The organism is Streptomyces sp. NPDC020597 (assembly GCF_044335095.1).
In the GTDB taxonomy this organism is placed as follows: Bacteria; Actinomycetota; Actinomycetes; order Streptomycetales; family Streptomycetaceae; genus Streptomyces.
Map to the genome: position 1 here is coordinate 342,063 of NZ_JBIRUL010000006.1, position 41,415 is coordinate 383,477.

Here is a 41,415-nt window from a genome sequence, read left to right on the forward strand (position 1 = left end):
AGTACGCGACTCGGTCGCTCGGTGGTTCGGGCAGTGGGGGTGCCATTCGGGGCACTGGCTCAAGTCGGTCCTGCCAGGAGCGGATTGCGGCGCGGGAGATGCCGGTTTCTTTGCTCACGGAGTTGAGACTGCGGCCCTGCGCAACCAGCGCGAGTGCCCGCTTGCGTGTGCTGACGTCGTACATGTGCCCACTGTGTGAGCGTGCTCGCGACGACACGCAGCAAAAAGCGGATGTTCACCGGAACGGGAACATCCGCTTTCTAAGATCAACCTTGGAAACGAAGGAAAAGTGCCCCAGGTGGGATTCGAACCCACACTGTCCGCTGTTTGAGAGCGGCCTCTCTAACCAAGTTGGAGTACTGGGGCCTTAGAAAGGAAGGAGGACTCCAACCCCTCGGACACCCACCTTACCGCAGCTAGGTAGGCTCTTGTCAGCAGTACCCGCCCCTGAACGAGGAGCCCCCGTGACCGCCCCCGAGTCGCCCCAGCCAGTAGACGCGCCCGACGACGACAAGTCGCACGTGCCTCCGCTGACGACCCGTGTCGTCATCGCCGAGGACGAGGCGCTGATCCGCCTCGACCTCAAGGAGATGCTGGAGGAGGAGGGCTACAGCGTCGTCGGCGAGGCCGGTGACGGTGAGCAGGCGATCGAGCTCGCCCGCGAGCACAAGCCGGACCTCGTCATCCTGGACGTGAAGATGCCCAAGATGGACGGCATCTCCGCGGCCGAGAAGATCGCCGAGGAGCGCATCGCGCCGGTCCTGATGCTGACCGCGTTCTCGCAGCGCGACCTGGTCGAGCGGGCGCGTGACGCGGGGGCGATGGCGTACCTCGTGAAGCCGTTCAGCAAGAGCGATGTCGTCCCGGCGATCGAGATGGCCGTCTCGCGTTTCACGGAGCTGCGGGAGCTGGAGAACGAGGTCGCGGATCTGACGCTGCGGCTGGAGACGCGCAAGCTGGTGGACCGGGCGAAGTCGATCCTGCAGACGGAGTACGGGCTGTCGGAGCCGGCGGCGTTCCGGTGGATCCAGAAGACGTCGATGGATCGTCGGATGTCGATGCAGCAGGTGGCGGAGGCCGTGATCCAGGACGCCGAGGAGAAGAAGGCGGACAAGGGGTAGTCCCCGTGCCGTCCGCACGGCGGCACACGACGAGGCCCGCGCCCGGAGAAGGGGCGCGGGCCTCGTCGTGTGCGGGTGGTTCAGTCCTCGCCGAGGTAGGCCTTGCGGACCGACTCGTCGTGGAGGAGCTTCTGGCCGGTGCCGGACAGGACGATCTTGCCGACCTCCATGACGTGGCCGTGGTCCGCCAGGGAGAGGGCCGCCTGGGCGTTCTGCTCGATGAGCAGGATGGTGGTGCCCTGGGACTTCAGTTCCTGGATGGTGGCCATGATCTTCTGCATCATGATCGGCGAGAGGCCCATGGAGGGTTCGTCGAGCATGAGCAGTTTGGGCCGGGACATGAGGGCGCGGCCCATGGCGAGCATCTGCTGTTCGCCGCCGGAGAGGGTGCCTGCGGCCTGCTTTCGGCGTTCTCCCAGGATGGGGAAGAGGTCGTAGGCGCGCTGGATGTCCTTCTCGATGGCTTCCTTGTCGTTGCGGAGGAAGGCGCCGAGGCGGAGGTTGTCCTCGATGGTCATGCGGGGGAAGATGTGCCGGCCTTCGGGGGAGTGGGCCAGCCCCAGCGAGACGATCTTGTGGGCGGGGATCTTGTTGAGCACCTTGCCGTCGAACTTGATCTGGCCGCCGAGCGGCTGGAGCAGGCCGGACAGGGTGCGCAGGGTGGTGGTCTTGCCGGCGCCGTTGGTGCCGATGAGGGTGACGACCTCGCCTGCGTCGACCTTGAAGGAGATGCCCTTGACCGCCTCGATCTTGCCGTAGGCGACCCTGAGGTCTTCGACCTCGAGCAGTGCGGTCACTTCTCGTCTCCTTCCGTGGTGCTGTGCGCCTCGGCAGCCTCTGCGGCTTCGACTTCGGCGACTTCCTCCGCTCCCGGCGCGCCCTCGAAGGGGGTGCCGAGGTAGGCGGCGATGACGCGTTCGTCGGCCTGGACGACCTCGGCGGGGCCTTCGACGATCTTCTCGCCCTGGACGAGCACGGCGACGCGGTCGCAGAGGTTCATGATGAACCGGATGTCGTGCTCGATGACGAGGACGGCGATGCCCTTGTCGCGGATGGCGAAGATGAGCTCTTCGGCCGCGCGCGTCTCCTGGGGGTTCATGCCGGCGGTGGGCTCGTCGAGGAGGAGGAGCCCGGGGTCGCTGGCGAGGGCGCGGGCGATTTCGAGCTTGCGCTGTTCGCCGTAGGGGAGGTTGCGGGCGAGGTGGTCGGCCTTGGCGGCGAGGCCGGTGAACTCGAGGAGTTCCATGGCTCGTTCGCGGGAGGCGTCTTCGGCCTTCTTGAAGCTGGGCAGGCGCAGGAGCGCGGCCCAGAGGCCTTCGTGGGTGCGGGTGTGGCGTCCGACGAGCACGTTTTCCAGGACGGTCATGTTGGCGAAGAGCCGGATGTTCTGGAAGGTGCGGGCGATGCCGGCCTGGGTGACCAGGTGGGGTTTGGGCGGGAGGACGGTGCCCTTGTAGCTGACTGTGCCGGTGGTGGGGATGTAGAGGCCGGTGAGGCAGTTGAAGAAGGTGGTCTTCCCGGCTCCGTTGGGGCCGATGAGTCCGACGATCTCGCCGCTGTTGACGGTGAGGTCGACGGAGCGTACGGCGGTGAGGCCGCCGAACTGCATGGTGACGCCGGATGCGTCGAGGACCGTGGTGGTCGTGGCGGTTGTCGTGGTGGTGGTCATCGCGGTCACGCCCCTGCCTTGGCGACGCCGGTGGCGCTCTCGGGCAGGCCCTTGTCGTCGGGTACGTCGAGCTGTCCGGTCTCGTGGAATTCGAGCTGCTTCCTGCGGTCGGCGACGAGGCCTTCGGGGCGGAAGCGCATGAGGAGCATGAGCGCGACGCCGAAGAGGAGCAGCTGGTACTCCGCCATGAACTGGAGTTTGGCGGGGATGAGGTAGAGCAGTGCGGCGCCCACGAGCGGCCCGCTGATGGTGCCCATGCCGCCGAGGATGACCGCTGCGAGCAGGAAGGCCGAGTTGGGCGGCACGGAGCCGGCGAACTGGTACTGCTCGGGGGTGACGCTGTAGGAGACGTGTGCCTGCACGGTGCCGGCGAGGCCGGCGAGGGAGGCGCCGAGGGCGAAGGCGAGGAGCTTGAGGCGGAAGCCGTTGATGCCCATGGCGGTGGCGGCCGTCTCGTCTTCGCGGATGGCGACCCAGGCGCGGCCGATGCGGGAGTCGGCGGAGCGGCGGAAGACCGTGACGACGACGAGGGTGCAGAGCAGCATCAGCAGGTAGTAGTTGCCGGAGCGGGTGAGCTCCTGGCCGAGGACGTCGTGGGGGATTCCGAGGTTGAATCCGAAGATCTCCAGGTCGGGGATGTTCGGAATGCCGTTGGAGCCGTTGGTGACGTCGGGTCCGCTGTTGCCGTTGAGGTTGTTCATGGTGATGCGGAAGATCTCACCGAAGCCGAGGGTGACGATGGCGAGGTAGTCGCCGCGCAGCCGCAGGGTCGGGGCGCCGATGAGGACGCCGAAGATCAGTGAGGCGGCGGCGCCGGTGAGGACGGCCGCCCAGAAGGGGAACTGGACGCCGATGCTCGACTGGGGGGAGCCGGAGACCAGGGCGGCGGCGTAGGCGCCGACGCCGAGGAAGGCGACGTATCCGAGGTCGAGGAGGCCGGCGAGGCCGACGACGACGTTGAGGCCCAGGGCGACCGTGGCGAAGATGAGGATGTTCGCGCCGATGAGGGCGAACTGGTCGTTGGTCTGGGTGAAGGGGAAGCAGATCGCGGCGACGAAGGCGGCGGTGAGCGTGACGGTGCGGTGTTTGGCCGTCAGTGCCGAGAGCCGCTTGAGGAGGCCGGCGCGGGTGAGTGCGGTGAAGCTGAACCCGGTGATGATGAGGAAGCCGATGAACAGTTCGGGGTTGTCGGTGTCGATGCCGATGCCGAACGAGAAGACGTAGAGGCCGATGCCGAAGGCTGCGGCGATGATGAGGATCTCCGCCCAGGAGGGGAGTTCCTTGGCGCGGCCGGGTTCGGGTGCGGCGAGGCTGTGGCGGAAGAGTGCCCAGGGGTTCTTCGCGTCGTCGGCGTCGCGGGGGACGTCGGCGGGGAGTGCGAAGGCGCCGATGGCGGCGATGAGGGCTCCGATGGCGGAGACCCAGGCGCCGGGTTCGAGGTTGACGATGCCGCCGAGGACGTAGCTGATGGCGCCGAGGGCGTAGCCGGTGGCGCCGAGGACGCCGAGGCTGGTGGCGCGGGCGGGGCTGTGGGTGCCGCCGGGGGTGAGCCAGCGCAGGCCGCGGATTCCGTACCCGGAGAGGACGAAGAGGATGGTGAGGGCGGCGCCGATGAGGGTGAGGACCTGGAGGCCGCCGGGGTAGCCGGTGATGGTGAGTTTGCCGGGGAACTCGTCGGTCCAGGTCCAGGGGAGGAAGGTGCCGGCGAGTGCGACGGCGGATCCGGCGAGGGCGAGGACGGGGGCGAGGGCCGCGGGCAGGGGGATGAGGGGTGCCGTGTCGCCGGGGGGCGTGTCGACGGCGTCGGTGTTCTTCTGGGTGGGGATGTTGGTGGTCATCGCTATCACGCCCGATCCGCGACGCGTTCGCCGAGCAGGCCCTGTGGCCTGAACAGCAGGACGAGGATGAGGAGGGCGAAGGCCCATACGTCCTTCCAGGCGCCGCCTCCGAAGAGGTCCATGCCGGGGATGTCGCCGATGTAGCCGGTGGCGAGGGATTCGGCGACGCCGAGGACGAGGCCGCCGAGCATGGCTCCGTAGATGTTGCCGATGCCGCCGAGGACGGCTGCGGTGAAGGCCTTGAGGCCCATGAGGAAGCCCATGCGGAAGCCGACCTGGCCGTTCTTGAGGCCGTAGGCGACTGCTGCGATGGCGGCGAACGCGGCGCCGATGGCGAAGGCCATGACGATGATGCGGTCGGTGTTGATGCCCATGAGCTTGGCGGTGTCGGGGTCCTGGGCGGTGGCCTGCATGCCGCGGCCGGAGCGGGTCTTCGTGACGAAGAGGCCGAGGGCGACCATGCACAGGGGTGCGGCGATGAGGACGAAGAGGTCGCCGCGCTGGATGTTGGCGCCGAGGACGTCGATGGGGCCGCCGTCGAACTGGGGGAAGGGGCGGTCCTTCTTGGCGTCGGGGTACCACATCCACACGGCCTGCTGGAGGACGATGGAGAGGCCGATGGCGGTGATGAGGGGTGCCAGTCGCGGGGCGGTGCGCAGGGGCCGGTAGGCGAAGCGCTCGGCTGCGGTGGCGACGGCGACGGAGACGACGACGCCGCCGAGGATCATGAGGGGTATCGCTGCGCCGAGGGCGAAGCCGTCGGGGAGGGTGAGCCAGACGGTGAGGGCCCCGAAGCCCCCGACCATGAAGATCTCGCCGTGGGCGAAGTTGATGAGCTGAACGATGCCGTAGACCATCGTGTAACCGATCGCGATGAGTCCGTACATCGCGCCGAGGATGAGTCCATTGGCCAGCTGTTGCGGCAGTTCGTGCACCGCAGGGCCTCCGTGGAGTGGTTCGGATATGGCGCCGCGCGGGAGCGCTGGTAGGCACTCCCGCGCGGCCTGATCAATGCGTGGTGTGGGGAGGTGTGGTTGCTCCGGCTTCGTTCAGCTGACGTTGGGTGCGGCGCTGTACTCGGGCTTCCACGCGCCACCGGTGACCTTGTAGGCGGTCATCATGTGGTTGGTGGTGTCACCGAACTCGTCGAAGGAGATGGTGCCGGTGACGCCGTCGAACTTGACCTTGGACATGGCGTCGAGGACTGCCTTGCGGCCGTCGGCCGGGACCTTGCCGTCGTTGCCCTCGACTGCGAGCTTGACGGCCTCGATGACGGACCAGGTCGCGTCGTAGGTGAGGCCGCCGTAGGCCTCGTAGGCGTCCTTGTAGCCGGCCGTCTTGTAGTTCGCGATGAACTCCTTGGCGGACGGGAGGTCCTCGACGGGCTTGCCGACGGAGGTGGCGAGGTCGCCTTCGGCCTTCTTGTTGAGCTTGGGGAACTCGCCGGAGTAGATGCCGTCGCCGCCCATGAGGGGGATGTTCTGGCCGCTGTCCTTGAGCTGCTGGCTCAGGGGTGCGGCGGCGGGGTACTCGCCGCCGTAGTACAGGGCGTCGGCGCCGGTCTTCTTGATCTTGGCGACGACGGCGTTGAAGTCGCGGTCGTCGGGGTTCACGTGGTCGGTGCCGACGATCTGGCCGCCGAGCTTGGTGAAGTTCGTCTTGAAGGAGGCGGCGAGGCCGGCGCCGTAGGTCTTCTGGTCGTCGATCAGGTAGACCTTCTTCTTGCCGGCCTTGGAGAAGAGGTACTCGGCGGCGAAGGCGCCCTGGATCTCGTCCGTGGTGGCGGTGCGGAAGAACGTCTTGAACGGGCGGACCGAGTTGCCGGTCTTCCAGCCGTCGCCCTGGGTCAGCTCGGTGCCGGTGTTGGCGGGGGAGACCTGGGTGAGGCCTGCGTCGCTGAAGGGCTTCTGCATCTGCTGGGAGACGCTGGAGTTCAGCGGGCCGACGACGCCGAGGACTTCCTTGTCGCTGATGAACTTCTGGGCGTTCTGCTGGCCGACGGAGGGCTGGGCCTGGTCGTCGAGGGCTTCGATTTTGAATTCGACGCCCTTGACGTACTCCTTCTTGTTGGCGGTCTTGGCGGCGAGGTCGGCGGAGTTCTTGATGCCGAGGCCAAGCGCGGACAGGTCGCCGGTGAGCGGGGCGTCGACGCCGATCACGACGGTGGTCTTGTCTCCGCTGCTGCTCTTGCCGTCGTCGTCACGCGACCCACAGGCGGTGAGTGTCAGCGATCCCGCCGCGAGTGCGGCGGTGATGGCGATGATCGAACGTTGACGCACGAATCAGGTCCTTTCCCTGGCACGGCGGTCCCCCCTGGAACGCGCCGAGTCGAGCGCTGGGCCGAATGGACTTCGAAACCGGTGGCGCGGTGACTGGGCGTGACTCTAGGCGCGGGGAGGGAACTCGGAGGAGGGTCTGACGAAGGCTGTGACGCTCTTGTTATGACACGAGGTAATGCAGAGCGGTACTTGGAGGGTGGAAGAGCGGAATTAAGGCCGATTCGTCCTGTCCACATAGTGAGAACGTGCAGGACGTACCTGGCGGGGTTCAGGTGTCTCGAGCGTTTTGGTAATGACCGGATTTCGTTGCTGGAGGCGACCTGTAGGGCCCCGAAGGGCTTGTGCGCATAGGGCGGGCCGGGGTCGGAACCCCGTTCCTGCATTGCGCGCACATTACGTAGAGTTACGCCAGGGAAAGAAAGTCCGACGTTAAGCGACGCTTTTTCGCGGGGAGTTGCCCGCTCCGCTACGGGGAAATCGGCGGAATGCGGGGCGGGGCGGGTGAGTTGGGTCCGGGCGGGGCGCGCCGCCGGTTCCGGCGCCGGGCGGCACGGGACGCCGGCCGGCGCACCCCGAAGGTGTCAGCCGCCCGAGGGGAGGTGGGCCCCGTCGCCGGCGCGGACGTCGCGCAGCAGGCAGGTCAGCCGGGCGGTGCACACGCGGCGTTCCTGCTCGTCGCTGATCACGATCTCGTAGGTGGCGGTGGAGCGTCCGCGGTGCACGGGGGTGGCCACGCCGGTGACCAGGCCCGAGCGGGCTCCGCGGTGGTGGGTGCAGTTCAGGTCGACGCCGACGGCGATCTTGGAGCTGCCTCCGTGCAGCATGGCGCCGACCGAGCCGATCGTCTCGGCCAAGACCGCGGAGGCGCCGCCGTGCAGCAGCCCGTAGGGCTGGGTGTTGCCCTCGACGGGCATGGTGGCGACGACCCGGTCGGCGGAGGCCTCGAGGATCTGCACACCCATGCGGGTGCCGAGGTGCCCGGCGGAGAACAGGGCGAGGATGTCCACGCCGAGCGCGGCGTACTCGTCGATGACTTCCTGCGGGAACTTCACGTGCTGCTGCTCGCCCATGGGGCCCGGCTCCGTTCGTCGATACAAGTCCGGCGGTGACTTAAGCGAACGCTCAGTCGGTCGCCGATTGTTCCAGACGGACCACGACGGACTTGCTGGCGGGCGTGTTGCTGGTGTCCGCGGTGGCGTCCAGCGGGACCAGCACGTTGGTCTCCGGGTAGTACGCGGCCGCGCAGCCCCGCGCGGTCGGGTAGAGCACCACGCGGAAGCCGGGGGCGCGCCGCTCCACGCCGTCCCGCCACTCGCTCACCAGGTCCACGTAAGCGCCCTCCGCGAGGCCGAACGCGCGCGCGTCCTCCGCGTTGACGAGGACCACCCGGCGGCCGTTCCTGATGCCCCGGTAGCGGTCGTCGAGGCCGTAGATCGTGGTGTTGTACTGGTCGTGCGAGCGCAGCGTCTGCAGCAGCAGACGGCCCTCCGGCAGCCGGGGGTACTCGACCGGCGCGGCGGTGAAGTTGGCCTTGCCGGTGGCGGTGGGGAAGCGCCGCTCGTCGCGCGGGGCGTGCGGCAGGGTGAAGCCGCCGGGCCGCGCCACACGCGCGTTGAAGTCCTCGAAGCCGGGGATCACGCGCGCGATGCGGTCACGGATCGTCCCGTAGTCCTTCTCGAACTCCTCCCACGGCGTCGCGCTGTCCGCGCCGAGGACCCGGCGCGCCAGGCGGCAGACTATGGCCGGCTCGGACAGCAGGTGGGCGCTCGCGGGCGCGAGGCGGCCCCGGGAGGCGTGCACCATGCCCATGGAGTCCTCGACCGTCACGAACTGCTCGCCGCCGTCCTGCAGATCGCGCTCGGTGCGCCCGAGGGTGGGCAGGATCAGCGCGCGTGCGCCCGTGACGACGTGCGAGCGGTTCAGCTTCGTCGACACGTGCACCGTCAGCCGCGCGCGCCGCATGGCCGCCTCGGTGACGTCGGTGTCGGGGGAGGCCGACACGAAGTTGCCGCCCATGGCGAAGAACAGCTTCGCCTCGCCGTCGCGCAGCGCGCGGATGGCCCCGACGACGTCGAAGCCGTGCTCGCGCGGCGGCACGAAGCCGAACTCCTTCTCCAGGGCGTCCAGGAAGGCCCGGGCGGGCCGCTCGAAGATGCCCATGGTGCGGTCGCCCTGCACGTTGGAGTGGCCGCGCACCGGACACACGCCCGCACCCGGGCGGCCGATGTCGCCGCGCAGCAGGAGGAGGTTGACGACTTCGCGGATGGTGGGCACGGAGTGCTTGTGCTGGGTGAGGCCCATCGCCCAGCAGACGATGGTGCGCTTCGAGGCGAGCACCATGCGCAGGGCCTCCTCGATCTGCGCGCGCGGGAGGCCGGTCGCGGCGAGCGTCTCGTCCCAGTCGGCGGCGCGGGCGGCTTCGGCGAACTCCTCGAAGCCGTGGGTGTGTTCGGCGATGAACGCCTCGTCGAGCGCGCCGTCGGTCTCTAGGACGAGCTTGTTGAGGAGGCGGAAGAGGGCCTGGTCGCCGCCGATGCGGATCTGCAGGAACAGGTCGGTGAGCGCCGCGCCCCTGACCATGCCCTGCGGCGTCTGCGGGTTCTTGAAGCGCTCCAGGCCGGCCTCGGGCAGCGGATTGACGCTGATGATCTTCGCGCCGCCCGCCTTGGCCTTCTCCAGCGCGGAGAGCATGCGAGGGTGGTTGGTGCCCGGGTTCTGCCCGGCGACGATGATCAGGTCCGCCTGGTGGAGGTCCTCGAGCAGGACGCTGCCCTTGCCGATGCCGATGGTCTCCGAGAGCGCCGAACCCGACGACTCGTGGCACATGTTGGAGCAGTCCGGCAGGTTGTTCGTGCCGAGTTCGCGCGCGAAGAGCTGGTAGAGGAACGCGGCCTCGTTGCTGGTGCGGCCCGAGGTGTAGAAGACGGCCTCGTCGGGGGAGGCGAGGGCGGCGGTCTCCTCGGCGATGATGTCGAAGGCGCGCTCCCAGGTGACGGGCTCGTAGCGGTCCGCGCCCTCGGGGAGGTACATCGGGTGCGTGAGGCGGCCCTGCTGGCCGAGCCAGTAGCCGCTGCGGCCGGCGAGGTCGGCGACGGTGTGCGCGGCGAAGAACTCGGGGGTGACGCGGCGCAGGGTCGCCTCCTCGGCGACCGCCTTCGCGCCGTTCTCGCAGAACTCGGCGGCGTGCCGGTGCTCGGGCTCGGGCCAGGCGCAGCCGGGGCAGTCGAAGCCGTCCTTCTGGTTGACGCGCAGCAGCGTCAGCGCGGTGCGCTTCACGCCCATCTGCTGCCGGGCGATCCGCAGGGAGTGGCCTACGGCCGGCAGGCCCGCCGCCGCGTGTTTCGGCTCGTCGACGAGCGGCGCGTCCTGGACCGGATCAGCCTTCGGCGGCTTCGTTGCCATCGCACGCTCTCCTTCGACCTGCCATGGGTGCGGTTCGCATCCGATCCTCGCACGCGGCGCCGACGGCGAACCCGGGCGGGCCTGCGCGAACCCGCGCGGGCTCGCGGCCGGTCGTCCACCGGGCGGAGCGGCGGAGGCGGGCCGGCGTGCCCGTCGGCGGGGGCGGGTCCGCGAGCCGTGGCCGGGGGCAGGGGTGGCGGGATCCGTGGCGGCCGGGACCGAGTGTCAGTGGGGCGTGGCAGGATCGGGGTCGTGGCAGAGACAGCATCGAAGAAGACCGAGACCCCCTCCGGCGCAAGCCGTCCGCGCCTGATGCTCATGGACGGGCACTCCCTGGCCTACCGCGCGTTCTTCGCGCTGCCCGCGGAGAACTTCACCACCGCGACGGGCCAGCCCACCAACGCGATCTACGGCTTCGCGTCGATGCTCGCCAACACGCTGCGCGACGAGTCGCCCACGCACTTCGCGGTCGCGTTCGACGTCTCCCGCAAGACGTGGCGATCCGAGGAGTTCACCGAGTACAAGGCGAACCGCTCCAAGACGCCCGACGAGTTCAAGGGCCAGGTCGAGCTGATCGGCGAACTGCTCGACGCGATGCACGTCTCCCGCTTCGCGGTGGACGGCTTCGAGGCCGACGACGTCATCGCCACCCTGGCCACCCAGGCCGAGGCCGCGGGTTTCGAGGTGCTGATCGTCACCGGCGACCGCGACTCCTTCCAGCTGGTCTCCGAGCACACCACCGTGCTGTATCCGACGAAGGGCGTGTCGGAGCTGACGCGGTTCACCCCGGAGAAGGTCTTCGAGAAGTACGCGTTGACCCCGGCGCAGTACCCCGACTTCGCGGCCCTGCGCGGCGACCCGTCGGACAATCTGCCGGGCATCCCGGGCGTCGGCGAGAAGACGGCCGCGAAGTGGATCAACCAGTTCGGCTCGTTCGCGGAGCTCGTCGAGCGCGTGGAGGAGGTCAAGGGCAAGGCCGGGCAGAACCTGCGCGACCACCTGGAATCGGTCAAGCTCAACCGCCGCCTCACCGAGATGGTCCGCGACGTCGAGCTGCCCAGGTCGGTCACCGACCTGGAGCGCGCCCCGTACGACCGCACGGCCGTCGCGATGGTCCTGGACACCCTGGAGATCAGGAATCCCTCGCTGCGCGAGCGGCTGTTCGCCGTCGACCCGGGCGGCGAGGAGGCCGAGGCCGCCCCGGTGGTCACCGGCGGTGTGGAACTGGACGGCACGGTGCTGGGCGCCGGCGAGCTGGCCGGCTGGCTCGCCGAGCACGGCGCGCAGACCCTGGGCGTGGCCACCGTCGACGCCTGGGCGCTGGGCGCGGGCTCGGTCACCGAGATCGCCCTCGCCGCCGCCGGGGGAGCGGCCGCCTGGTTCGACCCGACGGAGCTCGACGAGGCGGACGACAACGCGTGGGCGGCCTGGCTCGCCGCCGAGGACCGCCCCAAGGTGCTGCACGACGCGAAGGGCGTCATGCGGGTCTTCGCCGAGCACGGCTGGTCCGTCGCCGGCGTCTTCATGGACACCGCCCTCGCCGCATACCTGGTCAAGCCGGGCCGCCGCTCCTTCGACCTGGACGCGCTGTCCCTGGAGTACCTGGGCCGTGAGCTGGCGCCGGCCGCCGCGGCCGACGGCCAGCTCGCCTTCGGCACGGACGACGGCGCCGAGGCCGAGGCGCTCATGGTGCAGGCCCGCACGATCGTGGACCTCGGCGAGTCCTTCCGCGGCCGCCTGGAGGAGGTCGGCGCGGCGGATCTGCTGTGCGACATGGAGCTGCCGACGTCGGCGCTCCTGGCCCGGATGGAGCGGCACGGCATCGCGGCCGACCGCGCCCATCTGGAGGCCATGGAGCAGATGTTCGCGGGCGCGGTCCAGCAGGCCGTGAAGGAGGCGCACGCGGCCGCCGGCCACGAGTTCAACCTGGGCTCGCCCAAGCAGCTCCAGGAGGTGCTGTTCGGCGAACTGGGCCTGCCCCGGACGAAGAAGACCAAGACCGGCTACACCACCGACGCCGACGCGCTGGCCTGGCTCGCCGGCCAGACGGACAACGAGCTGCCGGTGATCATGCTCCGCCACCGTGAGCAGGCGAAGCTCCGGGTCACCGTCGAGGGCCTGATCAAGACGATCGCCGCGGACGGCCGTATCCACACCACCTTCAACCAGACGGTCGCCGCGACGGGCCGGCTGTCGTCCACCGACCCCAACCTGCAGAACATCCCCGTCCGCACGGACGAGGGCCGCGCGATCCGCCGCGGGTTCGTCGTCGGCGAGGGCTTCGAGTCGTTGATGACGGCCGACTACAGCCAGATCGAACTGCGCGTGATGGCCCACCTCTCCGAGGACGCCGGTCTCATCGAGGCGTTCACCTCCGGCGAGGACCTGCACACCACGGCCGCCTCCCAGGTCTTCGGCGTCGAGCCGGACACCGTGGACGCCGAGATGCGCCGCAAGATCAAGGCCATGTCGTACGGGCTGGCGTACGGTCTGTCGGCGTTCGGCCTGTCCCAGCAGCTGAACATCGAGGCCGGTGAGGCCCGCGCCCTGATGGACGCCTACTTCGAGCGCTTCGGCGGCGTGCGGGACTACCTGCGCCGTGCCGTCGACGAGGCACGGGCGACCGGCTACACGGCGACCCTGTTCGGACGCCGCCGCTACCTGCCCGACCTCAACAGCGACAACCGCCAGCGTCGCGAGGCGGCCGAGCGCATGGCCCTCAACGCGCCCATCCAGGGCACGGCGGCGGACATCGTCAAGATCGCCATGCTCAAGGTGGACACCGCGCTGCGGGCGGCGGACCTCACGTCGCGCATGCTGCTCCAGGTCCACGACGAAATCGTCCTGGAGATCGCCCCCGGCGAGCGCGCGGCCGCGGAGGAGCTGGTGCGCCGTGAGATGGCCGGGGCCGTCCAGCTCAGGGCCCCTCTCGACGTGTCGGTCGGCGCGGGCACGGACTGGGAGTCGGCGGCGCACTAGGACCGGGCGGACCCGCACGGTCCACTCGCCCCGAAGGAGGCCGCCGGGCCCGGCGGCCTCCTTCGGGCTTTGCGGCGCCCGATCCCGGTCTCCGAGCGGCCGGCCCGTGCCTGCGGCGGCGCGGTCCGGGCTTTCGGCAGCCGGGCGGGCGACGACGCGGCGTCGTCTCCCGCCTCGGATACGACGCGGCGGCGTGCAGGGCTTCACCCGGGTGGCCCCCGAGAACAGGACCCGGCCGGCTTCCGCCGCCAGGATGCCGCCATGGGTATACGCATGCTCCACCGCCGAAAGGCCCACGCACGCGTTCACGCCACGGCCGCGCCCGGGCGGCTCCGCCCCGGCGGCGCTCCCTGGAGCCGCCCGCGCCCCGCCCGCGCCCCCCGGGCCTCTGCTCCCCGCATCCCGAGCACCGCCGGCGCCGCCCTGCGTACGGCCACCGCCCTGCGCACGGCCACCGCACGGCTGCGCGGCACAGGGCCCGCCCGACTCGTCCGCCCGCCGGTGTCACGGCTCGTCCCCTCGCCGGTGTCACGGCTCGTCCGCCCGCTCGCCCGTCGGCTCGTGCCGCGCGGCGACGCCCGGCGGCTGTGGGCCGGGGCGGTGCGAAGCCGCCTCGCGCTCGCCCTGCGCGTCCTCGGCCGGCTTCGCGGACCGCGCAGGCCGGCCCCCGGCGGCCCTCTCCTCGTCGTGCCCGCCGCGCCCCTCAGCGGGCCCCCGGACGGTTTCCTCCCGCGCTGACCTCCGCCGGCTCCGGCCTCCCGGCGCGCCCGCCGGGGGCGGCCGGACGCCACACCCGCACGCCGACGGCGTACACCAGCAGACCCAGGAGCAGTCCCGCCCCCGCGCCGAAACACACCGTCGGGACGAGATCCCACGGCTTCGCGTCGCGCGCACCCCAGTAGTCCCACCACCGTGTCGCTCGCCGCACCGCCCCGGCCAGCGCACAGCCGCCGATCACGGCCGCGGCCCACCACCGGTCCGCCGCCGACAGCGCCATGACCCCCACCGGCTCGGCATCGGGTACCTGGCGCACCGCGCGTACCCAGAACGCGGCGATCACGACCGCCGCGACCGCGGACCCGCCGTACTGCAGATACCAGTACAGGGGCGAGCCGGCGACGGTCTCGCCGAGCACGGGGAACAACCGCATGCCCCAGCGGTCGAGATGCGTGAACGCGTCCCACACCACGTGGGTCAGCGCGCCGAGCACCGCCGAGACGTACCACCACAGGACCATGGACGGCCGGGCACGCGCGCGTGGCGCTCCGCAACGGGTCAGCGCGGCGGTCCGGCCCTGCCGGGCGCGCGGCAGCAGCGCGACCAGTGGCTCGCGCACCAGCAGCCACAGCCCCACGAGCGCCCACGCCAGCGGCACGTCGACCGTGAACACGCCCGCGAAGGAGTGCGTGACGTCGCCGAACTCCATGGCCTCGGGCCGGACGCTCGCCGCGTAGTAGGTCAGGTCGGGGGCGAACGAGCCCGCCACGAGGACGGCCGGCACCAGCCGTCCGCGGCCGGAGCCGTCGGTGCGTACGGCGGGCAGCACGGCCGCCGCGTGACTGAGGGTGAACGGCAACAGGGCTCCCTGGGGTGGACGTCGGCGGGCCGGCCGGCCCGATGATCAACGACGTCCGGTGCACGGGGCGCGGTTCCCGGCCCCAGCCGCGTGAGCGGCAGGTGAAAACGGCGCACGAACGGGTGCCGGTCAAAAAGAAGTTGTCGTAGGGTCACCTGGGTCGCCGCGCCCGAAGGCGCGCCGAACAGAAGAACAGAACAGCGCAAACCGCCCACGAGTGCAACCTGCGGGGCGGGTTGGTCGTCACACGAGTGGCAGTTGGTTCGTCACACGAGTGGCAACGGCGACTCCGGGAGGGTCTCACTTCATGTCGGCGCACTTCGGCACAAGGCTGCGCAAGGGAGCGGTCAACACGACCGTGGCCGCACTGGCGGTCGCGGCTCTGGCCGCATCCCAGGCGCCGGACGTCACGGCCGACACCCAGGGCAGAAGGACCGCCGCGGACACCCCCGCCGCCGAGACCGACGCCGGGGCCGCCGCCGGCACGGACGACAGCGCCACCGGCAACTCGCCGTACTACACGGACCTGCCGCCCCTGCACAGCCCCAACCCCGCGCCGACCCAGAGCACCGCCACCACCCCGACGGGCACCGGCGAGGCCGGCATCCCCGCGACCGTCCTCGACGCGTACAAGAAGGCCGAGGCACAGCTGGCGCAGGCCAAGCCGGGCTGCAACCTGCCCTGGCAACTCCTCGCCGCCATCGGCAAGGTCGAGTCCGGCCAGGCGCGCGGCGGCAACGTCACCGCCGACGGCACGACCGTCTCGCCGATCCTCGGACCCGTCCTCAACGGCAGCGGCTTCGCCAACATCAAGGACACCGACAACGGCGCCTACGACGGCGACAGCACCTTCGACCGCGCCGTCGGCCCCATGCAGTTCATCCCGTCCACCTGGGCGTGGGCGGGCCGCGACGGCAACGCCGACGGCAAGAAGGACCCCAACAACATCTACGACGCCGCACTCGCCGCCGGCCACTACCTGTGCCGCTACGGCTGGGACATGGCGACGACGTCCGGGATGCGCACCGCGATCCTCAGCTACAACAACTCCACCGACTACCTGAACACCGTCCTGTCGTGGCTGGAGTACTACCGCAAGGGCTCGCACGAGATCCCCGACGGCACCGGCACCGTGCCCACCGACCGCAGCGACGACTACAGGCCGTCCTCGCCGTCCGTGCCCACGACGCCCGGCAGGCCGTCGGTCCCGAACCGGCCCGGCACGCCGACGAAGCCGTCCACTCCCGGCAAGCCGACGAAGCCCTCCACGCCCACCAGGCCGACCCCGGCGCCCACGCCGACCGAGACGGTCCACCACCTCGAGGCCGCGGGCCCGGCGAAGATCACCGCCATGGCCGGGCACCTCTACACGGACCGCGTCAGCGCCCGGGCGGAGACGGCGGCCGGCAAGGCCGTCGCCAAGGTGAGGGTCCGCTTCACCATCGTCGGCGACACCGACGCCCGGTTCACCGGCGGCGAGAAGATCGCCACGATCCTCACCGACAGCAAGGGCGTCGCCCTCGCGCCCGCCCTCCAGGCAGGCGAGAAGAACGGCGCGTTCACCGTCCGCGCCACCGTCCTCGGCCGCACGCTGACCGCCCTCGACTACGCGGCCACCGTCACCGCCCGGGCCGCCGACGCGCTCGCCCGCACCGGCGACGCCGCACTCACCTGCACCGCCGGCGGCCGGTGCGCCGACCCGGTCGAGGTGAAGGCCACCTACAAGGGGGCGGCGGCGGACAAGGTCGCGGCCACCGCCACCCTGGTCAAGTCGGCCGACGACCCGTCCACCAACGACAAGGGCCCCTACTTCAAGGACGCGGCCGGCAACCCCGTCCGCACCCTGGACCTGCAGACGGACGCCGACGGCCTGCTGCGGCTGCCCCAGCTGTACGCGGACGACACCGCCGGCACCTACCTGCTGCGCATCACCACCACCGGCGGGGCCGTCCTCACGGTCGAACTGACCGTCACGGCCGCCGAGACGCCGACCCCGAACCCGACCCCCGCCCCCGTCGAGTCGGCGCCGGAGCCGGAGGCGACGCCCACCGCCTCGTAAGGCCCGCAGCCGGGCGCACCCGCCCGCACGCGGTCCGCACCGCGCCCCACACCGCACTCCGCACGACGACGGCGGCCCCTCTCCGCACCGAGGGGCCGCCGTCGTCGTGTCCGACGTGTTCTCATCTCGCGCGCCCGTTGCTACGGTGCCCGACCTGACGAACTATCAGTTCCGTGGCGACCGCACCGCTTCAGGAGGCCCGATGCGCGCACTGATCGCCGCCGCGAGCGGCCTCGCCCTCGCACTCGGCCTGGTCTTCGCCCTCACCGCGCTCGGCTCCCCCACCGGCCCGACCTCCCCGAAACCCCTGCTGACGACGGTCCCCGCCCACCCCTGACCGCCCCACCGCCCGCGAAGGAGGCCGGGATGCGCCGCACGACAAGCCTGATCCTGCTCGCCCTCGCCGTGTTCTTCGCGGCGCTCTCCCCGCTGATGCGCTGGTACGCCTTCCCCCGCCTGGCCAAGATCCCCGCGAACGAGTACCAGACGATGGTCCTGGAGGCCAGGAACGCCACCCTCCTCGACTACGGCAGCCTGACCGCCCGCACGGTCCCGAAGGTCACCATCGTGCAGACCCTCAAGGGCGACGTCGAAGCCTCCGAGAAGATCGAGAAGACGGCCGGCCGGGACGTCGTCGTCTGGGACGGCCTGTCCTACGTCCAGGGACCCGACGGCAAGATGGTCTCCCAGGTCCCCGAGCGCTACATCTTCGACGCCCACACCCAGGAACCCGTCCACGCCGCCGGCGAGACGGTCGACGGCGACCCCGTCCGCCGCACGGGCATCGAGTTCAAGTGGCCGTTCCTGACGGAGAAGCGCGACTACGAGTACTTCGACGCCCAGACCCGCACCAGCGCCCCCATCCACTACCAGGGCACCCGGACCTTCCGCGGCCTGAAGGTCTACTACTTCGAGCAGACCGTCCCCTGGACCCGGGTCGCCATGCCCAGGACCATGCCCGTCAAGGGCATCACCCCGGCCGACATCGCCAAGACCGGCACCACCCGCTGGTACACCACCGTCCGCAGGTTCTGGGTCGAACCGGTCACCGGGGCACCCGTCAACGGCGAGGAGATCCACCAGGAGGAACTGCGCGGCGGCACCCTCCTCGGCGGGCGCGCCAAGGTCACCGCGTTCGCCGGACACGTCAAGATGCGCGAGGACTACATCGACCACACGGTGTCCGTCGTCAAGGCCAACCGCACCCTGGTCCTGCTGCTCACCTCCTACCTGCCGTGGAGCTTCCTCCTGCTGGCCGTCCTGCTCATGTCGCTCTCCCTCTACCTGGAGGCCCGCGCCCGCCGCCCCCGGCCGCCCGCTCCCACGGCCCCCGCGGCACCGCAGCCCGTCACCGCCTGAGCCGCGCCTCGGTCACCGCCTGCACCGCGCCTCGGTCACCGCCTGAGCCGCGCGTTGGTGTGCCGGGTCGGCTCGGCGGCCGCCGGATCCTCCGGCCAGGGATGCTTCGGATACCGGCCGCGCAACTCCGCCCGCACCCCCTTGTAGCCGTCCCTCCAGAACGACGCGAGGTCGGCGGTGACGGCCACGGGCCGCCCGGCGGGCGACAGCAGATGCACCAGCAACGGCGTCCCCGCCACCCGCGGCGACTCCTGCAGCCCGAACATCTCCTGCAACTTCACCGCGAGAACCGGCCGCTCCGGGTCCGCGTAGTCGATCCGCACCCTGGACCCGCTCGGGACCGCGATCCGTTCGGGCGCCAGCTCCTCCAGCCGGCCCGCCTCACCCGACGCCCACGGCAGCAGCCGTCCGAGCGCCGCCCCGGCGTCGATCCGCCCCAAATCGCTCCGCCGCCGCGCCCGACCGAGCTCCGGCTCCAGCCATTCGTCCACGCGCGCGTGGAGCGACGCGTCACAGACGTCGGGCCACGGCTCACCGAGCCGCGCGTGCAGAAAGGCCAGCCGCTGTCGCAGGACGGCCGCGTCGGCCGACCAGCGCAACAGCCCCAGCCCCTCCTTCTCCAGCCCCTCCACCAGCGCCCCGCGCACCAACGCCGCGTCGGCGTCCCGCAACGGACGCGCCCCGAGCTCCACCGCCCCGAGCCGCTCCACCCGCCGTGCCACCACGTCCCCGTCGGCCCAGCGCACCTCGTCCCGCTCGTCCAGCAGCGCACCGGCCGCGAGCCGCGCCACCTCCTCGTCCACCACCGCCGCCAGCTGCACGCGCGCGTGCCCCCTGCCCACCGGCCGGTCCGCGACGGCGACCGCCAGCCAACGGGCGCCCCGCAGACCCGACCCGTCCCGCACCTCGGCCCGGGTCCCCGAGACCATCAGCCACGACCCCCCGTCGGACCTCGCGACCCGCTCCGGAAACGCCAGGGCCACCACATGGCCCACGGCGAGATCCTCGACGCCGGCAGCCCCGCCCCCGCCGCTCCCCGGACCCGACGACGACTCCCGCCCGGCCGGCGCCTTTACGTCCGCCGCGACCGCCCGCAGCCGCCGCACCTCCGACCGCCAACGCCCGGCATAGGCGTCGCCCCCGCGCCGGACACCCCGCAGCGCCGCCGCCAGGTCGTCGCCGTACTCCCGCGGCGCCTCCTCGCTCAGCAGCGCCACCACCTCCGCCGCCCGCTCCACCCCCACCAGCGCCGCCCCGTCAAGGAGCGCCCTCCCCAGCCGCGGATGCACCCCGAGCCGAGCCAGCCGCACCCCGCGGGCCGTCGCCCGGCCCGCCGCGTCCACCGCGCCGATCGCCGTCAGCAGCTCCCGCGCCGCCGCCATCGCCCCGGCCGGCGGAGCGTCGAGCAACGCGAGGCCCGACGCGTCCGGATCGCCCCAGCAGGCCGCCTGCAGCGCGAACGCCGTCAGATCGGCCACCTTGATCTCCGGAGCAGGGAACGCCGGCAGCCGGACGTCCTCCGCCTGCGCCCAGCACCGGTACACCGCCCCCGGCGCCTCACGCCCGGCCCGCCCCGCCCGCTGCCGCCCCGCCGCCTGCGAGGCCCGCACGGTCGTCAACGCGCTCAGCCCGCGCGCGTGGTCCACCCGCGGCTCCCGCGCCAGCCCCGAGTCCACGACGACCCGCACCCCCGGCACCGTCAGTGAGGACTCCGCCACGGACGTCGCGAGGACCACCCGGCGCCGCACACCGGGCGACAGCACCGCGTCCTGCACCTCCGCGGGCGACCGCCCGTGCACCTGCACCACGTCCACCCCGTCCGGCGCCCCCAGCTGCCCCGCGACCCGTGAGATCTCCCCGACACCCGGCAGGAAGCACAGGACGTCCCCCGACCGCTCCGCCAGCGCCCGCCGCACCACCGACGCCACGTGCGCCAGCAGCGCCGGATCGACCCGCATCCCGTGCGGCGGCCGCACGGCACGCGCCGGCGGCGCCCACACCACCTCGACGCCGAACGCCGCGCCCTGGGCCCGCACCACCGGAGCCCCGCCCAGCAGCCGCGCCCACCCGGCCGTGTCCGTCGTCGCCGAAGCGGCCACCAGCCGCAGCTCGGGCCGCAGCGTCTCGCGCACGTCCCACAGGAACGCGGCCGACGCGTCCGCGTCGAGATGACGCTCATGGCACTCGTCCAGCACCACCACGTCGACGCCCGTCAGCTCCTGGTCGCGCTGGAGCCGTTGCAGCAGCACGCCGGTCGTGACGACCTCCACGCGCGTGTGCCGCCCGACGACCCGTTCCCCGCGCACGGTGTGCCCGACGCTGTTCCCGGGCTTCTCGCCCAGCAGCCATGCCATCCGCCGAGCCGCGGCCCGCGCCGCGATACGCCGCGGCTCGGCCACCACCACCCGCCGCGCGGGCCCCCCGCCGAGCAGTCCGGCCAGCGCCAGCGGGACCAGCGTCGTCTTGCCGGTGCCCGGCGGCGCGGCGAGCACGGCCGCACCGTGCCCCTCCAGAGCGTCGTTCAGATCGGGCAGGGCGGCCCGCACGGGCAGCGCGTCCAGGGCGTCGAAACGGGGGATCACCCACCCAGTGTCGTACGCCCGCCGTCCCGCACACACGCCCGCCGTCCCTCACGCACGCCCGCCGTCCCTCACGCACGCGCGCGTGCGCGGACGTGTAAGTGAGGGACGGCAGGCGGGAGGCCGGAGCGGGAGAGCGGCCGGAGCGGGAGAGCGGCCGGGCGCTAGTCCCGCTCGCAGACGAAGACCGCCGTGCCGGGGATCAGGTTCCCGCGCAGCGGGGACCAGCCGCCCCACTCCGACGAGTTCCAGGCCGGCCACTCCGGCTCCACCAGGTCCACCAGCCGGAACCCGCCCGCCACGATGTCCCGGACCCGGTCGCCGAGCGTCCGGTGATGCTCCACGTACACGGCACGGCCCTGATCGTCCTGCTCGACGTACGGAGTGCGGTCGAAGTAGGACGAGGACACGGACAGGCCCTCGGGGCCCGGCTCGTCGGGAAACGCCCAGCGGATCGGATGGGTCACGGAGAACACGAAACGCCCGCCCGGTCGCAGCACCCGCCGCACCTCCCGCAGCACCAGCACCGGATCGGCGACGAAGGGCAGCGCCCCGTACGCCGAGCACGCCAGGTCGAAGGAGGCGTCCGCGAAGGGCAGCGCGCCCGCGTCGGCGCACACCAGAGGGAACGAGCCGCCGATGCGCAGCGCGTGCTGGAGCTGCCGGTGGGAGAGGTCCAGGGCGACCGGGCGGGCGCCCTGGGCGGCCAGCCAGCGCGCGCACTGCGCCGCGCCGGCGCCGATCTCCAGGACCGATCTGCCCTTCAGGTCCTCCGGCGGGCCGAGCAGCTCGGCCTCCACCTCGTCCAGGCCCTCGGGCCCCCATACGAAGCGGTCGTCGCCGAGGAAGGTGCCGTGCTCGATCTGGTATTCGTCCGCGTTGCGGTCCCACCAGCCCCGGTTGGCCCGGGAGCTCTCGGCGACGTCGGCGTCGCGTCTGGTGGCTTCCGGCTCGAAGGCCGGCTCGGACGATGCGGGCTCTTGGATGATGGGCTCCCTCGTCGTACTCTTCCGTGCAACCTGCCCGACGGCGCACCTGGGTGTCGCCGGAGGTGCTTCCTGCGGCCTGCGTGGCCTCAGGAGAAAGGTTGTGTGCCGGGTATGCGGTGATCCGCCCCGGGTGTGCGCCTTCGCGCATTGACCCTGCCCGGCTGCCCCCGTATGCTACAAGTTGCGCTGCGAGCCTGCGCACCTCAGACGTAGCAGGCTGCGCTCGCATCTGTTGTATGTCCCCTCGGTTTTCGAGGCGTCGTCACCAGTCACTGGTGGGGCGCGTCCTTGGCTGTCCGGCTTCTTCAGAGCGACACGGGCTCCCGGCGTAGCAGTACCTACGACTTTCTGTCCGTAACCGGAGCCCTTTCCCACATGACGAGCAGCACCGAGACCACCGCCACCACCCCGCAGGTTGCGGTCAACGACATCGGTAACGAGGAAGCCTTCCTCGCCGCGATCGACGAGACGATCAAGTACTTCAACGACGGCGACATCGTCGACGGCGTCATCGTGAAGGTCGACCGGGACGAGGTCCTGCTCGACATCGGTTACAAGACCGAAGGTGTCATCCCGAGCCGCGAACTCTCGATCAAGCACGACGTCGACCCCAACGAGGTCGTCGCCGTCGGTGACGAGATCGAAGCCCTCGTTCTCCAGAAGGAGGACAAGGAAGGCCGCCTGATCCTCTCGAAGAAGCGCGCCCAGTACGAGCGCGCCTGGGGCACGATCGAGAAGATCAAGGAAGAGGACGGCATCGTCACCGGCACCGTCATCGAGGTCGTCAAGGGTGGTCTCATCCTTGACATCGGCCTCCGTGGCTTCCTGCCGGCCTCCCTCGTCGAGATGCGCCGCGTCCGCGACCTCCAGCCCTACGTGGGCAAGGAGCTCGAGGCCAAGATCATCGAGCTGGACAAGAACCGCAACAACGTGGTCCTGTCCCGCCGCGCCTGGCTGGAGCAGACCCAGTCCGAGGTGCGCCAGACGTTCCTCACGACCCTCCAGAAGGGTCAGGTCCGCTCCGGCGTCGTCTCCTCGATCGTCAACTTCGGTGCCTTCGTGGACCTGGGTGGCGTCGACGGTCTGGTCCACGTCTCCGAGCTGTCCTGGAAGCACATCGACCACCCCTCCGAGGTCGTCGAGGTCGGCCAGGAGGTCACGGTCGAGGTCCTCGACGTCGACATGGACCGCGAGCGCGTCTCCCTGTCGCTGAAGGCGACCCAGGAAGACCCGTGGCAGCAGTTCGCCCGCACCCACCAGATCGGCCAGGTCGTGCCCGGCAAGGTCACGAAGCTGGTTCCGTTCGGTGCGTTCGTCCGCGTGGACGAGGGCATCGAGGGTCTGGTCCACATCTCCGAGCTGGCCGAGCGCCACGTGGAGATCCCGGAGCAGGTCGTCCAGGTCAACGACGAGATCTTCGTCAAGGTCATCGACATCGACCTCGAGCGTCGCCGGATCTCGCTGTCGCTGAAGCAGGCCAACGAGTCCTTCGGTTCCGACCCGGCCTCGGTCGAGTTCGACCCGACGCTCTACGGCATGGCCGCGTCGTACGACGACCAGGGCAACTACATCTACCCCGAGGGCTTCGACCCCGAGACCAACGACTGGCTCGAGGGCTTCGAGTCGCAGCGTGAGGTCTGGGAGAACCAGTACGCCGAGGCGCAGACGCGCTTCGAGCAGCACCAGGCTCAGGTCATCAAGTCCCGCGAGGCGGACGAGAAGGCCGCTGCCGAGGGTGGCGACACCGCGGGTGCTGCTCCGGCCGCGTCCAGCGGTGGCGGCTCCTACTCCTCCGAGGGCGCCGACACGTCCGGCGCGCTCGCCTCGGACGAGGCGCTTGCCGCGCTGCGCGAGAAGCTGGCCGGCGGCCAGAGCTGATCAGCAGATCGCAGCAGGTTGCAGCAGATCGCAGCCACTGAGGCGTAGCACGTAGCCGAGGGCCCGCACCTTTCGAGGTGCGGGCCCTCGGTGCTGCCCGCCGCCCCGCCCCGCACGAATCGTCCGATCATGAGGCGCGGGCGGGAATGCCCACGCTCCCAAGGGCGTTGTCCGAAAGGAACACGAGGAGGAGCGGTCCAAGTGCTTGATCCGCAGAGTCTGTACGCATGGGAGCCGAAGGGCCTGGCAGTCGTCGACATGGCGCTGGCCCAGGAGTCGGCCGGACTTGTCATGCTCTACCACTTCGACGGATACATCGACGCGGGCGAGACCGGCGACCAGATCGTCGAGCGGCTTCTCGACTCGCTGCCCCACCAACTCGTCGCCCGCTTCGACCACGACCGGCTCGTCGACTACCGCGCCCGCCGCCCGCTGCTCACGTTCAAACGCGACCGGTGGAGCGACTACGAGGAACCCGCCATCGAGGTGCGGCTCCTCCAGGACACCACCGGAGCGCCCTTCCTCCTGCTGTCGGGCCCCGAGCCGGACGTCGAGTGGGAACGCTTCGCCGCCGCCGTACAGCAGATCGTCGAGCGGCTCGGCGTCCGCCTGTCCGTGAACTTCCACGGCATCCCCATGGGCGTACCGCACACACGCCCTGTGGGCCTCACCCCGCACGGCAACCGCACCGACCTCATGCCCGGCCACCGCAGCCCCTTCGACGAGGCCCAGGTCCCCGGCAGCGCCGAAGCACTCGTCGAGTACCGCTTGATGGAAGCCGGCCACGACATCCTGGGCGTCGCCGCCCACGTGCCGCACTACATCGCCCGCTCCGCCTACCCCGACGCCGCTCTGACGGTCGTCGAGGCGATCACCGCGGCGACCGGCCTGGTCCTGCCCGCCATCGCCCACGCCCTGCGCACCGACGCACACCGTACGCAGACCGAGATCGACCGCCAGATCCAGGAAGGCGACGAGGAACTGACCTCGCTCGTCCAGGGCCTCGAGCACCAGTACGACGCCGCCGCCGGCGCGGAGACCCGCGGGAACATGCTCGCCGAGCCGGTCGACATCCCGTCCGCCGACGAGATCGGCCTGGAATTCGAACGCTTCCTGGCGGAACGGGAAGGCGAAGGCTGAGCAGCGGCCGCTTTCCGGGGAGCGGCGCCGAGCCGCCGCCCGGACAGCGGTCCGCCCCGGCCCGCCGGGCACACCGCCGCCGGCAGGCCCTAAGCTTCCGCTCATGCTGAAGGTGGGCCTGACCGGCGGGATCGGCGCCGGCAAGAGCGAGGTGTCACGGCTGCTCGTCGAGCACGGAGCCGTGCTCATCGACGCGGACCGCATCGCACGTGAGGTCGTCGCCCCGGGAACCCCCGGCCTCGCGGCGGTCGTCGACGCCTTCGGGAAGGACGTGCTGACGCCCGACGGCGCCCTCGACCGTCCCCGGCTGGGCTCCATCGTCTTCGCCGACCCCGAGCGACTCGCCGTCCTCAACTCGATCGTGCACCCCCTCGTCGGCGCCCGCTCCCACGCCCTCGAGACCGAGGCCCCCGACGACGCCGTCGTCGTCCACGACGTCCCCCTCCTCACCGAGAACGGCCTCGCACCCCTGTACGACGTCGTGATCGTCGTCGACGCGGCCCCCGACACCCAGCTCGACCGGCTCGTCCGGCTGCGCGGCATGACCGAGGACGACGCCCGCGCCCGCATGGCCGCCCAGGCGACCAGGGAGAACCGCCGGGAGATCGCCGACATCGTGATCGACAACGACGTGCCGCTGGCCGAGCTGGAACACCGCGTCCAGGACGTCTGGGACGACCTGGTACGCCGGGCACACGCACGGCACGAGGCCTCCCCGGAATCCCGGCACCAGGCCTCCCCGGAATAGCGCCGCCGGCTCCGCGCGTTGAACCCTTCCAGCAAGGGAAGGATTTTTCCGTGCCCAATACCGCAGGTTCGACCGGACGTACTCCGGAGACGCACGTCATAGACTTCCGTGCCGCGGAACAGCTGCTTGCCGCACGGGACCCGCGGGGCGCGGTGAAATTGCTCGACTCGGTCATCGCCGCACACCCCGAGAACACCGCCGCCCGGCTCCTGCGGGCGCGCGCCTTCTTCGCCGCCGCGCAACTGCGCCCCGCTGAACTGGAATTCACCGTCGTCCTGGAGCGGGAGCCGGACAACGCGTTCGCCCACTTCGCACTCGGCCGCACCTACGAGCGACAGGGCCGCGCCGACCAGGCCAAACGCCACTTCCGGCTGGCCGCCGCACTCGACCCCAACCCCGAATACCTCAAGGCCGCACGCTTCGACAGCTGAGACCGCTCCTCACCGCGGACGGCCCCTCGACGACCGAGACGGGCTCCTCACCACGGACGGTGCTCCGGCGGCCGGTACGGGGGGATGTCCCGGCCGGGCTGGTAGTGCGGGCCCTGCCGCAGGTGCCTGAGGACCACCGCCAGGTCGACGGTGACCACCACCCACAGCACCCCGCAGGCCGCCGCCCACCCCGGGCGCCCCACCGCGGCGAACGCGGCCGTCCCGAAGACCGCCCAGACCAGTCCCCACAGGGACAGCCACAGACGCATCCGCAACGCACTGCGCGCTGTCGTCGGCTCACTGCCCGTACGCATCCCGATCACTGCTCCTGGCCCCAACGTACTCCTCCGCCCGGACGCCATCCAGAGGCCGCCGTGCGCCCTCCCGCACGCTCGAACAGCAGGCCATCCCTCGAACGGGTGAACCGGCACCGGAGCTGGAACGGCCCCCGGCAACCCGCCCGTTGGACGGGCATGACACGAGAAATGCGCCACGGACACAAGGGAACCGGCCCCGGTGCCATCACCCCGGACGGCTGCGCCGTCGAGTTCTACACCCGGCTCCCGATCGGGGACGAGCCGGACGTCGTCGCGGCGGCGGTGCCTCCCGGCGCCCGCATCCTGGAACTCGGCAGCGGCGTGGGCCGAATGACCCACGCCCTCCTGGAGCGAGGATTCACCGTCACCGCCGTCGACGAGTCCGCCGAGATGCTGGAGCGCGTCCGCGGAGCGCGGACGATATGCAGCCCGATCGAGCACCTCGACCTGGGCGAGACGTTCGACGTGGTCATGCTCGCCTCCTTCCTTGTGCACAGCGGTGACGTCGAGGTGCGGCGTGGACTGCTGCGGACCTGCTTACGTCACGTCGCCGAGGGCGGATGTGTGCTGATCCAGCGGGAGGGCGAGAACTACCACTCCGACGTACCCCGCGAGCGGGTCGACCCGAGCGGCTTCACGGTACGGGTCGTCTCTGCCGAGCCCGCAGGCGACGGCGTCCACTCCGTGCACGCGGAGTACGAGTTCCCCGACGCCGTCTGGACGCAGACCTTTCTGTCCCGGCCCCTGACCGGAGAACAGTTCGAGGAGGCACTGGCCGAAGCCGGCCTCAGGGTGGACCGGTACCTGACGGACGACAGGGTCTGGGTGCGGGTGGTGCCGATGACGGATCGGGGACCGGAGAGAAGCCGGGATGCTGCGCGGAGCAGCGGAGCCGGAGGGGCGTGAGACGCGGGCGGTACTGACGGCCGGGGAAGGAGGAGGCGAGGGAACAGGGAGCGGGCGGCGAGCGGGGCAGGGGAGCGAGAAGGGAGAGGAAGGAGCCGGGCGAGAAGGGCGAGGCGAGAACGGCGAGGATTCCGGGCGGGAAATCTCGGTGCGAGGCGATGAGTCGGGTGTCGCAGGTCGGTCTACCTCTTCGACCGGCGTGACACCACGGCGGACCGCTCACCACAGGAGATCCCATGTCCGAGACCACCGCTCCGCTCGCCGCGACCGACTCCCCCTCCGCTCCTGCCGGAGGCCGCCGCGCCCGAATCGCGCTGCGGGGCCTGCAGGTGATCCTCGCGCTGTTCTACGGCGTCGCCAGCGCGCTCCCGAAGCTGATCGCGCACCCGTCGGCCTCCGAGGCCTTCGACACGATCGGCTGGGGCAGCGTAGGCATGTACACGATCGGCGTCCTTGAACTCGCCGGTGCGATCGCCCTGCTGGTCCCGGTCCTCCAGTCCGCGGCGGCGATCGCTCTGGGGGCGCTGATGGTGGGCGCGTTCGTCGTCCAGGTCACGGTCTTCGGCGGTCAGAACGCGGCGACACCGCTCATCCTGCTGGTGCCGCTCGCGCTCATCGCCTGGACCCGACGCGAGTCGAACGCGGGGCTGCTGCGTCTTGCACGACGCTGGGTGTGACGGGGAGGGGGCGGGGGGAGGGAGGGGGGCGGCCCCCCAGATCTGGCTGACGGGTCTTACCGGGATTCTTGCAGAAAGCCCCGGCGTTCACGTCGGGGATGAATGCCTCTCAAGGCTGCTCTGACGCGCACGTTAGAGCGGACGTTTTTGCTGCTCGATGTACTGGCGGACGATCGCCAACGGTGCTCCTCCGCACGACGCGGAGAAGTACGAGGGCGACCACAGATGCCCGTGCATGATGGCGCGGTCGATCCGGCCGGTGAACTCCTGCCGTATCCGGCGGGCGGAGACGCCCTTGAGGCTGTTGACCAGCTTCGAGACGGCGACCTTGGGCGGGTAGTGCACCAGGAGGTGGACATGATCGCGTTCGCCGTTGAACTCTTTCAGCTCCGCTTCGAAGTCCTCGCACACCTTGCGCATGATCTCCTCGCAGCGTGTCAGCATCTCGTCGGTGAACACCCCACGCCGATACTTCGTCACAAAGACCAAGTGCACATGCATCGCCGAAACCACGTGCCTGCCACGCCTGTAATCATTCGGTCCATCCATGAGACCAATCGTAGTAGGATCTTGAGTGTGCAGCTCCGCTACAACTATCGGGCCTACCCGGATGCCACCCAGCGCCGTGCGCTGGCGAGCGCGTTCGGGTGCGCCCGCGTGGTGTGGAACGACTGCCTGCGCGACCGCAAGGAAGCGCACGCGGCAGGGCTGCCGTACGTGAAGTCGGCCGAGCTGTCCCGGCTACGCATCACCCAGGCCAAGCGCACCCAGGAACGTGCCTGGCTCGCCGACGTGTCGGCGGTCGTCCTGCAGCAGTCCCTGCGGGATCTGGACACCGCCTACAAGAACTTCTTCGACTCGGTCAAGGGCAAGCGGCAGGGCCGCAAAGTCAGCCCTCCCCGCTACAAGTCGAAGAAGGACGCCCGGCAGTCGATCCGTCTCAACACCAACGCCTTCTCCCTCCAGGACGATGGCACCGTGTACGTGGCCAAGGTCGGCGGCCTCAAGACCAAGTGGTCCCGCCGGCTTCCGGCCGCACCCACGTCCCTGACCGTCACCAAGGACAGCTGCGGCCGGTACTTCCTCAGCTTCGTCGTGGACACCGAGCCGGACATCCTCCCGGAAGCGGACACCGACGCCGGTATCGACCTCGGTCTGTCGGCCTTCGCGGTCCTGTCCGATGGGCGGAAGATCGACAGTCCCCGCTTCCTGCGCCGGGCTGAGAAGAAACTCAAACGCCTTCAGCGGGAACTGTCCCGCAAGGTGAAGGGATCGAAGAACCGGGCCAAGGCCCGCATCAAGGCCGCACGCCAGCACGCCAAGGTCGCCGACCGGCGCCGGGACTTTCACCACAAGGCCTCCACACAGATCATCCGCGACAGCCAAGCGGTGTACGTGGAGGACCTCGCGGTGTCCGGCCTCGGCCGCACCCGGCTCGCCAAGTCCGTGCACGACGCGGGATGGTCCGCGTTCGTCTCCATGCTGGAGTACAAGGCCATCAAGCACGGCCGCACCTTCGCCAAGGCGGACCGGGCCTTCCCGTCCTCTCAGGTCTGCTCGGCCTGCGGATTCCGGGACGGCCCCAAGCCCCTGCACGTCCGCCAGTGGACGTGCGGCACATGCGGCACCATGCACGACCGCGACCACAACGCGGCCCGCAACGTCCTGTTCGAGGGACGCCGAATCGTCGCCGCCGGACGGGCGGAGACGCTAAACGCCTGTGGAGCGCCGGCAAGACGGGCACACGTGCCCGCACAGCGCGTGGAAGCAGGAAGCCTCCGGAAGGGTCAGACGACCCAGGCTGGAATCCCTGGACTTTAGGCCAGGGAGCACGTCAACGTGGAGATATGGACGCCCCCGGCACCCCTCGCGCTCCCGGCACCCCCCGCGCCTCCGACACCGTCGGCGCTTCCGGCGCCCGCGGCGCCCGCGGCGCCCGCTCCGGTGGTTCCGGTGGTTCCGCTGCTGCCGTTCCCGGCGGCTCGCGCGGCGGGTCCGCCTCGGCTCTTGTCGCGCTGGACCGGCGTGTCGCGGGGTGTGGCGCGTGCCCTCGGCTGGTGGCCTGGCGTGAGGGGGTGGCGCGCGACAAGCGGGCGGCGTTCGCCGACTGGACGTACTGGGGTCGGCCCGTTCCCGGGTTCGGACCGGCCGACGCGCGACTGCTGATCGTCGGGCTGGCCCCGGCCGCGCACGGCGGGAACCGTACGGGGCGGATGTTCACGGGAGATCGTTCCGGGGACGTGCTGTATCGGGCGCTGTACGACGTGGGGCTGGCGTCGCAGCCGACCGCCGTCTCCGTCGACGACGGCCTCGAGCTGTACGGGGTGCGGGTCACTTCGCCGGTGCACTGTGCGCCGCCGGCGAACCGGCCCACTCCGGGGGAGCGGGACGCCTGCCGGCCCTGGTTCGTGCAGGAGTTGCGGCTCCTGAGGCCGACGTTGCGCGCGGTCGTGGTGCTCGGCGGCTTCGGCTGGCAGGCCGCGCTGCCCGCGTTCGGCGAGGCGGGCTGGGTTCTGCCGCGGCCGCGGCCCGGCTTCGCGCACGGAGCGCGGGTGCGCCTGGACGGTCTGCGCGACGGTGACGGTCTCGACGTCTTCGGCTGCTTCCACGTCAGCCAGCGCAACACCTTCACCGGTCGGCTCACCGTCGAGATGCTGCGCGATGTGCTCCGCACGGCTGCGGGAGCGGCGGGACTGGCGCAGTCCGCCGCGTAGACGTCGCGTGGGCCGATGGCTCGCGGCCGTGGCCGGCGGTCCGACGCCGGGGGGAGGCGGCCCGACGTCGGGGAGGCGATCGAAGCCGGGGAGGCTGTCGAAGCCTCGGCGGGAAGGTTCAGCCCGGTCCTTCGGGGCCGGGGCGCGTGGATGCGGACGGCTCTTCGCGGACGTCCCCGAAGAGGCGCCGCACGGTGGAGCGGTAGTTGGCCTGCACGTGATGGAGGGCGTGCGTGCGGGCGCGGTCGGGGTCGCCGGAGGCGATGGCGTCGTAGAGCTCCTGGTGTTCGGTGAGGAGCTGGGGCCATTCCTCGTTGCGTCGGGTGAGCCATTGCAGGCGTCCGGCGACGGGTTCCATGACCGAGATCAGCAAGGTGTTGCCGGCCATGGCGAGGAGACGGTCGTGGAAGCGGGTGTTGATGTCGGTGATCGTCTCGGCGTCCCCGGCTTCGGTGGCGCTCGCCGCGCGTGTCAGGAGTTCGCGCAGCTCGGCGAGGTCCTCCGGGGTGGCGCGGGTGGCGGCGAGCCCGGCGGCGTAGACCTCCAGGGCCTCGCGCAGTTCGAAGAGCTCGTTGACGTCGGTGGGGCTCAGGGGGCGTACGACGGTACGGCGCGGGGTTTCGAACAGGACGAAGCCTTCGGCCACGAGGGCCCGGATGGCTTCCCGCACCGGAACTCTGGAGACGCCGAAACGCTCGGCGAGCTCACGCTCGACGAGTCGGTCTCCGGGGCGGAGACTGCCGGCGATGATCTCCTGCCGAAGGGCGCCCAGCACCCGTTCGCGCACCGCTCCGAGCGGTTCGATCTTCGTCATGGACCCATCCTCGCCGATGCGAGAGGGCTTTTACGGGGCCGTAACGGGACGGACATCGGTCAGGACGCTTGACGGCGGGACCATGTCCGCAGTTTGGTATACCAAACGACCGGTCGTAGTCCTCCTCATCCGTCCCCTCGCCCAGGGAGGCCCCGTGTCCCTCGCCGACAGCGCCGAAGTCACCGGCGCGCCAGCGTTCGTCCCCGACCCCCGGCTCACCAACGAAGACCTCGCGCCCGCCGACAAGCGGAACTGGAAGGTCTTCGACCTCTTCGCCATGTGGATGTCGGACGTCCACAACCTCGGCAACTACACCTTCGCCGCCGGTCTGCTGGTCCTCGGCATGAACGTCTGGCAGATCTTCACGTCGCTCCTCGTGGGCTTCGTGCTCATCTACGTCGGCATGAACTGGATGGGCAGGATCGGCCAGCGGCACGGGGTGCCCTTCCCGGTCGTCAGCCGTATCAGCTTCGGAGTCTGGGGAGCCAACATCCCGGCTCTCATCCGGGCCGTGATCGCCATCATGTGGTACGGCATCCAGACCTACCTCGCCTCGGTCGCCGTCAACGTGATGCTGCTGGCGGCCTGGCCTGGCCTCGAGTCCTGGACGCACAACTCGTTCCTGGGCCTCGACGCGCTCGGCTGGGTGTCGTTCGTGTCGCTGTGGCTGATCCAGGCGCTGATCATCAGTCAGGGCATGGAGTCGGTGCGCAAGTTCCAGGACTTCTGCGGTCCGGCGATCTGGCTGGTGATGATCGCCCTGGCGGTGTGGGTGCTGTCCAAGGCCGGCTGGACCATCTCCCTCACCTCCACCCCGCACCCGGTCTCCGTGGGAGAGCAGTGGCGGCAGTGGTTCGGCGCGATCGGCCTGATCCTCGCCACCTACGGCACCCTGATGCTCAACTTCTGCGACTTCTCCCGCTTCGCCCCCGACTACCGCACGGTCCGGCGCGGCAACTTCTGGGGCCTGCCGCTCAACTCGACGGCCTTCGTGGTGGTTTCCGTGATCGTGACGGCCGGCTCGCTGGAGGTGTTCGGCGAGGCCATCACCGACCCGGCGGAACTGGTCGCCAAGGTCGGCAACACCTGGGTGCTCGTCCTGGGGGCGCTCACCTTCGCCGTCGCGACCATGGGCGTCAACATCGTGGCCAACTTCGTCTCGCCCGCCTACGACCTCGCCAACGTCTGGCCGCAGAAGATCACGTTCAAGGTCGGCGGCATGATCAGCACGGTCGCCGCCCTGGTCGTCACGCCCTGGAACCTCTTCTCCAACCCCACCGTCGTCAACTACTTCCTCGGCGGCCTCGGAGCCTTCCTCGGCCCGCTGTTCGGCGTGATCATGGTCGACTACTACTGGGTGAAGCGCGGCCGGGTCGACGTGCAGGAGCTGTTCGACGGCCGGCCCGGCTCCCGCTACTACTACCGCAAGGGCGTCAACCCCAAGGCGCTGTGGGCGTTCCTGCCCTCGGCCGCGGTCGCGGCGGTCCTCGCACTGGTGAAGACGTTCAGCGATGTCGCCCCCTACTCCTGGTTCATCGGGACGGCCCTCGGCGCGGGTCTCTACGTCCTGCTGTGCCGCGACGAGCGGACGGCCGGCGCCGCGGCCGTCACCGAGAAGCCGGTGGAGGTCTGACCGGAGTGCGGAACGTGCGGATCGTCGTCACCAACTGCAACACCACGCGGGAGATGACCGAGGAGATCGTGCGAGGCGCCCGGGCCGCGGCAGGCCCGGGCACCGCCGTGACCGGACTGACCCCCGAGTGGGGGCCCGAGTCGGCGGAGAGCTGGCTGGACAGCTATCTCTCCGCCGCGGCGGTCATGGACGCACTGCGGACCTACGCCGGAGCGCCCTACGACGCCGTGGTCATGGCCGGTTTCGGCGAGCACGGCAGGGAGGGCGTGCGGGAGTTGGTCGACGTCCCCGTCGTCGACATCACCGAGGCCGCGGCGCACCTGGCGTGTCTGCTCGGGCGCCGGTACGGGGTGGTGACCACGCTGGAGCGCTCCTGCGGCCAGATCGAGGACAGCCTGGAACTCGCCGGAGTGGGCCGTAACTGCGCCGCCGTCGTCGGCACCGGGCTCGGCGTCCTCGACCTCGGCGACGTCGAGCGCACGGAGGCGGCCTTCCTGGCCGCGGCCGAACGGTGCCGGCGGGCCGGAGCCGAGGTGCTGGTCCTCGGATGCGCCGGGATGACGGGGCTGCAGCGGGCGGTGGGCGACAAGCTGGGCGTTCCGGTCGTCGACGGGGTGGGGGCGGCGGTGAAGCTGGCGGAGGGGCTGGTGGGGCTGGGACTGACGACCAGTCGGGCGGGGAGCTTCGCGAAACCCGAGCCCAAGGAGAGGACGTGGCGGCCCGTACGGCCCCCGGGCCCGGTGCCCCGCCCGGTGACATGAGTCCGCCGGGGAGCGGCGTGGGCGTGGCCCCGGAGAGCTCTGCGACCGGCTGCCCCCGGAGTGCCTCCGCCCGTCACCCCGCCGGTGGCGCCGCCGACGCTCGTCCGCGGCGGAAAATCCGCTGGACGGAGCGGACCGTCTTCGCCAGGCTTCCTGTCATGCGCAGCAAGAACCTGGGCCGTTTCACGGCGGCGGACTTCTAGCGGGCCGCGCCGGAAGTCCCGGCGGGCCCCAGGAGGTCTGCCATGTCCCGAACCATCCATCACGTCCCTCCCCGGCATCGCGTCGAGCCCCTTGACCTGCCGGCCGGGGGCGGGCACCTCGTCACCGGGCACCGTCTCGTGGAACTCCGTTACCGCGCGGCGGACTTGGCCCGTGCGCGGCGCGAAGGGCGACGTCCGACGCCCGTACTGCTGGTCCGGGCGTTCCGCGCCCACACCTTCCCCCGGAGCCTGAACGAGAAGGTCGACGGCCCCTACGAGCGGCGTGCCCGCGCAGCCCTGGCCGTTTTCCGCTCGACCGCCCGCAACCGTCTGCGTGCGGCTCCGCCCGGCGCTCTGCTCTCCGAGGCCGAGGAGCTGGACCATCCGCCGACCCGCCACCGTCACCAGAACCTGTGGTGATGCCGACCGGCACGACGCAGGCAAGGCCGTGCGCGTGGGGGTCGACGACGATGCCGGCGCGATCCGTCCCGCCCGTGTGCCCCGCCCCGGCGGGAGGAGCGGGTGGATCGGACTGAACGACACGTTTCGGTACCAGGGGCGCTCTTCGGGCGTTGCGTTCATAAAGAACCCGGGATCGGCCGCAGCCGTCACCTCATGGCAACGCAACGGCCCCGCTCCGCACGGAACCACCGCCTACCGTGGACACCACAGTTCACCGCTGACCGCCCCGGCCGCCGTCGCCCGAAGGCGCACCCCCGCCCTCGCCCCGACAGGAGCTCCGTGTCCCCGCGCCCGCACGTTCCCGCTCGCGCACATGCCGTACTGCCGCCCTGGCTCTCCCACGCCCTGCGCACCCAGCGCGGGCCGGTCCCGTGGAGCGCGGTCACCCGCGGGGCGCTGTCGGCCGGCCCCCTTCTCCTGGCCGCCCTGCTCGCCGGGCAGCTCTCCCTCGGGGTCGTCGCCGCCATCGCCGCCATGCTCGCCGGCATCAACGACCGGCCCGGCAGCCGACGGGCCTCCGTCGAGCGGCTGGGGGCGCCCGCGTTCGCCGGAGCGGCCGGACTGCTCGTGGGCACTTACGGCGGGGACGAGTTGGGGGCCGTGGCGCTGACGGTCGTCCTGACCGGGCTCGGGCTCGTCGCCGGCGGAGTGAGCGCGATCGGGCCCGTCGCCTCCGCGGCGGGCACGCAGTTGCTGGTCGGCGCGGCGATCGGGGCCGGGATGCCGCTGCCGGAGGCGGGATGGGCGCGCGCGCTCGCCTACCTCGCGGGGGCGGGCTGGCTGCTGGCGCTGCGGCTCGCGTTGCCCACACCGGGCTCGCTGGCCGGCGACTTCCGCTTCGACGGGGAGCGGGACGCGGTGGCCCGCGTCTACGACGCCGTCGCTGACCTCCTCGACGCCGTCGGCACGGGGCGCGCCGTGGAGCGCAGGGCCGCGCTCACATCCGCCCTCGACCATGCCCAGGACGCCCTGACCGGGCCCCGGCTGCGGCGCCGCGCGGGCTCCGCGGTCGAGCGGCGGCTGCACGCCCAGTACGCCGCCGCGCTGCCGCTCGCCGAGGCCGCGACCGCGCTGGCCTGGACCGGGGAACCGCTGTCGGAACGGGCCTGGGTCGGACCCCGCAGGCTCGCGGACGCCGTGCGCCGGAACACGCACACCGGCCCGCTGCCGGCGCCCTCCCGGTCCGCCCCGGCGCTGCGCGCCCTCGACGACGCCCTGCTGCACGCCGCCGACGCCTTCGACCAGGGGCGCGGGGGCGACCTGCACACCCGGCGGCGCGGCGCACGCGACCTGCTGCGCACCGCGTTCGGGGCGGGCGGCCGCGAGTACGGGCTGCGGGTCGCTCTTTCCTTCGGCGCCGCCGTCGCCGTCGCCCAGGTCCTCCACCACTCGCACTGGTACGGGCGGCACCCGCACTGGTACTGGCTGCCCGCGACCGCCGTCTTCCTGGTGAAACCCGACCTCGGGCCGCTCGTGTCCCGGGTGCTCTGCCGGGCGGCGGGGACGGTGTTCGGTGCGCTGCTCTTCGCCGGTTTCGCCGCCGTGCTCCCCCGGCCGGAGGGGCTGGTCGCCCTGGTCGCCGTCTGCGGTGCGCTGATACCCGTCGCCACCCGGCACTTCGCCGCCCAGACCGCCGTCGCCACCGTCCTCGTACTGGCGCTGGTGATGGTCGGCGGAGAGCCGCAGGCCTCGGTCAGCCGGATCGTGGAGACCCTGCTGGCCTGCGCGATCGTCCTGATCGTCGGGCATCTGCCGATGCCGGCGGAGCGCGGCGGGCAGGTGCGCGCGCAGCTCGCCGCGGCCGCGGACGCCGCACACGCCTACCTCGCCCACGTCCTCGGCGGCTCCGGCGGCGGTTCCGATCCCGGCGGTTCCGGCGATGCCTCCGACCCGGGTGATGCCCCCGTCCGCGGCGACGCCTCCGTCCGCGGCGGCTCCGACGACCGCTCCGTCCGCTGGACGCTGCGCCGCGAGGCCTACCGCACGCTTTCCGAGGCCCGCACCGCCATCGCGCTCGCCGCCCATGAACTGCCCGCGCTCGCCCGGCACACCCAGGGCACGGACGAGGTGGCGGCCGTCCTGGAACGGCTCGTCGACACGACGACCGCCTGCGCGGTCCACCTCGACGACACCGGACGGCTCACCGCCCGGCACCGCAATCGCCTGACCGAGCTGCTCGGGGAACTCGCGGCGGGCAGCGCACGCGTGGGTCTGCCCGGCCCGGCGACCTCCCTCAGTCCCGAGACGCGGGAGAACCTCTTCGCATCGGGCTGAGGCTCCCCGCGACGCCGAAGAGCCGCGGGCGGCCCGTCGGCCACCGTCGCGGCGGACCGCCGCACAGGAGCGGCAGCCATGCGAGCGCCGGCCGGCCGGCCCGCCCCGCCTCGGCCACCGCCCCGCCTCCACTACCGCCCCGCCTGCACGACCGTCTCCTCGACCACCGGGCCGCCTCGACCGCCGGCCCCCCTCGACCACGGGCCCCTTTGACCACCGGCCCCTTTGATCACGGGCCCCCTCGACCACGGGCTGCCGTGTCCGACCGCGTGGGCTGCCGCGGGGCGGTGCGCGCCCCGCCGTCACGACACGTGCGACTGCTGACACGCCCGGTGCCGAAGATGTTCGTCGGGTGACCGGATTCTCACACTCCGCACCGAACGCGTGTCACCTATGTCTCAGTCCCGCAACCGGGCGAGGCGATCCACCCCCGCGGAGCGTTAACTCCTACACGTACGACGCTGATCGGAGGTGCGAGATGGTGAACGGGCGAACCGTGCTCGAGCGCTTTCCCGCGGGCGGGCCGCGCGGGTCGTGGCCCGCGGAGGAGTTCGCGCACGCGCGGCGCATGGAGGGACTGGCCGCCGAGGTCGTCATGGACCTCGCCACGGACACGTTCCTGGTGGTCGTGCGCGGTGCCGACGCCGCGCAGTGAGGCGCCGGCCGCCCGGTGACCGCAAGGCGGCCGGGCGCCGGCGACCCGTCGGCGCGGGTCAGCTGGACGGGGCCCGGGCCGGTGTCGGCACCGTGAACTGCTCGGCCTGCAGTGCGTACAGCTCGGCGTAGACGCCGCCGCCCGCCAGCAGCTCGTCCGGCGTCCCGGACTCCACCAGCCGGCCCTGGTCGAGGACGTGCACCAGGTCGGCGTGCCGGACCGACGCCAGCCGATGCGTGATCAGGACGACCGTCTGGCCGCTGTCGGCCAGCGCGCGGATCTTCTCGAAGACCTCCAGCTCGGCCCGGGCGTCGAGGGCCGCCGTCGGCTCGTCCACGATCAGGATGCGCCCGCGCCGGTACGCCGCCCGTGCGATGCCCAGGCGCTGCCACTGGCCGCCGGACAACTCGTGTCCGCCGCTGAAGTGCCGCGCGAGCAGGGTGTCCAGACCGCGCGGCAGATCCGCGACGACCTCCCCGGCCCCCGCCTCCGCGATCGAGGCGGCCAGCCGATCCTCGGTCAGCGGGGCGGCGGAACGCCCCACGGCGATGTTGACCCGGGCCGTGAACGGCCACCGTTTGAAGTCCTGCGCCACCATCGCGATCCGCTCGGCGAGCCGGTGCCGGTCCGCGTCGGCGGCGTCCACACCGTCCCAGAGGATCCGGCCGCGGTCCGGCTTGTACAGCCCGGCCAGCAGCTTCACCAGCGTCGTCTTGCCGGAGCCGTTCTCGCCGACCAGGGCGATGATCCGGCCCAGCGGGAGCGAGAGGGTGACGTCGTCCAGGGCGGGGCGCGCCGACTCGCCCGGATAGCCGAACGTGACGTTCTCGAAGCGGATCTCGTGCGGATCGTCCGGGAGGGCCACGCCGCCGACGGGGATCGCCCGTTCGGCCGCCTCGACGTACAGCCGCTGCAGATCGCCCACGAACAGGGCCTCCTCGTGCAGCTGGTTGACCTCCAGCACCAGGGTGTTGAGGCTCGCCGAGCCGCTGCGGATCGCGATGACGGCCGTGCCGGCCACCGCCAGCGCCATCGTGCCGGCGAACAGCAGTCCGCCGAGCGTGGCGTACGTGGCCAGCGTGGCCACGCCCGTCCAGGTCGCCGCGACGAGTCCGGTGCGGGCGGCGAGCCGGGCCAGTCGGGCCTGCTCCGCCTCGGCGGTCTCGGACATCGCGCGGAAGTGCCGCAGCAGGAACGGACCGACGCCGTGGACGCGGATCTCGGGCGCCGCCTCCGGTTCGGTGAGCAGACCGGCGATGAGGTGCCCCGCGCGCGCGTGTTGCACCCAGGTGTGGAAGGACTCGTAGCGGCGCCGGGCGTTCGTCAGGGCGCTCCACGCGCTGGGCAGGGTCATCGTCACCAGCAGCGGCAGCAGGAGCGGGTGCAGCACCGTCAGGACGCCGGCCGAGGCGATCAGCGAGATCAGCGCGTTCACCACGCGCGTGCCGTGACTGATCATGTAGCGGCTCGAACGGGCCCCGTACTGCGCTGTGTCCAGCAGCTTGTGAAAGGCGTGGTCCTCGATCGCGGCGAGCTCGACCGCGGCCGCCCGCTCCAGGTACAGCTCCGTCGCCACCCGCTCGACCTTGGGCTCCAGCCGCCCGATGGCGTACGTCGACGCGGCCCGCAGCAGAGCCGAGAGCAGGAGCACGGCGGCCATCAGCGCCAGCGCCGGGGCAGCGCCGCGCAGCCGGTCCTCGATCACGGCGCCGGAGATCAGCCGGCCGAGCACGGCGTTCATCGCGAGCAGGCCGACCGCCTGTGCCGCGCCCCGGGCGATCTCGGCGGCGAGCACGATGCGGGCGGTTCGCGGGTCGGCCTGCCGGGCCAGGCGGAGGGTGGCGGTGAGCAGGGACGGCAGCCGGATCACCATGGCCCGGAAGTTGAGCTCCAGGAAGGCGTCCCCGTGCTGGTTCCAGCCTGTGTCGTAGCGGAGCGGTCCGCCGAACAGCAGCCGCTCCGACTCGGAGACGTCACGGTCGTCGGGACGGGTCTCCCGCGTCCCCGCGCGCTGCTCCTTCTTCGTCGGACGTCCCTTTCCCGCCTGTCGTGCCTGCCTCACCGTCGCCTCCCCGATCGCGATCGCGGACGACGGCCACTATCGCGGGAGGAGGAGCCTCGGGGGCAGGGCGCAGGAGGGGGCGGACAGGACGCGCGGGCGTGCGCCGGGACGGTGGGCGGCGACGGCCGCTCGACGGAGGTCCGGGAGGTGTCTCTCAGGCGCTGATCGGCCGTGACCAGGCGGGCGTCGTGCCCGTGAGACGGCACAGGGCCAGGTACAGCGGTATGGGCGGGGTGTAGGGAAGGGTGCCGTCCGGCCGGTGGATGAGACCGGGGTCCTGCGGGGAGTCGGTGAGGAGCGCGCCCGGTGCGTAGTGTGCGGGCGCCGGCCATTCCAGCGCGTAGTCGGAGTCCGACGGGACCAGCCACCACCAGTGCGCCTGGTCGGCGTAGACGCAGCCCGTGCGCGGCAGCCGCGACATCAGCAGCGGGCCCCAACGGGCGGGGACGGAGACGGCGTCGCAGCCCAACGGGGCGGTCATGCCCTCCGGGACGGCCAGCCGGCGCGGGGGCGCGGCGGCTCGCGGGCCGCCCGGTCCGCGTTGCAGGCGCACGAGGGTGTCGAGTGTGCGCGCCGGGGCCCGGCCGGGGCCGGGACTCACGTCCTTCCCCGCTCGCGACCGTGCTCGAGCGGGTGGGGGAGCTGGGGGAGCGGGAGCGCGGCGGCGGGGAGCGCGGCCACGGGGTGGCCGGACGCCCGGCCGTGCCGTGCGTCGCGGCCCTCGACGGCGTCGTGGTCGGCCGTGCGGTGCCACTGGGGCGTCACGCGGGCGGCCAGGACGCCGGCGCCGGCCGCGGGGTGCGGGCGGGTCGCCGCCGGACCGGCCTGCGCGGGGAGTCGCTGTTCGGCGCTCTCGTCCTCGTCGGCCGGGTCGTCGCCCGTGCCCGGCTTCGGGCGGGCGCCCCAGCCGAGGTCGCCCCGCGGCGTCGCGTGGCCCGCGGACGGGCCGGCGGGGCCGGTGTGGAACGCGTCCTGGGCGTCGAGGAGGCCGCCGAGGTCGCAGGGGTGCGGCGCGATGGCGTCGAAGCCGAGGCTGTCGCAGGGTTCTGCCGGGGCGCGAGGCACGTCGGCCGTGCGCGGCAGGTCGGCCCAGACCAGCAGGCCGGGCCCGTGTTCCTGGGCGCCCCAGGAGTGACAGAGGGCTTCGACCAGGATCAGCCCCCGCCCGTGCTCCTCCTCGGGACGCTGCGGAGAGGGGTGCGGCTCACCGGGCGCGCAGCCCTGGTCGCGCACGGCTATGCGAACCAGGTCGTCGCCGTCGTGCAGTTCGCAGACGACGATGTCGCTCGCGGTGTGCACGATCGCGTTGGTGACCAGCTCGGAGACGACCAGGGCGGCGGTGTCGCAGGTGTCCTCGCACACCGACCAGCCCGTCAGCCGGGCCCTCGTCAGGCGTCTGGCCTGGGCGGGGGAACCCGGGTGGGCGGCCAGCTCGAATCGGAACCGGCGCTCGGCAGCGGCCTCGTCGGGGCCTGCTCCCGCGCTGGCACCGAGACCCTGGGGGCGGCCTGCGGCGGCGTCTGTTCCTAAAGGCGCGGACGGAATCACGCTTGCCACTATCGCCCCGCCGTGAACACTTGGCAAGTGTCACTCTGAAAAATGCAGAGTGCTGTGTGACGCGGTGGAGGGCCGTGGCACACTGCTCCGCAACAGCACGTAGAACGGCGCCGGTCGGGATCGCCGCAGACCCCTGCTCATTCGTATGGATCTGCGGACCACGTCCTCGAGTGGCGCCGTAGGGCTGTCGGGATTCTTTCGTGGACCGGCCGGGGGGGGGGGGGGGGGGGGCCGCCCCCCCCCCCCCGCCCCGGGGGGGGGGGGGGGGGGGGCCGGGCACGCGGTCCGCCCGACGCCCGGGAAACGCCGGACGGCAGCGGGGTCGCGCTCGGG

The 41,415-nt window shown here is 71.7% G+C and carries 35 protein-coding genes, 1 tRNA gene and 1 pseudogene (1 of these 37 cut by a window edge); 19 read left to right on the forward strand and 18 right to left on the reverse strand.

The window, feature by feature from the left end; genetic code table 11:
• Positions 1 to 184: the 5' end (the start) of a helix-turn-helix domain-containing protein gene (locus ACH4ZA_RS14025; protein WP_319276654.1), read on the reverse strand. 575 nt of this gene lie to the left of the window's left edge; the window shows 184 of its 759 coding nt (coding positions 1-184); its start codon is at positions 182 to 184; its stop codon lies beyond the left edge, outside the window.
• A gap of 106 nt (positions 185 to 290) precedes the next feature.
• A tRNA-Leu gene (locus ACH4ZA_RS14030) sits at positions 291 to 366 on the reverse strand.
• Positions 367 to 464: 98 nt separating this feature from the next.
• Between ACH4ZA_RS14030 and ACH4ZA_RS14035 the strand changes: the two genes are divergently transcribed.
• Positions 465 to 1,121 carry a response regulator gene (locus ACH4ZA_RS14035; RefSeq protein ID WP_351677193.1) on the forward strand — a complete coding sequence of 219 codons (657 nt, stop codon included), beginning with the start codon at positions 465 to 467 and terminating at the stop codon, positions 1,119 to 1,121.
• An 80-nt stretch (positions 1,122 to 1,201) separates the two neighbouring features.
• Here the strand turns inward: ACH4ZA_RS14035 and ACH4ZA_RS14040 are convergent, their stop codons facing one another.
• From ACH4ZA_RS14040 to ACH4ZA_RS14070, 7 genes are all read right to left on the reverse strand, one after another.
• On the reverse strand, positions 1,202 to 1,918 hold the full coding sequence (locus tag ACH4ZA_RS14040) for an ABC transporter ATP-binding protein (protein ID WP_319276651.1): 717 nt from the start codon (positions 1,916 to 1,918) through the stop codon (positions 1,202 to 1,204).
• A complete protein-coding gene (locus tag ACH4ZA_RS14045; RefSeq protein WP_319276778.1) occupies positions 1,915 to 2,790 on the reverse strand; it encodes an ABC transporter ATP-binding protein in 876 nt (291 codons plus the stop codon). The genes ACH4ZA_RS14040 and ACH4ZA_RS14045 overlap by 4 nt, the downstream gene beginning before the upstream one ends.
• A gap of 5 nt (positions 2,791 to 2,795) precedes the next feature.
• Positions 2,796 to 4,628: a branched-chain amino acid ABC transporter permease gene (locus tag ACH4ZA_RS14050; RefSeq protein ID WP_398429498.1), complete on the reverse strand. Its 1,833-nt coding sequence runs from the start codon at positions 4,626 to 4,628 to the stop codon at positions 2,796 to 2,798.
• A 5-nt stretch (positions 4,629 to 4,633) separates the two neighbouring features.
• Positions 4,634 to 5,563: a branched-chain amino acid ABC transporter permease gene (locus ACH4ZA_RS14055; RefSeq protein ID WP_319276649.1), complete on the reverse strand. Its 930-nt coding sequence runs from the start codon at positions 5,561 to 5,563 to the stop codon at positions 4,634 to 4,636.
• A gap of 114 nt (positions 5,564 to 5,677) precedes the next feature.
• Positions 5,678 to 6,907, reverse strand: a complete 1,230-nt coding sequence (locus tag ACH4ZA_RS14060; protein WP_398429499.1) for a branched-chain amino acid ABC transporter substrate-binding protein — start codon at positions 6,905 to 6,907, stop codon at positions 5,678 to 5,680.
• Between the two features lie 581 nt (positions 6,908 to 7,488).
• Positions 7,489 to 7,977, reverse strand: a complete 489-nt coding sequence (locus ACH4ZA_RS14065; RefSeq protein ID WP_107444542.1) for a PaaI family thioesterase — start codon at positions 7,975 to 7,977, stop codon at positions 7,489 to 7,491.
• Between the two features lie 52 nt (positions 7,978 to 8,029).
• Positions 8,030 to 10,309 (reverse strand): FdhF/YdeP family oxidoreductase, encoded by a 2,280-nt coding sequence (locus ACH4ZA_RS14070; protein ID WP_398429501.1) that lies wholly within the window; start codon positions 10,307 to 10,309, stop codon positions 8,030 to 8,032.
• A 252-nt stretch (positions 10,310 to 10,561) separates the two neighbouring features.
• Here ACH4ZA_RS14070 and polA point away from each other — a divergent pair, with 252 nt between their 5' ends.
• Together polA and ACH4ZA_RS14080 are read left to right on the forward strand one after the other, a co-directional pair.
• On the forward strand, positions 10,562 to 13,288 hold the full coding sequence (polA, locus tag ACH4ZA_RS14075) for a DNA polymerase I (protein ID WP_398429502.1): 2,727 nt from the start codon (positions 10,562 to 10,564) through the stop codon (positions 13,286 to 13,288).
• A gap of 261 nt (positions 13,289 to 13,549) precedes the next feature.
• Positions 13,550 to 14,026 carry a hypothetical protein gene (locus ACH4ZA_RS14080; protein ID WP_398429503.1) on the forward strand — a complete coding sequence of 159 codons (477 nt, stop codon included), beginning with the start codon at positions 13,550 to 13,552 and terminating at the stop codon, positions 14,024 to 14,026.
• On the opposite strand, the gene ACH4ZA_RS14085 is transcribed toward ACH4ZA_RS14080, so the two are convergent.
• Positions 13,992 to 14,864: a DUF4184 family protein gene (locus tag ACH4ZA_RS14085; RefSeq protein ID WP_398429505.1), complete on the reverse strand. Its 873-nt coding sequence runs from the start codon at positions 14,862 to 14,864 to the stop codon at positions 13,992 to 13,994. The genes ACH4ZA_RS14080 and ACH4ZA_RS14085 overlap by 35 nt on opposite strands.
• A gap of 307 nt (positions 14,865 to 15,171) precedes the next feature.
• On the opposite strand from ACH4ZA_RS14085, the gene ACH4ZA_RS14090 reads away from it, so the two are divergent.
• The 3 genes from ACH4ZA_RS14090 (at position 15,172) to ACH4ZA_RS14100 (ending at position 18,282) form a co-directional block, all read left to right on the forward strand.
• On the forward strand, positions 15,172 to 16,923 hold the full coding sequence (locus tag ACH4ZA_RS14090; protein WP_398429506.1) for a lytic murein transglycosylase: 1,752 nt from the start codon (positions 15,172 to 15,174) through the stop codon (positions 16,921 to 16,923).
• Between the two features lie 202 nt (positions 16,924 to 17,125).
• Entirely contained in the window at positions 17,126 to 17,260 is a 135-nt protein-coding gene (locus tag ACH4ZA_RS14095) for an SPW_0924 family protein (RefSeq protein WP_319276637.1), read from the forward strand.
• A gap of 29 nt (positions 17,261 to 17,289) precedes the next feature.
• On the forward strand, positions 17,290 to 18,282 hold the full coding sequence (locus ACH4ZA_RS14100; protein WP_319276634.1) for a DUF3068 domain-containing protein: 993 nt from the start codon (positions 17,290 to 17,292) through the stop codon (positions 18,280 to 18,282).
• A 35-nt stretch (positions 18,283 to 18,317) separates the two neighbouring features.
• Here ACH4ZA_RS14100 and hrpB read toward each other — a convergent pair whose 3' ends face one another.
• Both hrpB and ACH4ZA_RS14110 read right to left on the reverse strand, forming a co-directional pair.
• On the reverse strand, positions 18,318 to 20,861 hold the full coding sequence (gene hrpB, locus ACH4ZA_RS14105) for an ATP-dependent helicase HrpB (RefSeq protein ID WP_398429519.1): 2,544 nt from the start codon (positions 20,859 to 20,861) through the stop codon (positions 18,318 to 18,320).
• Positions 20,862 to 21,025: 164 nt separating this feature from the next.
• A complete protein-coding gene (locus tag ACH4ZA_RS14110) occupies positions 21,026 to 21,850 on the reverse strand; it encodes a class I SAM-dependent methyltransferase (RefSeq protein WP_398429521.1) in 825 nt (274 codons plus the stop codon).
• Between the two features lie 375 nt (positions 21,851 to 22,225).
• Between ACH4ZA_RS14110 and rpsA the strand changes: the two genes are divergently transcribed.
• The 4 genes from rpsA (at position 22,226) to ACH4ZA_RS14130 (ending at position 26,047) form a co-directional block, all read left to right on the forward strand.
• Positions 22,226 to 23,728, forward strand: coding sequence for a 30S ribosomal protein S1 (gene rpsA / locus ACH4ZA_RS14115; RefSeq protein WP_107444550.1), 1,503 nt, complete (start codon positions 22,226 to 22,228; stop codon positions 23,726 to 23,728).
• Positions 23,729 to 23,929: 201 nt separating this feature from the next.
• On the forward strand, positions 23,930 to 24,868 hold the full coding sequence (locus ACH4ZA_RS14120) for a PAC2 family protein (RefSeq protein WP_319276631.1): 939 nt from the start codon (positions 23,930 to 23,932) through the stop codon (positions 24,866 to 24,868).
• Between the two features lie 103 nt (positions 24,869 to 24,971).
• Entirely contained in the window at positions 24,972 to 25,616 is a 645-nt protein-coding gene (gene coaE, locus ACH4ZA_RS14125; protein ID WP_319276628.1) for a dephospho-CoA kinase, read from the forward strand.
• A 50-nt stretch (positions 25,617 to 25,666) separates the two neighbouring features.
• Entirely contained in the window at positions 25,667 to 26,047 is a 381-nt protein-coding gene (locus ACH4ZA_RS14130; protein ID WP_319276627.1) for a tetratricopeptide repeat protein, read from the forward strand.
• Positions 26,048 to 26,094: 47 nt separating this feature from the next.
• Here ACH4ZA_RS14130 and ACH4ZA_RS14135 read toward each other — a convergent pair whose 3' ends face one another.
• On the reverse strand, positions 26,095 to 26,361 hold the full coding sequence (locus tag ACH4ZA_RS14135) for a DUF6343 family protein (RefSeq protein WP_319276625.1): 267 nt from the start codon (positions 26,359 to 26,361) through the stop codon (positions 26,095 to 26,097).
• A 171-nt stretch (positions 26,362 to 26,532) separates the two neighbouring features.
• On the opposite strand from ACH4ZA_RS14135, the gene ACH4ZA_RS14140 reads away from it, so the two are divergent.
• Together ACH4ZA_RS14140 and ACH4ZA_RS14145 are read left to right on the forward strand one after the other, a co-directional pair.
• Entirely contained in the window at positions 26,533 to 27,270 is a 738-nt protein-coding gene (locus tag ACH4ZA_RS14140; RefSeq protein WP_398429510.1) for a class I SAM-dependent methyltransferase, read from the forward strand.
• A gap of 236 nt (positions 27,271 to 27,506) precedes the next feature.
• Positions 27,507 to 27,947, forward strand: coding sequence for a DoxX family protein (locus ACH4ZA_RS14145; protein WP_398429511.1), 441 nt, complete (start codon positions 27,507 to 27,509; stop codon positions 27,945 to 27,947).
• A gap of 132 nt (positions 27,948 to 28,079) precedes the next feature.
• Here ACH4ZA_RS14145 and tnpA read toward each other — a convergent pair whose 3' ends face one another.
• Entirely contained in the window at positions 28,080 to 28,496 is a 417-nt protein-coding gene (gene tnpA / locus ACH4ZA_RS14150; RefSeq protein ID WP_398429513.1) for an IS200/IS605 family transposase, read from the reverse strand.
• Between the two features lie 27 nt (positions 28,497 to 28,523).
• On the opposite strand from tnpA, the gene ACH4ZA_RS14155 reads away from it, so the two are divergent.
• Entirely contained in the window at positions 28,524 to 29,768 is a 1,245-nt protein-coding gene (locus tag ACH4ZA_RS14155) for an RNA-guided endonuclease InsQ/TnpB family protein (protein ID WP_398429522.1), read from the forward strand.
• A gap of 194 nt (positions 29,769 to 29,962) precedes the next feature.
• Positions 29,963 to 30,661 (forward strand): uracil-DNA glycosylase, encoded by a 699-nt coding sequence (locus tag ACH4ZA_RS14160; RefSeq protein WP_319276773.1) that lies wholly within the window; start codon positions 29,963 to 29,965, stop codon positions 30,659 to 30,661.
• Positions 30,662 to 30,779: 118 nt separating this feature from the next.
• Here ACH4ZA_RS14160 and ACH4ZA_RS14165 read toward each other — a convergent pair whose 3' ends face one another.
• The gene (locus ACH4ZA_RS14165; protein WP_319276616.1) at positions 30,780 to 31,475 is read right to left on the reverse strand and encodes a GntR family transcriptional regulator; all 696 of its coding nucleotides are present in this window, start codon (positions 31,473 to 31,475) and stop codon (positions 30,780 to 30,782) included.
• Positions 31,476 to 31,629: 154 nt separating this feature from the next.
• On the opposite strand from ACH4ZA_RS14165, the gene ACH4ZA_RS14170 reads away from it, so the two are divergent.
• The 5 genes from ACH4ZA_RS14170 to ACH4ZA_RS14190 all read left to right on the forward strand — a co-directional run bounded on the left by ACH4ZA_RS14170 (position 31,630) and on the right by ACH4ZA_RS14190 (position 37,463).
• Positions 31,630 to 33,108, forward strand: a complete 1,479-nt coding sequence (locus tag ACH4ZA_RS14170) for an NCS1 family nucleobase:cation symporter-1 (RefSeq protein ID WP_319276614.1) — start codon at positions 31,630 to 31,632, stop codon at positions 33,106 to 33,108.
• Positions 33,109 to 33,122: 14 nt separating this feature from the next.
• Complete coding sequence (locus tag ACH4ZA_RS14175) at positions 33,123 to 33,869, forward strand: aspartate/glutamate racemase family protein (protein ID WP_398429523.1); 747 nt, start codon at positions 33,123 to 33,125, stop codon at positions 33,867 to 33,869.
• 245 nt (positions 33,870 to 34,114) lie between these two features.
• Positions 34,115 to 34,492 carry a hypothetical protein gene (locus ACH4ZA_RS14180; protein ID WP_319276613.1) on the forward strand — a complete coding sequence of 126 codons (378 nt, stop codon included), beginning with the start codon at positions 34,115 to 34,117 and terminating at the stop codon, positions 34,490 to 34,492.
• A 321-nt stretch (positions 34,493 to 34,813) separates the two neighbouring features.
• Positions 34,814 to 36,808 (forward strand): FUSC family protein, encoded by a 1,995-nt coding sequence (locus ACH4ZA_RS14185; protein ID WP_398429514.1) that lies wholly within the window; start codon positions 34,814 to 34,816, stop codon positions 36,806 to 36,808.
• A gap of 478 nt (positions 36,809 to 37,286) precedes the next feature.
• Positions 37,287 to 37,463: a hypothetical protein gene (locus tag ACH4ZA_RS14190; protein WP_319276610.1), complete on the forward strand. Its 177-nt coding sequence runs from the start codon at positions 37,287 to 37,289 to the stop codon at positions 37,461 to 37,463.
• A gap of 58 nt (positions 37,464 to 37,521) precedes the next feature.
• On the opposite strand, the gene ACH4ZA_RS14195 is transcribed toward ACH4ZA_RS14190, so the two are convergent.
• The 3 genes and pseudogenes from ACH4ZA_RS14195 to ACH4ZA_RS14205 all read right to left on the reverse strand — a co-directional run.
• A complete protein-coding gene (locus ACH4ZA_RS14195) occupies positions 37,522 to 39,417 on the reverse strand; it encodes an ABC transporter ATP-binding protein (RefSeq protein ID WP_398429524.1) in 1,896 nt (631 codons plus the stop codon).
• 262 nt (positions 39,418 to 39,679) lie between these two features.
• A complete protein-coding gene (locus ACH4ZA_RS14200) occupies positions 39,680 to 40,126 on the reverse strand; it encodes a hypothetical protein (protein ID WP_319276608.1) in 447 nt (148 codons plus the stop codon).
• 254 nt (positions 40,127 to 40,380) lie between these two features.
• Positions 40,381 to 41,082 (reverse strand): annotated as a pseudogene (locus ACH4ZA_RS14205) (ATP-binding protein); the annotation flags it as partial.
• Positions 41,083 to 41,415: the final 333 nt, after the last annotated feature.

Bases quoted from the DNA above. Each gene is read 5' to 3' on its own strand.
- ACH4ZA_RS14045 (WP_319276778.1), bottom strand. From the start codon at position 2,790: ATGACCACCACCACGACAACCGCCACGACCACCACGGTCCTCGACGCA.
- ACH4ZA_RS14050 (WP_398429498.1), bottom strand. From the start codon at position 4,628: ATGACCACCAACATCCCCACCCAGAAGAACACCGACGCCGTCGACACG.
- ACH4ZA_RS14065 (WP_107444542.1), bottom strand. From the start codon at position 7,977: ATGGGCGAGCAGCAGCACGTGAAGTTCCCGCAGGAAGTCATCGACGAG.
- ACH4ZA_RS14070 (WP_398429501.1), bottom strand. From the start codon at position 10,309: ATGGCAACGAAGCCGCCGAAGGCTGATCCGGTCCAGGACGCGCCGCTC.
- ACH4ZA_RS14080 (WP_398429503.1), top strand. From the start codon at position 13,550: ATGGGTATACGCATGCTCCACCGCCGAAAGGCCCACGCACGCGTTCAC.
- ACH4ZA_RS14090 (WP_398429506.1), top strand. From the start codon at position 15,172: ATGTCGGCGCACTTCGGCACAAGGCTGCGCAAGGGAGCGGTCAACACG.
- ACH4ZA_RS14095 (WP_319276637.1), top strand. From the start codon at position 17,126: ATGCGCGCACTGATCGCCGCCGCGAGCGGCCTCGCCCTCGCACTCGGC.
- ACH4ZA_RS14100 (WP_319276634.1), top strand. From the start codon at position 17,290: ATGCGCCGCACGACAAGCCTGATCCTGCTCGCCCTCGCCGTGTTCTTC.
- rpsA (WP_107444550.1), top strand. From the start codon at position 22,226: ATGACGAGCAGCACCGAGACCACCGCCACCACCCCGCAGGTTGCGGTC.
- coaE (WP_319276628.1), top strand. From the start codon at position 24,972: ATGCTGAAGGTGGGCCTGACCGGCGGGATCGGCGCCGGCAAGAGCGAG.
- ACH4ZA_RS14135 (WP_319276625.1), bottom strand. From the start codon at position 26,361: ATGCGTACGGGCAGTGAGCCGACGACAGCGCGCAGTGCGTTGCGGATG.
- ACH4ZA_RS14140 (WP_398429510.1), top strand. From the start codon at position 26,533: ATGCGCCACGGACACAAGGGAACCGGCCCCGGTGCCATCACCCCGGAC.
- ACH4ZA_RS14145 (WP_398429511.1), top strand. From the start codon at position 27,507: ATGTCCGAGACCACCGCTCCGCTCGCCGCGACCGACTCCCCCTCCGCT.
- tnpA (WP_398429513.1), bottom strand. From the start codon at position 28,496: ATGGATGGACCGAATGATTACAGGCGTGGCAGGCACGTGGTTTCGGCG.
- ACH4ZA_RS14165 (WP_319276616.1), bottom strand. From the start codon at position 31,475: ATGACGAAGATCGAACCGCTCGGAGCGGTGCGCGAACGGGTGCTGGGC.
- ACH4ZA_RS14180 (WP_319276613.1), top strand. From the start codon at position 34,115: ATGTCCCGAACCATCCATCACGTCCCTCCCCGGCATCGCGTCGAGCCC.
- ACH4ZA_RS14190 (WP_319276610.1), top strand. From the start codon at position 37,287: ATGGTGAACGGGCGAACCGTGCTCGAGCGCTTTCCCGCGGGCGGGCCG.